At 61.4% G+C, this 56,754-nt stretch carries 47 protein-coding genes and 1 pseudogene (2 of these 48 running past the window's edge); 22 read left to right on the top strand and 26 right to left on the bottom strand.

The window, feature by feature from the left end:
* A protein-coding gene (locus tag ACYU7Q_RS21485) for a T9SS type A sorting domain-containing protein (protein ID WP_460611509.1) crosses the window boundary here: on the bottom strand, window positions 1-807 show its 5' end (the start). Its footprint begins 1,317 nt before the window's first position; 807 of the gene's 2,124 nt are visible here — the first part of the coding sequence; it begins with the start codon at window positions 805-807; its stop codon lies off the left edge, out of view.
* A gap of 309 nt (window positions 808-1,116) precedes the next feature.
* On the opposite strand from ACYU7Q_RS21485, the gene ACYU7Q_RS21480 reads away from it, so the two are divergent.
* From ACYU7Q_RS21480 to ACYU7Q_RS21455, 6 genes are all read left to right on the top strand, one after another.
* Window positions 1,117-1,719, top strand: a complete 603-nt coding sequence (locus ACYU7Q_RS21480) for an RNA polymerase sigma factor (protein WP_460611508.1) — start codon at window positions 1,117-1,119, stop codon at window positions 1,717-1,719.
* Between the two features lie 115 nt (window positions 1,720-1,834).
* Window positions 1,835-2,212 carry a hypothetical protein gene (locus ACYU7Q_RS21475; RefSeq protein ID WP_460611507.1) on the top strand — a complete coding sequence of 126 codons (378 nt, stop codon included), beginning with the start codon at window positions 1,835-1,837 and terminating at the stop codon, window positions 2,210-2,212.
* 106 nt (window positions 2,213-2,318) lie between these two features.
* Entirely contained in the window at window positions 2,319-2,573 is a 255-nt protein-coding gene (locus ACYU7Q_RS21470) for an autorepressor SdpR family transcription factor (RefSeq protein WP_342295971.1), read from the top strand.
* A 29-nt stretch (window positions 2,574-2,602) separates the two neighbouring features.
* Complete coding sequence (locus ACYU7Q_RS21465; protein WP_460611506.1) at window positions 2,603-3,265, top strand: SdpI family protein; 663 nt, start codon at window positions 2,603-2,605, stop codon at window positions 3,263-3,265.
* Window positions 3,266-3,510: 245 nt separating this feature from the next.
* Entirely contained in the window at window positions 3,511-3,915 is a 405-nt protein-coding gene (locus tag ACYU7Q_RS21460; RefSeq protein WP_460611505.1) for a peptidase associated/transthyretin-like domain-containing protein, read from the top strand.
* A gap of 291 nt (window positions 3,916-4,206) precedes the next feature.
* Window positions 4,207-4,680, top strand: coding sequence for a peptidase associated/transthyretin-like domain-containing protein (locus ACYU7Q_RS21455; RefSeq protein ID WP_460611504.1), 474 nt, complete (start codon window positions 4,207-4,209; stop codon window positions 4,678-4,680).
* A gap of 77 nt (window positions 4,681-4,757) precedes the next feature.
* Here ACYU7Q_RS21455 and ACYU7Q_RS21450 read toward each other — a convergent pair whose 3' ends face one another.
* The 4 genes and pseudogenes from ACYU7Q_RS21450 to ACYU7Q_RS21435 all read right to left on the bottom strand — a co-directional run.
* Entirely contained in the window at window positions 4,758-8,417 is a 3,660-nt protein-coding gene (locus ACYU7Q_RS21450; protein ID WP_460611503.1) for an ABC transporter permease/M1 family aminopeptidase, read from the bottom strand.
* 138 nt (window positions 8,418-8,555) lie between these two features.
* The gene (locus ACYU7Q_RS21445; protein WP_460611502.1) at window positions 8,556-9,458 is read right to left on the bottom strand and encodes an ABC transporter ATP-binding protein; all 903 of its coding nucleotides are present in this window, start codon (window positions 9,456-9,458) and stop codon (window positions 8,556-8,558) included.
* 226 nt (window positions 9,459-9,684) lie between these two features.
* Window positions 9,685-11,376 (bottom strand): outer membrane beta-barrel family protein, encoded by a 1,692-nt coding sequence (locus ACYU7Q_RS21440; RefSeq protein ID WP_460611529.1) that lies wholly within the window; start codon window positions 11,374-11,376, stop codon window positions 9,685-9,687.
* Window positions 11,377-11,472: 96 nt separating this feature from the next.
* Window positions 11,473-12,165, bottom strand: a pseudogene (locus tag ACYU7Q_RS21435) (carboxypeptidase-like regulatory domain-containing protein); the annotation flags it as partial.
* 461 nt (window positions 12,166-12,626) lie between these two features.
* On the opposite strand from ACYU7Q_RS21435, the gene ACYU7Q_RS21430 reads away from it, so the two are divergent.
* The 3 genes from ACYU7Q_RS21430 to ACYU7Q_RS21420 all read left to right on the top strand — a co-directional run bounded on the left by ACYU7Q_RS21430 (window position 12,627) and on the right by ACYU7Q_RS21420 (window position 17,716).
* Window positions 12,627-13,460: a 3'-5' exonuclease family protein gene (locus ACYU7Q_RS21430; protein ID WP_460611501.1), complete on the top strand. Its 834-nt coding sequence runs from the start codon at window positions 12,627-12,629 to the stop codon at window positions 13,458-13,460.
* Between the two features lie 86 nt (window positions 13,461-13,546).
* Complete coding sequence (locus ACYU7Q_RS21425) at window positions 13,547-15,100, top strand: serine hydrolase (RefSeq protein WP_460611500.1); 1,554 nt, start codon at window positions 13,547-13,549, stop codon at window positions 15,098-15,100.
* A gap of 60 nt (window positions 15,101-15,160) precedes the next feature.
* A complete protein-coding gene (locus tag ACYU7Q_RS21420) occupies window positions 15,161-17,716 on the top strand; it encodes a T9SS type A sorting domain-containing protein (protein ID WP_460611499.1) in 2,556 nt (851 codons plus the stop codon).
* A 76-nt stretch (window positions 17,717-17,792) separates the two neighbouring features.
* Here ACYU7Q_RS21420 and ACYU7Q_RS21415 read toward each other — a convergent pair whose 3' ends face one another.
* From ACYU7Q_RS21415 to ACYU7Q_RS21405, 3 genes are all read right to left on the bottom strand, one after another.
* Entirely contained in the window at window positions 17,793-18,845 is a 1,053-nt protein-coding gene (locus ACYU7Q_RS21415) for an NAD(P)-dependent alcohol dehydrogenase (protein WP_460611498.1), read from the bottom strand.
* A gap of 166 nt (window positions 18,846-19,011) precedes the next feature.
* Window positions 19,012-19,710 (bottom strand): DUF1990 domain-containing protein, encoded by a 699-nt coding sequence (locus tag ACYU7Q_RS21410; RefSeq protein ID WP_460611497.1) that lies wholly within the window; start codon window positions 19,708-19,710, stop codon window positions 19,012-19,014.
* Window positions 19,703-20,281, bottom strand: coding sequence for a DUF1990 domain-containing protein (locus ACYU7Q_RS21405; RefSeq protein WP_460611496.1), 579 nt, complete (start codon window positions 20,279-20,281; stop codon window positions 19,703-19,705). The genes ACYU7Q_RS21410 and ACYU7Q_RS21405 overlap by 8 nt, the downstream gene beginning before the upstream one ends.
* 102 nt (window positions 20,282-20,383) lie before the next feature.
* On the opposite strand from ACYU7Q_RS21405, the gene nfi reads away from it, so the two are divergent.
* Window positions 20,384-21,073, top strand: coding sequence for an endonuclease V (nfi, locus tag ACYU7Q_RS21400; RefSeq protein ID WP_460611495.1), 690 nt, complete (start codon window positions 20,384-20,386; stop codon window positions 21,071-21,073).
* Between the two features lie 17 nt (window positions 21,074-21,090).
* Here nfi and ACYU7Q_RS21395 read toward each other — a convergent pair whose 3' ends face one another.
* The 3 genes from ACYU7Q_RS21395 to ACYU7Q_RS21385 all read right to left on the bottom strand — a co-directional run bounded on the left by ACYU7Q_RS21395 (window position 21,091) and on the right by ACYU7Q_RS21385 (window position 23,410).
* Window positions 21,091-21,975, bottom strand: a complete 885-nt coding sequence (locus ACYU7Q_RS21395; protein ID WP_460611494.1) for a glutamate--tRNA ligase family protein — start codon at window positions 21,973-21,975, stop codon at window positions 21,091-21,093.
* 11 nt (window positions 21,976-21,986) lie between these two features.
* Window positions 21,987-22,907, bottom strand: a complete 921-nt coding sequence (locus tag ACYU7Q_RS21390) for a bifunctional helix-turn-helix transcriptional regulator/GNAT family N-acetyltransferase (protein ID WP_460611528.1) — start codon at window positions 22,905-22,907, stop codon at window positions 21,987-21,989.
* Between the two features lie 110 nt (window positions 22,908-23,017).
* Complete coding sequence (locus tag ACYU7Q_RS21385; protein WP_460611493.1) at window positions 23,018-23,410, bottom strand: VOC family protein; 393 nt, start codon at window positions 23,408-23,410, stop codon at window positions 23,018-23,020.
* A gap of 112 nt (window positions 23,411-23,522) precedes the next feature.
* Between ACYU7Q_RS21385 and ACYU7Q_RS21380 the strand changes: the two genes are divergently transcribed.
* The 7 genes from ACYU7Q_RS21380 to pgl all read left to right on the top strand — a co-directional run bounded on the left by ACYU7Q_RS21380 (window position 23,523) and on the right by pgl (window position 32,736).
* Window positions 23,523-24,854, top strand: a complete 1,332-nt coding sequence (locus ACYU7Q_RS21380; RefSeq protein ID WP_460611492.1) for a serine hydrolase — start codon at window positions 23,523-23,525, stop codon at window positions 24,852-24,854.
* A gap of 102 nt (window positions 24,855-24,956) precedes the next feature.
* Window positions 24,957-26,423, top strand: coding sequence for a complex I subunit 4 family protein (locus ACYU7Q_RS21375; protein WP_460611491.1), 1,467 nt, complete (start codon window positions 24,957-24,959; stop codon window positions 26,421-26,423).
* A gap of 99 nt (window positions 26,424-26,522) precedes the next feature.
* The gene (locus ACYU7Q_RS21370; protein ID WP_460611490.1) at window positions 26,523-27,923 is read left to right on the top strand and encodes an NADH-quinone oxidoreductase subunit N; all 1,401 of its coding nucleotides are present in this window, start codon (window positions 26,523-26,525) and stop codon (window positions 27,921-27,923) included.
* A gap of 89 nt (window positions 27,924-28,012) precedes the next feature.
* Window positions 28,013-28,663 carry a M15 family metallopeptidase gene (locus ACYU7Q_RS21365; protein ID WP_460611489.1) on the top strand — a complete coding sequence of 217 codons (651 nt, stop codon included), beginning with the start codon at window positions 28,013-28,015 and terminating at the stop codon, window positions 28,661-28,663.
* A 159-nt stretch (window positions 28,664-28,822) separates the two neighbouring features.
* Window positions 28,823-30,325 (top strand): NADP(+)-dependent, decarboxylating phosphogluconate dehydrogenase, encoded by a 1,503-nt coding sequence (gene gndA, locus ACYU7Q_RS21360; RefSeq protein WP_460611488.1) that lies wholly within the window; start codon window positions 28,823-28,825, stop codon window positions 30,323-30,325.
* A gap of 168 nt (window positions 30,326-30,493) precedes the next feature.
* Complete coding sequence (gene zwf / locus ACYU7Q_RS21355; RefSeq protein ID WP_460611487.1) at window positions 30,494-32,011, top strand: glucose-6-phosphate dehydrogenase; 1,518 nt, start codon at window positions 30,494-30,496, stop codon at window positions 32,009-32,011.
* Window positions 32,012-32,013: 2 nt separating this feature from the next.
* On the top strand, window positions 32,014-32,736 hold the full coding sequence (pgl, locus tag ACYU7Q_RS21350; protein WP_460611486.1) for a 6-phosphogluconolactonase: 723 nt from the start codon (window positions 32,014-32,016) through the stop codon (window positions 32,734-32,736).
* A 35-nt stretch (window positions 32,737-32,771) separates the two neighbouring features.
* Here pgl and ACYU7Q_RS21345 read toward each other — a convergent pair whose 3' ends face one another.
* The 8 genes from ACYU7Q_RS21345 to purH all read right to left on the bottom strand — a co-directional run bounded on the left by ACYU7Q_RS21345 (window position 32,772) and on the right by purH (window position 41,777).
* Window positions 32,772-33,644, bottom strand: a complete 873-nt coding sequence (locus tag ACYU7Q_RS21345; RefSeq protein WP_460611485.1) for an EamA family transporter — start codon at window positions 33,642-33,644, stop codon at window positions 32,772-32,774.
* Entirely contained in the window at window positions 33,644-34,393 is a 750-nt protein-coding gene (gene rpiA / locus ACYU7Q_RS21340; RefSeq protein ID WP_460611484.1) for a ribose-5-phosphate isomerase A, read from the bottom strand. Before rpiA ends, ACYU7Q_RS21345 begins: the two co-directional genes overlap by 1 nt.
* Window positions 34,394-34,478: 85 nt before the next feature.
* Window positions 34,479-35,195: an SDR family oxidoreductase gene (locus ACYU7Q_RS21335; protein ID WP_460611483.1), complete on the bottom strand. Its 717-nt coding sequence runs from the start codon at window positions 35,193-35,195 to the stop codon at window positions 34,479-34,481.
* 192 nt (window positions 35,196-35,387) lie between these two features.
* Complete coding sequence (gene mrdA / locus ACYU7Q_RS21330) at window positions 35,388-37,247, bottom strand: penicillin-binding protein 2 (protein WP_460611482.1); 1,860 nt, start codon at window positions 37,245-37,247, stop codon at window positions 35,388-35,390.
* 73 nt (window positions 37,248-37,320) lie between these two features.
* Window positions 37,321-37,848 carry a hypothetical protein gene (locus tag ACYU7Q_RS21325; protein WP_460611481.1) on the bottom strand — a complete coding sequence of 176 codons (528 nt, stop codon included), beginning with the start codon at window positions 37,846-37,848 and terminating at the stop codon, window positions 37,321-37,323.
* On the bottom strand, window positions 37,845-38,783 hold the full coding sequence (mreC, locus tag ACYU7Q_RS21320; protein WP_460611480.1) for a rod shape-determining protein MreC: 939 nt from the start codon (window positions 38,781-38,783) through the stop codon (window positions 37,845-37,847). Before mreC ends, ACYU7Q_RS21325 begins: the two co-directional genes overlap by 4 nt.
* Before the next feature lie 89 nt (window positions 38,784-38,872).
* Complete coding sequence (locus tag ACYU7Q_RS21315) at window positions 38,873-39,898, bottom strand: rod shape-determining protein (protein WP_208177625.1); 1,026 nt, start codon at window positions 39,896-39,898, stop codon at window positions 38,873-38,875.
* Window positions 39,899-40,241: 343 nt separating this feature from the next.
* Complete coding sequence (purH, locus tag ACYU7Q_RS21310) at window positions 40,242-41,777, bottom strand: bifunctional phosphoribosylaminoimidazolecarboxamide formyltransferase/IMP cyclohydrolase (protein WP_460611479.1); 1,536 nt, start codon at window positions 41,775-41,777, stop codon at window positions 40,242-40,244.
* 187 nt (window positions 41,778-41,964) lie between these two features.
* On the opposite strand from purH, the gene ACYU7Q_RS21305 reads away from it, so the two are divergent.
* The 3 genes from ACYU7Q_RS21305 to ACYU7Q_RS21295 are packed head-to-tail and all read left to right on the top strand — an operon-like array spanning window position 41,965 to window position 44,546.
* Window positions 41,965-43,167, top strand: a complete 1,203-nt coding sequence (locus ACYU7Q_RS21305) for an acyl-CoA dehydrogenase family protein (protein WP_460611478.1) — start codon at window positions 41,965-41,967, stop codon at window positions 43,165-43,167.
* Between the two features lie 42 nt (window positions 43,168-43,209).
* Entirely contained in the window at window positions 43,210-43,953 is a 744-nt protein-coding gene (locus ACYU7Q_RS21300; protein WP_460611477.1) for a PIG-L deacetylase family protein, read from the top strand.
* Window positions 43,950-44,546, top strand: a complete 597-nt coding sequence (locus ACYU7Q_RS21295; RefSeq protein ID WP_460611476.1) for a class I SAM-dependent DNA methyltransferase — start codon at window positions 43,950-43,952, stop codon at window positions 44,544-44,546. The genes ACYU7Q_RS21300 and ACYU7Q_RS21295 overlap by 4 nt, the downstream gene beginning before the upstream one ends.
* Here the strand turns inward: ACYU7Q_RS21295 and ACYU7Q_RS21290 are convergent.
* The 4 genes from ACYU7Q_RS21290 to ACYU7Q_RS21275 all read right to left on the bottom strand — a co-directional run bounded on the left by ACYU7Q_RS21290 (window position 44,543) and on the right by ACYU7Q_RS21275 (window position 48,104).
* Window positions 44,543-45,781 (bottom strand): glycosyltransferase family 2 protein, encoded by a 1,239-nt coding sequence (locus ACYU7Q_RS21290; RefSeq protein WP_460611475.1) that lies wholly within the window; start codon window positions 45,779-45,781, stop codon window positions 44,543-44,545. The genes ACYU7Q_RS21295 and ACYU7Q_RS21290 overlap by 4 nt on opposite strands.
* Before the next feature lie 211 nt (window positions 45,782-45,992).
* Window positions 45,993-47,237, bottom strand: a complete 1,245-nt coding sequence (locus ACYU7Q_RS21285) for a BamA/TamA family outer membrane protein (protein ID WP_460611474.1) — start codon at window positions 47,235-47,237, stop codon at window positions 45,993-45,995.
* Window positions 47,238-47,365: 128 nt separating this feature from the next.
* The gene (locus tag ACYU7Q_RS21280; RefSeq protein WP_460611473.1) at window positions 47,366-47,686 is read right to left on the bottom strand and encodes a (2Fe-2S) ferredoxin domain-containing protein; all 321 of its coding nucleotides are present in this window, start codon (window positions 47,684-47,686) and stop codon (window positions 47,366-47,368) included.
* A 28-nt stretch (window positions 47,687-47,714) separates the two neighbouring features.
* Entirely contained in the window at window positions 47,715-48,104 is a 390-nt protein-coding gene (locus ACYU7Q_RS21275) for an ArsR/SmtB family transcription factor (RefSeq protein ID WP_460611472.1), read from the bottom strand.
* A gap of 102 nt (window positions 48,105-48,206) precedes the next feature.
* Here ACYU7Q_RS21275 and ACYU7Q_RS21270 point away from each other — a divergent pair, with 102 nt between their 5' ends.
* Together ACYU7Q_RS21270 and ACYU7Q_RS21265 are read left to right on the top strand one after the other, a co-directional pair.
* On the top strand, window positions 48,207-48,896 hold the full coding sequence (locus tag ACYU7Q_RS21270; RefSeq protein ID WP_460611471.1) for a carboxypeptidase-like regulatory domain-containing protein: 690 nt from the start codon (window positions 48,207-48,209) through the stop codon (window positions 48,894-48,896).
* An 89-nt stretch (window positions 48,897-48,985) separates the two neighbouring features.
* Window positions 48,986-50,359 carry an NAD(P)/FAD-dependent oxidoreductase gene (locus tag ACYU7Q_RS21265; RefSeq protein ID WP_460611470.1) on the top strand — a complete coding sequence of 458 codons (1,374 nt, stop codon included), beginning with the start codon at window positions 48,986-48,988 and terminating at the stop codon, window positions 50,357-50,359.
* A gap of 70 nt (window positions 50,360-50,429) precedes the next feature.
* Here the strand turns inward: ACYU7Q_RS21265 and ACYU7Q_RS21260 are convergent, their stop codons facing one another.
* The 3 genes from ACYU7Q_RS21260 to porU all read right to left on the bottom strand — a co-directional run.
* Window positions 50,430-51,740 carry a M16 family metallopeptidase gene (locus ACYU7Q_RS21260; protein WP_460611469.1) on the bottom strand — a complete coding sequence of 437 codons (1,311 nt, stop codon included), beginning with the start codon at window positions 51,738-51,740 and terminating at the stop codon, window positions 50,430-50,432.
* Window positions 51,741-51,808: 68 nt separating this feature from the next.
* Window positions 51,809-53,032: a type IX secretion system outer membrane channel protein PorV gene (gene porV / locus ACYU7Q_RS21255; RefSeq protein WP_460611468.1), complete on the bottom strand. Its 1,224-nt coding sequence runs from the start codon at window positions 53,030-53,032 to the stop codon at window positions 51,809-51,811.
* Window positions 53,033-53,081: 49 nt separating this feature from the next.
* On the bottom strand, window positions 53,082-56,754 hold the 3' portion of the coding sequence (gene porU, locus ACYU7Q_RS21250) for a type IX secretion system sortase PorU (protein WP_460611467.1). The gene runs 353 nt beyond the window's last position; the window shows 3,673 of its 4,026 coding nt (coding positions 354-4,026); its start codon lies off the right edge, out of view; its stop codon occupies window positions 53,082-53,084.

Genomic DNA, 56,754 nt, shown 5'->3' with positions numbered 1-56,754 from the left:
GCGGCCGTCGGCCACGTACACCACGTCCACACCCGGCACGGTCGGGCTGAGGTCGGCGAAGAAAAAGCCGTTGGGGCTGGAGCCCGCCGTGGCCGCCGGAAAGCCGGGCAACACCGTGACGGCCTGGCCGGCCGTGGTGGGCAGGCCGGAGCCCACCTTGCTGAGGCCGAAGTTGGGACTAGTGTTGGCCGACACGTACAAATCGCCGCCCGCGATGCGGACCCCGCGCAGGCTGGCCGGGCCGGCATCGATGCGGGTGGGGCTAAATGCGCCGAGGGTGGTGTACTGCACCCCGCCGTCGCTGCCCACCACGTAAAAGCTCACGCCATCGGGCGAGGCCACGGCGCGCACGCCGGCCCCGTCGAACGCGCCGCCCAGACCCGTGTTGGTGTCAATGTTGCCGCCGGGCGACACCACCCCCACGACGCGGGCCACGTCGGTAGCCAGCGAAGTAGCCACGGCCGCCGTGCCGGGCACCGCGCCGTAGCCGGCCAGTACCAGATTGCGGCCGTTGCCGGTGCGGGCCAGGCCCAGTTCCGTGGGAGCATTGCCGGCAGCGGTGAGGCTGCGGCCCGTGCTGCTCACCGACGTGGGCAACGGCACCGACTGCACCAGCACGCCGGCGGGGGTGTATTCATCTAGAAATACGGCCGTCGCGGCCGAGTTGGTAATGGACGCCGAGCCGTCGCCCACGCGGGCAATCACAATGTTGCCCGGCGTGAAAGGCGCTGCGGATGCCAATGCCGGCCCCAAACACAGCCACCCGACGAAGCAAGTCAATACTTTCTTAAAGTAGAAATAATTCATGGTAAAAAGTGAAAATGGGGGAAATTGTGAAAGGGTTATTAATCAGTAATATTCTTCTATTCAAAGGTACTGCCCCCCATCCAATAGTTGGGCAGGTACCAGGATTAGCAATAAATAAAATGTGAATTTTAATATATTTTCATAACGGGGCTCGCCTCCAGTCTAATACGCATGTCGTCTGGTGCCGCACCTCACCGTTGCCGACCGGCACAGCCGCTGCGCAGGTGCAGCCGCTGATTGTGTTGCACAAATCGAAAAACCTTAAAGTAATTTCACCGGGCCAGCGTCTGTTTGTTCAGAATGACAACCATGGCACTTTCGCTCCCTACTCCCCTCCTGCCGATGACGGCTTCGCAGCAAGACCGCCAGATTGCCGAAGCCGTGCGCCAACAGCGCCCGCGCCTTCTGCAGTTTATCCGGCGGCGCATTCCCGACGAAGCCGAGGCCGAAGACCTCCTGCAGGATGTCTTCGCCGAGCTTGTGGAAAGCTACCGGCTGCTCAAGCCCGTGGAACAGGCGGCGGCCTGGCTCTTCCGGGTGGCCCGCAACCGCATCACCGACCTCTACCGCCGCAAGCGGCCGGTGAGCCTGGAAGCAGCCTTCGGCGCGGCCGAGGCCTCCGACGACGGCGAGGGCCTGCTGCTGGCCGACCTGCTGCCCGCCCCCGACGACTCGCCCGAAAACCGCCTGCTGCGCGAAACCCTCATGGAAGCGCTCAGCGAGGCTCTGGCCGAATTGCCGGCCGCCCAGCGCGAAGTATTTGTGTGGCACGAGCTGGAAGACAAGACCTTCCGCGAAATGGAAGAAGAAACCGGCGTGCCGCTCAAAACCCTGATTTCGCGCAAGCACTACGCCGTGCTGCACCTGCGCAAGCGCCTGCAAAAACTCTACACCGAATTATTCACCGACTAATTAATTAGTGGTTAGTGCTTAATGGTTAGTGGTTAATTATAAGACGGATGACTGAGTCCGATTAGTTGCCATACATCATTAACCGTTAATCATTAACCGTTAACCACTCCCTATCATGGACCGTAAATTCTGGCTGCTCCGCGGCCTCCGTTTCTTTTTCTTCGCGGCGCTTTTCCTTGCCGTTGCCGGGTTTGGCACGCAAGCCCTCTGGAACTGGCTGATGCCGTCCCTGTTCCGCCTCCCTGCCATCACGCTGGGCCAAACGTATGGCCTGCTCCTGCTGAGCCGCATCCTGTTCGGCGGCTTCCGGGGCGGGCGGCCCGGCGGCTGGGCCCGCAAGCGCCGCGAGTGGAAGCTGCGCATGGCCGGCCGCATGGAGCACCTCAGCCCCGAAGCCCGCGAGAAATTCCGCCAGCAGATGCAAAACCGCTGCGCCGCCTGGGGCCGACGCCCCGAAACGGCAGCCGAAGCCACCGCGCAACAACCGGCCTAGCCGTCGGCCTCACGAAATTATTTTAGCAGCGCGGCCCCTTTTGCGGGGTCGCGCTTTTTTATTCCGATTTTATTTAGACATTTGCCTAATCATTGAATCACCCAGTATGAATGCTCTCTTCAAAGCCCTGAACGACCCCACGCGGCGCGCCATTCTGGAGCGACTGCGGGGCGGGCCGGCCACTGCCGGGGCCATTGCCGAGCAGTTCCAGTTCTCGGCCCCCACCATCAGCCACCACCTCGACCTGCTGCGCCAGGCCGACCTCGTCACCAGCCAGAAACAGGGCCAGTTCGTGGTTTACACCCTCAACATGACGGTGTTTGATGAATTGCTGGGTTGGCTTTACCAGTTCAAATCCTAATTTTTCCACTTCCTTGTTTTGCGGTACTCATGAAAAAGAATCTGCTCCTGTGGCAATTGCTCACGCTCGTGGCCGTGCTGGCCCCGTCGCTGTACCTACTCTACGTGTGGTCACAGCTGCCCGCGCAAGTGCCTACACACTTCGACGGCAGCGGGCAGGCCAACGGCTACACCAGCCGTGACCATTTGTGGCTGCTCACGCTGGGTGCGCCGCTGGGCATGGCCCTCTTTTTCAGCATCCTACCTTACCTGGACCCCAAGCGCCGGCTCGATAGCAGCAGCGTGAACTTCCAGAAACTGCGCCTGGCCATGGTGGCTATGCTGGGCGGGCTGGTCGGCTACAGCCTTTACATGGCCCTGCACCCCGGCACTTCGGGCGGGGGACTGCTGGTGCTGGTGGGGCTGTTTCTGGCCTTTATGGGCAACTACCTTACCACCGTGCAGCCCAATTATTTCGTGGGCATCCGCACGCCCTGGACGTTGGAAAGCCCCACCGTGTGGGCCCGCACGCACCGCGTGGGCGGCATGCTTTTTTGCCTGGCGGGGCTGCTCATTGCCGGCCTGGCGCTGGTGGTGCCCGCCCAGCAGATGCACCTGGTGCTGCCGGGGCTGCTGGTGCTCACGGCGGTGTTTTGCTACGGCTATTCCTACTTCGTTTTTCGGCAGGAAGAGCGGCTGCGCAATATGGCATAACTACTTGGTCAATCATGTCATCATATACGACTGGCTAACCTGAAGGCCTTTATTTACTTATTAACCAAAAGCCTCTGCATTCATAGTGCAGAGGCTTTTTTGTTGATTATGGATTGAAACTCACAACACAAATTGCGCTTATCCCAGAATAAAAGTGAATTAATTATTATAAAAACTTGCAACATGCTATGATTTTATTGTATGTTTGTTTACTCCAATAAATTATGACATTCGTGCAATACGCTATGAAATCCAGCCTCACCTTCCCCGTTGCTGCCATTGTTTTTTTGTTGGCCACCATGCCCAGCCAGGCACAGTATGCCTACACCGCCGCACACACCAAGGAGGCCGAAGCACCCGGTGCCGACCCCGAAGAAGGCGCTAAAACTGCCGCTACTAAGGTTATCCACGGCGTAGTGCAGGGCAAAAAAGGAGTATTGCCGGGGGCCACGGTCTGGCTGCACGGCACCCGCACCATCGTGGTCACCAATTCGGAAGGTGAATTTGAGCTACGCGTGCCCGGTACCGTGAAAGAAATAGAACTGACTTGCGGCTACGGCGGCCTGCACGAAGAAGTGGTGCGCCTGGCGGCCGTGCAGGCATTGGGGTCGGTGTACCTGCTTCGCAATGCAGCCCCTGCCACTAACTAACTACCTCTCATTCGATTCACACGCTTTACTGTTTACCATGCTTTTTTCTGCAACGCACCTTTTGGAGAAGCCCTGGCCTGTGAGGTCAGGGTTTTTCGCTTTTGTGCAATTAGCAAACCGAGCATCTGGCCTGGCCCAACTGAAAAACAAAGTGGCGGAAAGCAATATTTGTTGAATAAACAATACTAAAATGTTAAACAAATCTGCAGCTTTCCCGTTAAGGTGCAACTATAGGGCTGTATTTATCAAAAGCATCCCGCCTTATTTCTCTTTCCACCTCACCCTAATAATATGCGCTTCTCTTACTTTATTGCTGCTTCTCTGCTCACTTTTGTGCTGGGGCTAAATTCGGCTTTTGGCACTCGGACGGTTTACAACAAAGCGGCTATTACCGCTGAGAGGGACACTACGGTGGCTACTGGCTCGGGACCGGAAATGGTGGTGCTGGCTGGCAAAATCACGAACCCTGCGGGTTCCCTTCCCGGTGCGGTGGTCATCCTGACGGGTACCAAGCAAATGGCCGTGACCAACGCCGACGGCGAGTTTGAGTTTGTGGTGCCGGCCAACGCCGGCGCCCTTGATGCGCTGGTGACCTACGCCGGCTACGCCGACGAGAAAATGACCCTCAATGCCGCCGCCACCGAGTCGACGGTGAGCCTGACGAATGCCCGCGTAATTGTGGTATCGCGCAAGCAGCAGCTCAAGCACTACCTCAAAACCGCCCACAAGCAGGTGAAACGCGAGCTGCGCCAGGTGCGGAAGTAAGCGCACACAGGCTTTCCAAAAGCAAAAATCCCCGGCCATGCTGGCCGGGGATTTTTTGTACCCTTTCGTTTCAGGGCCTATAGGTCTTTGGTGTTGTCGTCGAGTTGCCGGTCCATTATCAGGTGATAGGGGTCGACGGCGACGGAGGCGGGCTTTTTACTTACTACGAAGCGCAGTTGGTTGTCGCCGGTGCGCAGGCGGCGCTTCTGGAGCAGCAGCGGCGCCACGGGCTTTTTGTCGGGGCCGGGCTCGGGGAAAATAGCCACGGGCAGGGCGTCACGGGTTTGGTCGGCGGGCTTCTGGGTGCCCAGGCTGTCGGCGTAGAATTTGGCCGACTTAACCGTGAAATCAACCTGGTAGCGGCCATCGGCCAACTTTTTGCTGGTGGCAGCGGTCACGCGGTTGTCGTAAATAGTGATGCGCTCAAGCTGGTCGGTAAGGTAGGACTGCAGCGAATCGGGGGCGGCGCGACGCAGGTAGCCGATGAACTCGGTGGAGTTGGTGTAGGGCGGCTGCTGGTAGGCCACGGCGGCTACGTACCGCTTCAGGGCGGCATTCAGGGTGGCTTCACCCAGGTAATCCTGCAGGCCGTACATCACCACCGAGCCCTTGGCGTAGTGGATGTACTGCTGGTTTTCGACCAGCGCCAGCGGCACTTCCTTTTTCTGCTCAAACGCGCGCCCGGAAAGGTAGCGGTTCATGTCAAACTTGAGGAAGCGCTGCATGGTGGCCGGGCCGTTGTGCGCCCGCAGCACCATCAGGGCCGAATATTCGGCCATGGCTTCGGCCATGAGCGTGCTACCCTGCACGTTGCCGCCGATGACCTGGTGCGCCCACCACTGGTGCCCCACCTCGTGGGCCGTCACGTAGTACGGGTAGTTCAGGTCTTCGGGGTCTTTGTCGTCCACCTTGGCAATGAAGCCGATGGCTTCGGAGAAGGGCACCGTGTTGGCAAAGCTTTGGGCGAAGGACTGGTAGCGCGGAAACTCCAGGATGCGCAGCTGGCGGTGCTGGTAGGGCGAGAAGTTGCGGGAGCAGTAGGCCAGCGCATCCTTCGCGCCTTCGGCCATGCGCTTCAGGTTATACTCGTGGCCCGGCTGGTAGTAGATGGTGATGGGAATGGTGCGGTGCCCGGCGGTGTCAATCCACTGGCTCTTATATTCTTTGTACCGGGCCGAGAGGAAGGTGTAGAAGTTGAGCATAGGCCGGTCCATCACGTAGGTGAAATAGCGGCGGCCGTCTTTCACCCACTCCTTTTGCAGGTAGCCAGGGGCAATGGCGGTCTGGTCGGCCTCGGTGCTAACGGTGGTGCGGAAGCGAATCCAGTCGGCGTCGGCACTGATGTAGGTATTTTGGCGGGCCTTCACGTCGTTTACGTTGGCCATGCGGGGCTTGGGTTTGAGGCCGTAGTTTTTGCGGTCCTGGTCCCCGCTCAGCTCGGCTTCTTCGCGGTAGCCCAGGCCGGGCAGGTAGTTGCTGCTGACGAAGGTGCCGTTGTACACGATGTCGGTGTTCGAGCCCGAGTTGGGGAAGCCACGCTCCTGGTAGCGGATGTCCATGTTCAGGGCCAGCGAATCGCCGGGGGCCAGCGGTTGGGCCAGGCGGTAGAGGCGCACGCCGTAGGTGGTGTCGTTCAGGGCCAGGGTGGCCTGGCCGGTTTGGCCCAGGCTCAGGGCCAGCACGTGGGGGCTTTGCTCCACCGGAATGCTCACAATGACGGTATCGAGGGCGCGGGTGTGCTTATTCACCAGCGTGAACCGGCCCCGGAACCGCACGGCGCGGGTTTCAGGGAATATCTCCGTGTTCAGGTCCACGGCCGTGATGCGGGGCTGGGCCACGTCCTTGAGGCGGCGGTACTGCTTCTCGTAGGCCACCTGCCGCTTTTCGCCTTCTTTGGGCGTCAGGTACTTGTTCAGCACGTTGGTGTTGTAGAAGATGTAGTAGCCCGCGCCCAGGCTGATGAGCAGGCCCAGCGCCAGGGCGGTGCTGCTGCCGGCGCTCCAGCGGCGGCGGGCTTCGCGCAGGCGGCCGGTGGCATCGGTGCCGCGCGTCCAGAGCAGGCTGGCCAGCAGCACCAGCAGCACGGCCACGCCGGCCCACAGCAGCTTGGTCCACCAGAAGGCCGGCAGAAAGTGCCCGTAGCCGTTCATGTCCGAATACGGGCCGGGCGTGCCGCCGCCCCCAAAGCCCAGCAGGCGGTGGCCCAGGCCAATCTGACTGCGGAAAAGGTTGGCCACGTAGTACACCACCATCACCGCGAAGCCCAGGTATTTATTGTTCACCACCACCTGCGTCACTAGGCTCAGCACGCACAGCAGCAGCAGGAACGGCAGCTGGTACAGAAACAGCGCTTGCAGGTAGAGGCCGATTTCGTAGTGGAAATAGCCTCGGAACGTTTGAATGACCAGGCCGCACACCATGATGACGGCCAGCAGCAGCACCTGCACCAGGCCCAGGGCGGCGAGCTTGCTCAGCAGCGGCACCCAGCTGGGCACGGGCACGGCATCGGTAATCTGGGCCACGCCGGCCTCACGCTCGCGCCACACCAGCTCGCCGCTGTAGAAGATGATGATGGCCAGAAAGAATAGAAAAAAGGAGCCGGTAATGGCCTCCAGCATCTCGTAGGTGACGGGGTAAGTGTTGGTATCAAAGGTGCGCCCCACCTGGGCCGACGTGGCCAGCAGCAGGATAACGCCCGCCCCGGCAATGGCCAGAAAATAGCGGCTGCGCACGATACCGCGAAACTCCAGCCGAGTCAGGCTCCACCACTGGCGGCGGCTCATGGCCCCGGAAAATACCTGGGCCACGCGCGGCAGCAGCAGGCCAGCGGGCTGGGCAGCGGGCTGGGCAGCGGGGACCATTTCGGCATCAGCCGTCACGCGGCGGCTCTTCTTATCGGGCTTTTCCGAGGCGAAGGCCGAGAACCGGAACCGGGCGTAGCACAGTGCCAGCAGTCCCAGCCCAAAGGCCAGCCACACGGCCCGGTTCAGCAGCACGTAGCTGGAGAGGGGCAGCAGCAGGGTGTTCTTTTCGGCCGAAGTCCAGTAACGGGTCGTGAATTCGATGGCCGAGATGCCGAAGGCATCCAGCGCGGCCACCAGGTGCTCGTTCTTGAGGTCCTGCAGGTAGGCAGTGGCCACCAGGTACACCACCAGCAGCAGCACCGAGCCGATGTAGGTGCTCAGAATATTGCGCGAGAGCGTGGCCCCGGTGAAGAAAATAGCCCCCGAAAACAGCAGGTTGGGCAGCACCATCACGAGGTGGGGCCACACGTAGGTGCCCGCCGGGGCCACGGCCAGAAACCGGTCGGCCTGCACCCAGGGCATGAGGCCCGCCACCGCCGCCCCCAGTGCAATGCCACTGAACACCAGCACCGCAATCAGGTAAGACCCCAGAAACCGCCCGCCCAGGTAGCCGAACTTGCTGATGGGCGTGGTGTAGAACAGCGAATGGGTGCGGTACTCAAAGTCGCGGTACACGGGGTTGCCCATCAGCGAGGAGGCGATGATGATGCCGAACACGCTCAGAATCGTGGTGATGATGTTGAGCGAGAACGGGGCGTTGATTTTCACCGCCTGGCCGTCGCCACCGAGCGAAACGTGCACGCCCGTGCCAAAGCCGCCGCCGGCCGCCGTCACCAGCAGAAAGGCCATGAGGAACAGCAGCAGGAAGTAAATCCAGGTGGCCGGCCGCTTGAGCCGGTATTTTAGTTCGAAAAGGAGTATTGATAGGAACATAGTCGTCTGTCATCCTGAGCGCAGCGAAGGACCTTATCACATCCGCGCCGCGCGGGTTGGGTAATGCCCGAAAAGGGCGTAATCCTGACGAAAGCAGCCGTGATAAGATGCTTCCTTCGTCAGCATGACAACGGCCTGTTAGGCCATTACCGCCCCGGCCCTTCTCCTTACTTCGTAGTTCTGGATTTCCGAGAAGTAAACGTCCTCCAAATCCGGATTCACTGCCTCAAACCCGCTGTCCGGCGCGGCGTCGGCCAGGACGTGCACCACGGTTTTGCCCGCGAACAGGCGGGAGCTGATGACCTGCTGGCTGGCCTGCAGCGCCGGCAGCTCGGTTTTCTCAATGAGCTTGCGCCAGATGCGGCCTCTCAGGTTGCTCATCACCGACACCGGGTCGCCGGTGAGGAGGACTTCGCCCTTGTTGATGATGGCCATGTAGCGGCACAGGTCGGCCACGTCGCTCACGATGTGGGTGCTGAGAATGACCACCAGGTTTTCGCCAATCTCGGAAAGCAGGTTGTGGAAGCGGTTGCGCTCGGCGGGGTCGAGGCCGGCGGTGGGTTCGTCCACGATGATGAGGCGGGGGTTGCCCAGCAGCGCCTGGGCGATGCCGAAGCGCTGCTTCATGCCGCCCGAGTAGCCGCCCACGTGCTTCTTGCGCACGTCGTAGAGGTTGGTTTGGTGCAGCAGGGCGGCCACCATCTCCTTGCGTTCGCGGCCGTTGGCAATGCCCTTGAGGGTGGCGAAGTGGTCGAGCAGCTCCTCGGCGCTCACGCTGGGGTACACGCCAAACTCCTGCGGCAAATAGCCCAACACGCGGCGCACGGCCTCTTTATCGCGCAGCACGTCAATGTCATCGAGCATAATGGAGCCGGTATCAGCGTCCTGCAAGGTGGCGATGGTGCGCATCAGGCTGGACTTGCCCGCGCCGTTGGGACCGAGCAGGCCGAACATGCCGTTGGGAATGTCGAGGCTGACGTTCTTGAGGGCCTGCGTGCCGTTGGGGTAGGTTTTGGAGAGGTTGGTAATGGTGAGGGCCATGCTTTGTTTTGCAGAAAGTGAAAGAGGTGAGCCGGAAGATACTGTGCGCCACTGAATCGCGGGGGCGGCGGGCAGCATTACAGGGGGTATGCACGGGAGATGCGCGGCGGGTGGCCGGGGTTGCCTGAGGGCGGAGTTAACTGCTTGAATAGAAAAAAGAACGTCATGCTTCGCTACGCTCTGCATGACGTTCCTTATACCCTAAATGCGCTGATGGCTCCCTCCCCTACTGCCCGCCCTGCTTGCTGCCGCCGCCTTTCACGTCGTCGTTCGAGATGGACTTGCGCTGTTTGGGTTGGCCGGCCTGCCCGAAGCGGTAGTTGAAGCTGAGGCGGAACGAGCGTTGGTAGGCGTAGTTGCGGTTGGTTTCGCTGAAGGTGGGCGTGTCGGTGGTGTTGCGGTAGAGCCAGTAGTCGTTGAAGGGCGCGGCGAGGTTGAACACTACATCGGCCTTGTCCTTGAGGAAGGTTTTCTTGGCCCCCATCTGGTAGTAGAGGTTTCCGGAGCCGCGGCCCTGCAAGTCGGGCGAGGGCAGCGAGGCGAACACGAAGCCCTGCAGGGTGAAGTTTTTCGGGAGCTTATAGGAGGAGTTCAGGTTGAGGCCGGCCGTGAAGCCGCGCCGCTCGATGCCCAGCGAAGGGCTGCGGCGCACGATGTACTGAATATCGGGCCCGCCGCTGATGTCCCAGCCCTTGGCCGGCTTGGCCGAGCCGTAGAAGTTAAGCTGATAAAAGGCGTTGGAGGCCACGTTGGCGTAGGTCTGGCGGGTCACGCCGTTGGCGTCGGGGCCGAGCCGAATGGACTCGATGGCATTGCCCGTGCGGCGCATGGAGGCCGCGATGTTGAGCGAGCCGGCCTTGCCGTTGGTATTGAAGCTGAGCTCGTAGGAATCGGTCAGCTCGGGGTCCAGAGCGGGGTTGCCGTACACCAGGTTCTTCGGGTCGGAGCGGTCCACGAAGGGGTTGAGGTAGTCGATGTAGGGGCGGGTGATGCGGCGCGAGTAGGCAGCGCGTACGCTGTTGTTGTCGGTGAAGGAATACTGGGCGTTGCCGTTGGGCAGCAGCGTAAGGTAGCTGCGCACAAAGCTGGTGTCGTTGGTGCGAAAGTCGGCCGAGAGGCCGGTGCGTTCCAGGCGGCTGCCTAGGCTCAGGGTCAGCTTCTTGGTCAGCTTATTGGTATAGGAGGCGTAGGCGGCCTGCACGTTCTGGTCGTAGCTGAAGTCGGTGGAGCGGCGCGCAATGGGCGCAAAATCGGCTTGGCCCAGTTTCAGGCTGTCGACGTTGGCCACCGAGCCGGTGCGCCGCCAGATGCTTTTCAAGCCGGCCTCCAGGGTTTGCTTCTCGCCGAAGGGCTGGGTGAGGTCGGTTTGCAGGGTTACTTCCGAGCCCGGCGTGCGGCCCCGGCTGCGTTCGCGGTAGTTGGCGCGCCCCACTTCCAGGTTAGTGGTGGAGTTCTGGTACTGGTCGAAGTCGTAGCCGAAGGTGCCGTCGTTGCGGGCGTACTGGCCCAGCACGCTCCACTCCTTGCGGGCCAGGGCGTAGGTTTTGGTGTAGGTGCCGGTCAGCTCACCGTTGAGGCCACTAAACTTGCTGTTGGTGGCGCGGGTGAACAGCTGGTTGGTTTGCGGGAAGGCGGGCGACACGAAGTCGTTGAGCATATTGTTATAGTCATGGCCGGCGTAGTGGTGCGCCGTGGCGGCCACGGACAGGCTTTGGTGCTCGCTCAAATCGTAGTCGAGGCCCACCGAGCCGAACAGCCACATCCCGCTGTAGTTGCCCACGCCCTCCTGGGTCAGGGTCGAGTTATCCAACTTGCCGAAGCGCACCCGCTCCGACTTGTTCGGCCCGTACCACTGGCCCGTGCCGCCCGAGGAGGTGAAACCCAGCTTCTTGGTTTTGAAGTTGAGCGCGCCATTCACGCCCGAGTTGCGGCTACCGAGCGAAGTGCCCACGCGGCCGTTCAGGCCCTGCTCCACCCCTTTCTTCAGCACAATGTTGATGATGCCGGCGGTGCCTTCGCCGTCGTATTTGGCGGGGGGCGTGGTAATGATTTCGACCGACTTAATCTGCTCGGCCGGAATGCCTTTCAGGGCTTCGGCCAGGTTGCTGGCCAGTGTGGGCGAGGGCTTGTTGTTCACCAGCACCTTGAAGTTGCCGGAGCCGCGCATTTTTACGTTGCCGTCGGCGTCCACGGCCAGCAGGGGGGCTTTGCGCAACACATCAGCGGCGGTGCCGCCGGCGTTGGTGGCGTCCTGCTCGGCGTTGTACACCATGCGGTCGGGGCGGATTTCCACCACCGGCTTCTGGCCGATGATGACGGCCTCGGCCAGCGCGGTGCCGGCCGTGGGCAGGCGGAAGGTGCCCGCATCGGTGGCACCGGCCGTAATGGTCACGTTGCGCGTCTGGGTGCCGTAGCCCACGTAGCTCACCCGCAGGCGGAACGGGCCGGGCGTGAGCTTGGTGAGCGAGAACTTGCCGGCGTCGTCGGCGGCCACACCGGTGATGGCCTTGTCGTTGGGGGCGGGCGGCAGCAGCACCACCGTGGCGTAAGGCACAGGCTCCTTCCTGAGCGAATCGAGCACGGTACCGGTGAGGGAGCCGGTGCCAGCGGGTAGCGCCGGGGCGGCAGTCGGAGCCTGGGCATGCGCGGCCCCGCTCAGGAGCAGGCACAGCAAGCCCGCCGCAAAGCAATGCGTAGATAGTTTCATCGGTGCAGAGGGGAAAGGAAAAGAAGGAGTACGCCCTAACAGATGGCCCGGCCGGGGCTTGGGTTGCCTGTTGGCGGTATTAAATTGAGGTGAAGGCGCGGGGAGTATCGGCCCCGGGGCCCAAACGTTACATGGTCCTATATTATTTGTTGGGGAAGTGCCGTGCCCGGCGCGGGACCAGGAGAACGGGCCGTGATTGGGCTCAAAGGTCCGGGGCGCAGGGGCCGCCGCGTCCCATATCCTAAGTTGGGACGTGCCAATACCGGAGTCGGGACGGGTGAGCGGGGAAAAGCCCTGCCCCTACAGCGGGGGCAGTTGGTGGAACGATGACGGCTGATTTTCTTCACTCTTGCACCCAGCGTGGCCGGGAGCGTAGCTTTGAGACGGTGGGCGGCTCGCCTGCTCCCACTCCCCTGTCCGCCGTATCTTCAGCGGCTCTTACTGCTTTTGCTGCCTCTGCCATGAATATCCTGCGCCACGTCGACCTCACCCGCGTCTTCTTCGTCGACATTGAAACCGTGCCCGGCCACGCCAGCCACGCCGAGTTGCCAAAGGCGCACCAGTCGCTCTGGCAGAAGTTTTGCGAGAAGCGCCATGCCCGTGAGTTGGCCGAAGGCCAGACCCATGAAGCGCTGTTCGCCAACGGCGGCCTCTACGCCGAGTTTGGCAAAATCGTGTGCATCTCAGTGGGAAAGTTCTACCGCCTGGCCGATGACACGCTGGAATTCAAGGTAAAATCGTACGCCAGCGATGACGAGTGCGAGGTGCTGCGCGGCTTCGCCCGGGCTCTGGGCGAAGCCAAACCCTACGGCACCAAGCTGCCCACCGCCACCAACGTCCGCGAGCACGAAGACCCCAAGCGCATCGGCCATTACCTGTGCGCCCACAATGGCCGCGAGTTTGATTACGGCTACATCGGCCGCCGCATGTTGATTTGTGGCCAGTCTATTCCGCCAATGCTCGACGTGGCCGGCTACAAGGCCTGGGACCTGCCGCACCTGCTCGACACGATGGAGCTGTGGAAGTTTGGCGATTTCAAAGGCACCATTTCCCTGGCACTGCTGGCCGGGGTCTTCGGCATTCCTTCGCCCAAAGACGACATCGACGGCTCCCACGTAGGCCACACCTACTGGACCGAGAAAGACCTCAAGCGCATCGTTACCTATTGCGAAAAGGACGTCATCACCACGGCCCGCATTTTTCTGCATTACCTCGGCCTCAAGGCTCTTTGGCCCGAAGTGCAGGTTACCCACACCCCCTGGCCGCCCGTATCGGCCATGCGGGTGGTGGCCTAGCCCTCGCAGCCTGCTTAGATTTGAGTCGGCTGAAATCCCTGTGGGGTGTTTCAGCCGACTCTTTTTTGTCTTTGCCCTCAATCCTAATGCGTCCAACTCTTTTCCTGGCGGCGCTGGCTGCGGCCGCCTTCTCCTTCCCCGCCCACGCCCAAACGGCCAGCCCCCGCCCCAGCGCTGCCACCGGCAATGCCTTCGTGCGCGACAGCCTGACCAGCTACGTGCAGCGCGGCCTCAGGCTCTGGAACATCCCCGGCCTGGCCGTAACGGTGGTGAAGGACGGGCAGGTGGTGGTATCGCAGGGCTTTGGAGTGAAGACCGTGGGCAAGCCCGAGCCGGTGGACGGCAACACGCTTTTCCTCATCGCCTCCAATTCCAAGCTCTTCACCGGCACCGCCATCTCGCAATTGGTAGAGGAGAAAAAGCTGAAGCTCGACGACCCGGTGCGCCAGTACCTGCCCGATTTTCGCCTCTACGACTCCACCAGCACGCGGCTGGTCACCATCCGCGACGTGCTGGGCCACCACTTGGGCACCAAGACCTTCCAGGGCGATTTCACCTTCTGGGATTCCAACCTGAGCCGGGCTGAAATTATGCAAAAAGTACGCTACCTGAAACCGACGGGCCTGTTTCGGCAGCAGTACGGCTACAGCAACTACGGCTTCCTCACGGCCGGCGAAATCATCCCCGTCGCCACGGGCGGCACCACCTGGCAGGATTTTGTGCAGCAGCGCCTGCTCACCCCGCTGGGCATGACGAACACCTATCCCCTCTCAGCCGGGGCTGGCCAACGGGCCAATGTGGCGCAGCCCTACACCACGGCTTTCGGGCCGCTCACGCGGGTGCCGTTTGACGAGGTGGACAACTTCGGGCCAGCCGCCAGCATGGTTTCCAACGTCAATGACCTCAGCCACTGGCTGCGCTTCCAGCTCGACAGCGGCAGGTACAACGGCCAGGGCATTCTGCCATGGGCCACGCTGCGCCGCACCCGCGAGGGCAACACGCTGGTGAGCACCGGCAAGTCGCCAATCTTCCCCAGCCATTTCCGCACCTACGGCCTGGGCGTGTTCTCGGCCGATTACAACGCCCGCCAGATATTCTGGCACACCGGCGGGGCCAACGGCTTCGTGACCAACGTGTGCTTCGTGCCCGAGGAAAGCCTGGGCCTCGCCGTGCTCACCAATCAGGACAACCAGAGCTTCTTCGAGGCCCTGCGCTACCAGCTGCTCGACGCCTACCTGGGCGTGCCCTACGTGGACCGCAGCCGCCAGCTCTACGCCTCGGCCAGCAAAGGCAACGCTGAAACGGCCAAAGCTGTGGCCGAGCTGGCCGCCCGCGTGGCCAAAAAGAACAAGCCTACCCGCAACCTCAAGGACTACGCCGGAACCTACCAACATCCCGTCTACGGCACCATCACGGTGGAGCCTAAGGGCAAGCAGCTGCTCGTGCGCTTCTCGCACCACCCGGCCCTCACCACCACCCTGGATTATATGGATGGCGACGTGTTCCGCAGCACCTTTTCCAACGCCACCTACGGGATTTTCCCGGCCCCTTTTACCGTGGAGAATGGGCAGGTGAAGGCGCTGGAAATCCGCGTGAATGACGGGCTGGAGCAGGACCCGTACGTGTTCACGAAACAGTAAGCCGGTCGTAATTTTACCCGAATCGAATTCAGCTTAATTCCCTTCCTTTCACTCAATTATATGCGTCTTTTCTATTCGTTTCTGATGGCCGCTTTGTTGAGCTGTAGCCCTTGGCTTGCCGCCGCGCAGCAGCTCGACCCTGGCTTTGCGCCCAGCTTCATCACCAGTGCCGGTGGCAGTGTGCAGACGATAGTGAAGCAGTCGGATGGCAAGGTCATCATCAGCGGCCAGTTTCAAACCATCAACGGAGAACCCACCAGCCAGGTAGCCCGCCTCAACGCCGACGGCAGCCCGGACCTGGCTTTCCGGACCCAAGCCGGCAGCGGCCCCGACCAGCTCATTAGCGCGCTGGCCGTGCAGCCCGATGGCAAGATTTTGCTGGGAAGCGAGCACGGGCTTTCCTTTTATAACGGCGTGCCGGTGCAGGGCCTGGTCCGTCTCAACGCCGACGGCAGCCTCGATACTTCGTTCAGCTCGGGTGGCGCGGGGTGGCAGGGCTACATTCGCAGCTTGGCCGTGCAGCCCGACGGCAAAATTCTGGTGGGTGGCAGCCTGTATGCCTCCTTCAACGGGCAGCCCACCCACGGCCTGATTCGCCTGCTGCCCAGTGGCGCACTCGATACTTCCTTCAACACGGGCACCGGGTTCGCGGGCACCTACGGCGACCAAGTGGTGATAAAGCTGCTCGTGCAGCCCGACGGAAAAATTGTGGCCGCCGGCAGCTTTACCAGCTTCAACGGCCAGTCGCGGTCGGCCATCGCCCGCCTCAACGCCGATGGCAGCCTGGACAACACGTTCACATCGCCGCTCGATGCCAACGGCATTGTGTTGGGGCTGGACATACAGGCCGACGGCAAGCTGGTGGTAGGTGGCGCGCAACTCGCCAGCAGCGGCACCGCCCAGCTTTTGCGGCGGTTGATGCCCAACGGGACTGCAGATGCCACCTTCCAGGGCGGCCCGCAAAACGGCGGTGTGATACTTGACTTGCACGTCCGGACCAACGGCAGCATTCTGGTTGCGGGCGGCTTTGGCGACTATGGCGGGGTGGCTCGCAGTGGGCTGGCGCGGGTTTCCAGCAACGGCACGCTCGATGCCACCTTCGCCGCCACCACCGGCGGCTTTGGGACGCTGCTGGCGGTGGCCGAGCTGAACAATGGCCAATACCTGATTGGCGGCTACTTTGACCAGTTCGACGGCCAGGGCGAAAGCGGCCTGGCGCGTCTCACCACGGCGGGCCGGTACGATGCCACCTACAGCCAGCCATTGGGCTACATCCCGGGCGGCTACCTCACGCCCCTTACCAATGGCCAAGTGCTGTTGAACTACGCCTTCACCCGTTTTAACGGGCAAACCATAACCAATAACGACTACCCCGTATTTCATCGGGTGAATGCCAACGGCACTTACAACGGGCCGGTTACGCTGCCCGCGGCCACACCTCGCCCCTACAGCGGCGACTATTCCCGCAACGTCTTCCCGCAGCCCGATGGCACGTTCTACGCCACGTACCAGAACAGCGACAGCACCGCCGTGGTGCGCCGCATCCTGGCCAATGGCACGTTCGATGCGACCTTCGCAGCCACGGTAATCAAGTCAAGCTCTCCAATTGGGTTTTCGGGCGCTACCAGCATTGTGCCCCATCCAAGCGGCGGCTTGCTGATGACCGGTGACTTTGTCAAGGTAAATGGCCAGCCCCGCGTATTCGTGGCGCGCCTGCTGGCCGATGGCACGCTTGATACCCAGTTTGCCCCGCCCACCAATGCCGTGTGGCAGGTGCCGACCGTGGGGGTGGGCAACACGGCCGGCTTCCGCTACGCTGTGGGCCTGGCCAACAGCCAAACGCTCGTACTCTGGAACGACGCCACCCGCAGCTACGTGGCCCGTCTTAATTCCGATGGAAATATTGACAACACCTTTTCCATTGGCACGGGCGGCGGACCAAATTCACTCTTCGGCATCCTCCCCGTGGCTGGAAACAAACTCCTGGTTAACGGCAACTTCACCAGCTTCAATGGGCAAGCGGCTCCCTACGGCCTGGTGCGCCTGCTGCCCAGCGGCGCGCCCGATGCCAGCTTTGTGGCGGCCCGCGCCTCCCACGGCACCACCGAGCAGCCCGATGGCCGCCTGCTCATTGTGGCCCCAGGCACCAACTCGCAAAACGTTAACATCACCCGCCTGCTCACCAACGGCGGACTGGATAGCAGCTTCCAGCCGGTATCGGTGGTGAGTGCCACTCACGCCCCAGCGTTCCCCATCATCTATTTGCAGCCCGTCACCAATGCGATTCTGCTCAGCGGCGACTTCACCAGTGTAGCCGGGCAGCCGCGCTATGGGTTGGCCCGCCTCGTGAATACGGCTCTGGCCACGCGCGGAGCCACGGCGGTGCCGCTGGCTGAAGCCTTCCCCAACCCGGCCCACGGGCAGCTCAACCTGCGCCTGCCCGCCCCGGCCACCGGCCCCGTGCTACTGACCGATTTGCAGGGCAGCACGGTACGCCGCTGGACGTTGGCACAGGCCAATGGCACGGTGCCGCTGGGCGGCCTGGCCCCGGGCGTGTACCTGCTGGGCGTCGCCACCACAGCTGGCCAAAGTTGGCAGCGGGTGGTGGTCGAATAACGGCGGTTAATCAAATACAAAAGCCGGCCTCCCACGCGGGAAGCCGGCTTTTTGCGTTTAGCCGATTGGGTTGGCGCTAGTTCTTCAGCGTAGCCAAATCAATCACGAAGCGGTACTTCACATCGCCTTTCAGCATACGCTCGTACGATTCGTTGATGTCTTTGATGTCAATGACTTCGATGTCGGACATGATGTTGTGCTCGGCGCAGAAGTCCAGCATTTCCTGCGTCTCGGCAATGCCGCCGATGAGCGAACCGGCGATGCGGCGGCGCTTGCCAATGAGGTTGAAGGCGTGGATGTGCGGCGCTTCGGTGGGCACGCCCAGCAGAATCATGGTGCCGTCGCGGCGCAGCAGGTTCACGTAGGTGGCCAGGTCGAGCTGGGCCGATACGGTATTGATAATGAAGTCGAAGTAGTTGCCCACCGACTTCAATTGGTCCTTGTCTTTGGTCACCACGAACTTATGGGCGCCCAGCTCTTTGGCATCGGCCTCCTTGTTGGGCGAGGTGCTGAGCACGGTTACTTCGGCACCCATGGCGGCGGCGAGTTTCACGGCCATGTGGCCCAGGCCGCCGAGGCCCATCACGCCCACGCGGTGGCCGGGGCCCACTTTCCACTGGCGCAAGGGCGAGTAGGTGGTGATGCCGGCGCACAGCAGCGGAGCCACGCGGGCCAGGTCCAGCTTCTCCGACACCTTGAGGGTGTACTTTTCATCCACCACAATCTGGCTGGAATAGCCGCCGTAGGTAGGAGCGCCGCTGCCAATTTCGCGGCTGTTGTAGGTGCCTACCATGCCGGTGGTTTCGCAGTACTGCTCCAGGCCGTCTTCACAGCTGGAGCAAGTGCGGCAGGAGTCCACCATGCAGCCCACGCCAGCCAGGTCGCCCACTTTGAAGTTTTTCACGTGGTCGCCCACTTTCGTAATACGGCCCACGATTTCATGGCCCGGCACCATCGGGAAGATGGAGCCGCCCCACTCATCGCGCACCTGGTGCAGGTCGGAGTGGCATACGCCACAGAACTGGATATCAATGAGTACATCGTGCGGCCCAACTTCGCGGCGCTCGAAATTGAAGGGCTCTAAAGGAATGTTAACGGCGGGTGCGGCGTAGGCTTTCGTTGGAAGCATCTTGGGAATGGTTGAGTTTTGAATGTTGAGGGTTGAATGAAAAACCAGCCCGTAATGCCGAGCGCAGCGAAGCATCTTTACCGCAGGAGTAAACCCGTGCAAAAGGGTTACTGATGGCGGGCAAGATGCTTCGCTGCGCTCGGCATGACACTGTCTATTCTTTGTTCTAACCCGCCATTGCGGGTAAGGTTTGCGGCAGCGGCTGTCCGGCCAGCGTTTTACCTACCAGCTCTTTCATGCGGCGCAATGATTCGCGGGCAAATTTGCGCTGAAGTATCCGCCCAAACAGCTTGAAACCCACCCAGTAGAACGGGTTGCGAATCTGGCCGGGCTGCGACACCGCATGAATGCGAAACTGCACCGCGCCGGTGGTCAGGTTTTTGTGAATGGTAAAGTCAATCTGGCCCTTCTCAAAGTGGCCTTCGAGGGTGCGGTAGCCGTAGCCCCACACGCGCTCCGGCCCGCCGGGCGTGGAGCGGGCGGCCTCGTCGGTCACCTCGCTCACGCGCACACCGAAGTAGAAATTGAAGACCAGAAAGTGCGCCCGCAGTACCATGATGCGCTTTTCGAGCGGGGCACTGGGGTCGAAATAACCGGTGATGAGGTCGGGCGGCGGGAAGGCGTAGCGGCGTAGCACGTCCTGCGCGGCGGCGAAGGAACCAGCCGCTTCGGGCGGGCCGGGGGCTTCGGCGGGCAGGTCGGTTTCGTAGTCGTCGAGGCGCCAGCCGGTGGCGCTGGTGTACTCGTTCTGACGCGAGAAATCGTAGTTGACTTTCGCGTCGGTGTAGGCCTGGATTTGAGCGCGGTACTGCTCCCAGACGGGCGGTTTGGCCGAGGCAGGCACGGCAGCAATTTGCTTACTCATGGCGGGTGTGCTGAACGTGGCCGGACTCATCGTGCCGAAAGGTTTCGACTACTACATCGGCCAGGGCCTGGCCGCCGCTGGCCGCTGCTACGCGCCGGCAAAACTCGACCCAGGTGGCTTCCTGCAACAGCTTGCCGCCGCCGATGGTGTCGTAGGCAAAGGCCACCAGCCCGTCGCGCGAGCGGGCCGAGGAGCGGATTTCGAACCGCAGTACGTCCGGTGATTCGTCCAGATAATGTGTTTCGAAGCGGATGCGGCCGGCCTCGGGATGGCCTTCGAGGGTGATAAACTCGAAGGCAGTGGCGCTGACCTCGGTGACGCGCACGCAGCCGTCCCACGGCCCAAGGATGGTGATGCTGAACTCGTCGCCAACTTTTAGCGCACTGTCGTCGCCTTCTTTCTTCTTGAAATTGGCCAGCGCATCGGGCGAGAAGCGGGGCACGTCGGCCTGCACCTCGGCCATGAGCTGGGGAGGCGATTTTCGGGCGCGCTGCACATCAATAAAATAGCGGCGCTCCAGCAGCGGACCGGAACCGGTGGAAGCAGGTTGTTCGGAAGGGGAATTAGACATGGCCGACGAAGAAACGTATGGCCCTCATACGCCCAGCAAAGCCGTAGGATGCTACGGTTGAGCTATTCCGTGCATTTTACATTGATTTTTGTCCTCCCCTAAATGGCTTATTACCGCCGCCCTGGCCCCCCACCCGACCCCGCCCTCGTCAAAAGCCTCACCGAGCAGCAACACGAAATGCGCCAGCGCGTGCGCGCCGAGCCCCTGGCCCACGAGCCGCGCCTGATTGCCGGCTGCGATTCCTCATTCCCCACGCCCGACACGATTTTGTCGGTGTTCGTGGTGCTGAGATTTCCTTCGCTGGAGCTGGTCGAAAAAGTGTATAACTACGGCCCCGTGGACATGCCCTACGTGCCCGGTTTCCTCTCCTTCCGCGAAGCGCCAAACGTTATTCACGCCTTTGCCAAGCTCGAAAACAAGCCCGATGTCATCATGGTCGATGGCCACGGCATTGCGCACCCGCGCCGCATGGGCATAGCCGCGCACCTGGGCGTGCTGCTCGACATGCCCACTTTCGGCGTAGCCAAGCAGAAGCTGACGGGTATTTTCACCGAGCCCGGCCTGGAGCGCGGCAGCATTGAGCCGCTGCTCGATGCCAAATCCGGCGAGCTCATCGGCGAAGTCATCCGCAGCAAAGACAAGGTGCTGCCGCTGTTCGTGAGCCCCGGCCACCGCTGCGACCAGGCCACGGCCACGCGCCTCACGCTGGCCTGCCTGCGCGGCTACAAGCTACCGGAACCCACGCGCCTGGCCGACCACTGGGCCGAGCAGTTCAAGAAAGAAGTGCGGTAGCGTTTTCGCACACGGGTTTAACCGACGGAAAAGAGGTTCGTCGAGTTGAAGGCTAGTTGAAGGGATTGCAGCGTTTCGGCCGAATCGATGGGCAGCTCCAGCAGTTCTGCTACCGCCTGAAACACGGCTTGCTTTCCCTGCTTTTGGGCCAGAATACCGGCATCGACCGGCAGCTGCTGCGATTTGGAGAGCTTTTGGCCAGCCGCATCTGTGAGTAGCGAGTGATGGCCGAACCGGACCCGTGCCGCATTAAAAGCGCCTGTTTCCGAAAGCTGGCTGGCCAGCCAAAGCTGCGCGGCCGTGCTAGGCAGCAAGTCCAGCCCACGCACAATCAGGTTGGTACCGAGCCGTAAATCGTCTACCACCGAAGCCACCTGGTAGGCTGCCACGCCGTCTTTTTTGCGAATCACGAAGTCCGGCATCAATGCGCCAAGTGGCACACTCGTTTCGCCCTGCCAGGCATCGAAAAAAGCACTTGTTGTAGCGGGTGGAACGTGCGCCCGCCACGCCGCGCCAGGCGTTTCGAGCGGCACCAGCGCATCCGTACCGCCGGTGCGGGTGCGCTGGCTGGCCTGCACCAGGCCCGGTACCAGTACCAGCCGGCGCAGCACGCGGTTGTACTCGGGCAAGTGCAACAGCTGCGAGTGGTGCCGCAGGAAATCATCGGGGCCGCTGGGGCCATGGTCATAATCAATGCCCAGCCAGTCGATGACGCGGAAAATATTATCCAGATAGGCCGGTCGCAGGCGGGCCCGGTCCAGGTCGTCGATTCTTAGGTGCAGCACGCCGCCAGCTTGCCGCGTGAGCAGCCAGGTGAGCACGAAGTTCACGGCGTTGCCGAGGTGCAGAAAGCCGCTGGGCGTGGGCGCGAGGCGCGAAACAACAAGCGCTTTTGGGGGCAATGAACTGGGCATCAGTCCAACAATAATTCCATCTGCACATCGGCCCGCGCATAGGGCGAGGGGTTGGGCTCGGCCAAATCCTGAAACCCAAGCCTGCGATACAGCGCCAGCGCCGGAGCCAGCTTCGAGTTGCTTTCCAGGTACACGCGGCGGCCGCCCAGGTCACGCGCCCGCTGCACAGCCGCCTGGCCCAACAAATAGCCAATCTGCCGCCCCTGCGCCGCGGGCGACACGGCCATTTTGGCCAGCTCGTAGCTATTGCCTTCGGGCATCTTAATCAGGGCGCAGGTACCCACTACCTGCCCGTCCACCTCGGCCAGCAGTATGCAGCCGCCCGGCGCCAGAATGTAGTCCTCGGGATGGTCGAGGGCCTTCAAATCGGCGGGCTCAAGGGTGAAGTAATGCGAAATCCACTCCTCATTCAGCTGCCGGAAAACGGGCTGGTCGCCGGGCCGGAAATCGCGCAGGGTGACGGGAGACGCTTCGCGCTGCGCCCGGGCCGCCGCCACCCGGCTATGCAGGCTTTGCTGCTGGAGTTGCAGCTCGACTCTGTCCAGTGCCTGCCACAGGTCTACATCGGCTTCGGCCAGCAGGGTTTGCATGCTGCGGCGCACGTCGTCGGTTTGGGCGCGCAATTGGGGCAGAATTTCCTGGGCCAGCGGGGTGAGCGTCATCAGCCGGCGGCGCTGGTCTTGGGGGTCGGTGGTCATGGCCAGCAGCCCGTGGCGCACCAATTCCTTCACAATTTGGCTAACGGAGGCGTGGGTATGTCCAATCTGGTCGGCGATTTCATTGCTGGAAATGCCGGGCCGATGCGCCACCAAATAAAACACAGGATACCAACGAGGCTGAAATGGTAGCCCGTAGTCGGCATAAATAGTGGCCGCTTCACTGGTAAAATATTCACTCAACCGTCGTAGACGGCTGCCCATTGCCACTGGTCCGAGCTGTTGTAGGAAATCCATAGCTATTTTATGTAAGCACTTACACAAAAATAACACCCGGAGGCATTTCTCCAATTTTTCAGCAAAAATTTCTGTTCCTACAGCGTCCAGGCAGCTTGTTGCAGCACCACGCGGTAGCCATCGGGGTCTTCAAAGGTGCGGCCGTGCTCATCCCAATAAGGGTTATAAGCTGGCACCGGCACGAAGCCCGCGGCGACCATGCGCTGCACAGCGGCCTGCCACTCGTCCGCATCGGGCAGGTAGAAAACGAGCAGGTTGTCGGCCGTGGGCGCGCGGCCGACGGCGTGGCCGGGCTGGTGCGTAAACTCCAGATGGTACGCCGCCTGCGGGTGGCCCAGCATTAGGCCATCAAAACCATCATGGGCCGTGAAAGAGGCTATTTGCTGCAGGCCCAGGCCGTCGCAGTAAAAGCGCCGTAGGGCGGGCAGGTTATCGGTGGGCCGGGCCACCCGCAGCTTGGGAATGTTCATGTGGGGATGTGGAAAATGGTGAATGTAGGCCAGGGTCCTGTTTAGGCCGAATTAAACCGGAACCGTGGCGCTAGGTCTAGTTACATATTCAAGTATCAAGACCTTTGGCCTGATGAAAAAAAGTTTATTTCTGCTCGGGGTTTTAATTACTCTGGTGCTGCCAAGCCGCGTCAAAGCTCAGACATCCAATCTCTATTTCCCGCCCATCACGGGCAGCACCTGGGCCACCATCACACCGGCCAGTCTGGGCTGGTGCCAGCCGCAGCTCGATTCGCTCATTGCCTTTGCCGGCCGTAAAAGCAGCAAGTCGCTCCTAATTCTGAAGGACGGCCGCCTGGTGGTGGAGCATTATTACGGCACCTATACCGCCGATTCGGCCTGGTACTGGGCCTCGGCGGGCAAGTCGCTCACGGCTACGCTCGTGGGCTTGGCCCGGCAGGATGGCCTCCTGAGCCTGACCGACAGCACTTCGAAATACCTTGGCCGCTGGACCAGCGCCACCCGCCCGCAGCAGCGCCAGATTCAGCTGCTGCACCAGCTCACCATGACCACCGGGCTCGACGACAGCCCGCCCGCGCCCTGCGACAACGAAAGCACCACGCCCGGCTGCCTGCTCTACCTCACCACGCCCGCCACCCGCTGGGCCTACCACACCGGCGCCTACCGCACTTTGCAAGATGTATTGACGCAAGCCAGCGGCACCGCCAGCATGACCACCTACACCAGCCAGCGCCTGGGCACGCGCATTGGCATGACGGGCCTGTGGGCCAACGACGTGTTCTACAGCAAGGCCCGGAGCATGGCTCGCTTCGGCTTGTTCATTCTCGCCCGAGGTTCTTGGAGTGGCACCCCAATCCTGACCGATACAGCCTATTTCCGCCACATGACCACCCCCAGCCAAACCCTGAACCGCAGCTACGGCTACCTCTGGTGGCTCAACGGTCAAAGCAGCTACAAGCTGCCCGGCTCCCAAGTCACGCTGCCCGGCCCGCTCATCCCCTCCGCCCCCGCCGACCTTATCGCCGCCCTTGGCAAAAACGACCAGAAGATTTACGTGGTGCCCAGCCTGGGCCTCGTGGTGGTGCGCCAGGGCAATACCGCCGGGGCCACCCGCCTCGCCGCCTCGTCCTTCGACACCGAGCTGTGGACGAAAATCATGGCGGCCGTAGCCTGCCGGCCCACCGCCACGGCTGCTGTCGCCGATGCCGCTGGTTTCTTGGCCTTCCCCAATCCTGCCACCGAAACCCTTACCCTGCGCCAGCCCACCGGTAGCGCCGCCACCATGCGCCTGCTCGATGCCTTGGGCCGCGAAGTGCTGCGCCAGTCCACCACCGGCACCGAGACGGTGGTTTCGGTTGTGGCGCTGGCGCCGGGGCTCTACACGGCGCAGTGGCTCGATGCCAGCGGGCGCGTGCTGATGAGCCGCAAAATGGCCCGACAGTAGAAGTTGCACAAAAACGGTGGTGCCTTCCTAGTCCGTGCGTAAGTTTGCGGTCAATTTGCGGGTGGGTTCCCCCATCCTGCAACGCGCCCAACCCGCCTGCTGATGCTGACTGCTGTACTGCTTTTTCTCCCTTTGGCCGCCGCTCTGCTGCTGCTAGTCGTTAAGGGAGCCGCCGCCCGTGCCCTCGCTTTCGGGGCCTCGCTCCTCGAATTTGTCATCGCCGCCTACGTCGCGTTCGACTTTAAATCCCACGGTTCGGCCGCCTACAACCTCGATTACAGCTGGATTCCATCGGCCGGCATCAACTTCCACATCGGGCTCGATGGCCTGAGTCTGCTAATGGTGCTGCTCACCACTTTTCTGGTGCCGCTCATTTTGCTGAGTGCTTTCAAGCGCGACTACGACAACCCGTCCACGTTCTACGCCCTCGTGCTGTTCATGCAGACGGGCCTGCTGGGCGTGTTCACCTCGCTCGATGCCTTTCTGTTTTACTTCTTCTGGGAAGTAGCCCTCATTCCGATTTACCTGCTGGCCGGCGCCTGGGGCGGCGAGCGCCGCATTGCCATCACCCTCAAGTTTTTCCTCTACACCGTCGTCGGCTCGCTGCTGATGCTGGCCGGCTTCGTGTACCTCTACCTGCAAACCGGCCCCGCCGCCGGCTCGCTGGCCCAGCACTCCTCGGAACTCACCGCCTTCTATAATCTGAAGCTGAGCGCCTCGGAGCAGTCGTGGTTGTTCTGGCTGATTTTCGCGGCCTTCGCCGTGAAGATGCCCATCTTCCCCTTCCACACCTGGCAGCCCGACACCTATACCGAAGCCCCCGCCCCCGCCACCATGCTGCTCTCGGGCATCATGCTGAAAATGGGCATCTACGGCACCATGCGCTGGCTGCTGCCGGTGGTGCCGCTCGGCGTGAGCCAGTGGCAGAAGCCGGTTATCATCCTCTCCGTCATCGGTATTATCTACGGCGCCATCATCGCCATTCGCCAGCGCGACGTGAAGCGCCTCATTGCCTACTCCTCCCTCTCCCACGTTGGGCTGATGGCGGCCGGCGTTTTCTCGCTCACCCAAATCGGCCTGCAAGGCGCGGTGGTCCAGATGCTGGCCCACGGCGTGAACGTAGTCGGCATGTTCTTCATCGCCGATGCTATTGAGCGCCGCACCGGTACTCGCTTCATCCCCGACCTCGGCGGCCTCACCCGCCGCACGCCCATCCTCTCGGTTTGCTTCCTCATCATGCTGCTGAGCACGGTGGCGCTGCCCCTCACGGGCGGCTTCGTGGGCGAATTCCTGCTGCTGGCCGGCGTGTACCAGTACAACGCCTGGGTGGGCGCGGTGGCGGGTCTGACCATCATTTTCTCGGCGGTGTACCTGCTGCGCATGTTCCAGCGTGTAATGCTCGGCCCCGATTCGTCGTTCTCCGAAACCATCACCGACCTCACCGGCGGCGAGATGCTGGTGCTGGTGCCGCTCATCGCGCTGGTGTTCTGGATTGGCTTGTTCCCGAATACGTTCCTGCACATCTCGGAGCCGGCCGTCACCAATATTCTGGCGCTGGTTGGCCGATAACCTCTTTGTCATTCCGAACGCAGTGAGGAATCTGGGTTCGGCACTGCCAACGGTTTGCTCCAGATTCCTCACTGCGTTCGGAATGACACCCTAGTACTTATGACCTCCATCATTCTCCTCTCCGTCTTCGGCATCCTCAACCTGTTCCTGGGCTTTCTGCGCTCGAATAAGGTGCTGCTGCCCGGCGCCATGCTGCTGCTGCTGGCCGTGTTTGGGGCCAACTTCGCCGACTGGAACGTGGCGCACGCGCCCTACTTCAACCACATGCTGGTGGTGGACAACTACACGGTGGCCTTCACGGGCATCGTGCTGCTCACCACCATTCTGCTGCTACCCTTCTCGCGCAGCTACGTGACCTCGGGCGAGCCGAACCTGGCCGAATACTACGCCTTGCTGCTGTTTTCGCTGGTGGGAGCCATCATGATGGTTGGCTACGACCACCTGCTGATGCTCTTCGTGGGCATTGAAATCCTGAGCATCAGCATGTACGTGCTGGCCGGCAGTAGCAAGCGCGACTCCCGCTCGAACGAAGCCGCCCTGAAATATTTCCTCATGGGTGCGTTTGCCACCGGCATCCTGCTCTTCGGCATTGCGCTACTTTATGGTGCCACCGGCACCTTCGCCCTCTCGCAGTTGGGCGCGGCTGTGGCCAACCCTGCCAACGCCAGCCTGCAGCCGATGCTCTACATCGGTATTCTCATGATGATTATCGGCATCGGCTTCAAAGTATCAGCCGCGCCGTTCCATTTCTGGACGCCCGACGTGTACGAAGGCACGCCCACCTTCTTCACCGCCTTCATGAGCACGGTGGTGAAAACGGCCGGCTTTGCTGCGTTTCTTAAGCTGCTGGCAGTGGCGCTGCCGGCCGCGCAGGGCTTCTGGATGCCCACCATTCAGGCCATGTGCGCCCTCACGCTGCTGCTCGGCAACGTGGGCGCAGCCGCCCAGAACAATACCAAACGCATGCTGGCGTACTCCAGCGTAAGCCACGCCGGCTACCTGCTCATCGGCCTCGTGGCCAGCAAGGGCATTCTGACCGGCGATGCCGCCAGCGGTATTTTCTTCTACTCGCTGGCCTATTCCATCGCCACGGTGGCCGCTTTTGGGGTGCTGAAACTAGTAACCGAGCATCGCCAGGAAGACCGGTATTCCGGCCTCAACGGCTTGGGCAAGACCAACCCGCTGCTGGCATTCAGCATGACGGTGGCGATGCTCTCGCTGGCTGGCATTCCGCTCACGGGCGGCTTCTTTGGCAAGTTTTTCCTGCTGGCGGCGGCCGTGGGCCAGGGCTACATCGGCCTCGTGGTGTTCGCGGTTATCATGAGCATGGTGGGCCTGTACTACTACCTGCGGCCTATTATCGCCATGTACATGCAGCCGGCTCCCGAGGGCGCTACGCCCGTACCGGTGGATGGCATTCAGACGGTGACGCTGGTGGTGCTGGCACTGCTAAGCATTGCGCTGGGCGTGGTGCCGGGCTTTATGAGCGGCATTTTGTAGCATCAACTTTGTCTTAATTAATGAAAAAGCAGTCCAACGGGCTGCTTTTTCTGTTTATTTGGCTTTCTGTCTGTCAGTCGGCCCGCGCTATGAATCGTGTACTGTGTCATCTGTGGCTGTTCTATGCCCTCAGCATCTTCAGCAGCTGCGCGGCCCGGCCACCGCACGAACCCGGCCCATTCCGCCACGGCGAGCTGGTGGAACTGACCAAAATTGACCCAACCATTCGGCTGGATATCCGCTACGCCACCAGCCACAATTTCATGGGCCGGGTGCTCTATCCGCAGGCACGGGCGTTTTTGCAGCGTCCGGCCGCCGAGGCCTTGGCGCAGGTGAACGCCGAGTTGAAACCGTTGGGCTACTGCTTGATGGTATTCGACGGCTACCGGCCCTGGCGCATTACCAAACAGATGTGGGACCACACGCCGGCCGACAAAAAGGAGTTTGTAGCCGACCCAAGCAAAGGCTCGCGCCATAACCGGGGCTGCGCCGTTGACCTCAGCTTATGGGATATTGCAGCCAACCAGGAAGTTGCCATGCCCGGGGCCTACGATGAAATGAGTTCCCGCTCCTACGCCGCTTACGCCGGAGGCACCGCTGAGCAACGGTCCCGCCGCGACCTGCTCCGTCGCGTGATGGAGCGCAATGGCTTCACGGTGCTGCCCGCCGAGTGGTGGCATTTTGATTATCAGGACTGGAAATCATATCCCATTCAGGATATTCCGTTTAGTCAGTTGTAACAAGTCAATGGCAAGGTCAACCGTATGATTCTTCAGCTGACAGCGCGGCGCAATCCCACGCCAGCAACCGTCCTGCCCAAAACTTTCGCGCCGGTTTCGCCTTTTTCTGGCGTAACTCGTTTTCCTGAGCTGACCCCTGCTTCTTAACCCCTCTTTCTGATGAGCGCAACTCCCGCTTCCAAGCCTTCTTTTGGCATGATTGGCCTCGGTACCATGGGCCGTAACCTGCTGCTGAACCTGGCCGACCACGGCTTTTCCGTGGCCGGCTACGACAAGGACCCGACGAAAATTGCCCTGCTGGCCAGGGAAGGGGCGGGCAAACCTGTGGCAGGATTTGCCGACCTCGCCACCTTCCTCATCGGCCTGCAAACGCCGCGCGCGGTGATGATGCTGGTGCCCGCCGGCCCCATCGTGGACAGCGTGATTGCCGAGCTCCAGCCCCTGCTGTCCCCCGGCGACATCATCATCGACGGTGGCAACTCGCACTTCACCGACACCGAGCGGCGCGCCAAGGCGGTGGGAGCGGCCGGCTTCCACTTTTTCGGCATGGGCGTGAGCGGCGGCGAGGAAGGGGCGCGCTTCGGCCCGAGCATGATGCCCGGCGGCGATAAGCAGGCTTATGCGGTGATGCAGCCCATGTTCGAGGCCATTGCGGCGCACGTCGATGGCCAGCCGTGCGTGACCTACATCGGTCCCGGCGCGGCCGGCCACTTCGTGAAAATGGTGCACAACGGCATCGAGTACGGCCTGATGCAGCTCATTGCCGAAACCTACGCGGTGCTGAAAACCGGCCTGGGCATGGACAATGCGGCCATCGGCCAGGTATTTACCAAATGGAATGAAGGCCGGCTGCAGTCCTTCCTGCTGGATATCACGAAGGATATTTTCGGCTTCATCGCCCCGAATACCGACCATTTGCTACTGGATGACATCAAAGACGAGGCCCGGGCGAAGGGCACCGGCAAATGGACGTCGCAGGTAGCCATGGATTTGGAAACGCCGCTGCCCACCGTAGATACGGCCGTGGCCATGCGCGATTTGTCGAAGTACAAGGCCCTGCGGGAGCAGCTGGCCGGGCTGTACGGCCCCGCAGCTGGTCCGCTAGCGGTAGAGCGCGAGGCCTTCCTGGCACAGCTGGAACAGGCATTCTACTTCAGCATGGTCATCACTTATGCCCAGGGAATGCAGCTGCTCTCGAAGGCATCGAAAGACTTTTCCTACGAGCTGAACCTGGCCGAAATCGCCAAAATCTGGCGCGGTGGCTGCATCATCCGCTCGGGCTTTTTGAATGACATTTTCAACGCCTATCAGCAGACGCCCGACCTGGCTCACTTGCTGCTCGATGGCCAGGTGCAGAAACTGGTGAGCGAAGCCGTGTCCGGCAGCCGCGCCGTGGTGGCGGCCGCTGCCACTGCCGGCCTGGCCCTGCCCGGCTACATGGCTTCGCTGAGCTACTTCGATACCTTCCGCACGGCGCGCATGCCTTCCAACCTCATTCAGGCCCAGCGCGACTACTTCGGGGCGCATACTTATGAACTGATTGGCAAGGAGGGCGTATTCCACACGCAGTGGACGCCGGAGCACGAGGAAGCATCCAACAAGAAGGACGCGCAGGTGGAGGAGCACGGCCCGGTGAAGGAACCGGTGACGCCGAATAGCTAGGAGCTTTATCGTCTGTCATCCTGAGCGAAGCGAAGGACCTTGTCACGAAGAACAGTTGGCAGTAATCCAATCCGCGCAAACGTGATAAGGTCCTTCGCTCCGTTCAGGATGACAGGCTTTTCTCTTCCCACGCCTTACATCCCCGCCTAACACCCGCCGCTCCTCACCATGAATAATCACACCAACATCAAGCCCACGGTCTTCGTCATCTTCGGCGGCACCGGCGATTTGAACGCCCGCAAGCTCTCGCCGGCGCTGTATAACCTGTTTCTTGACGGCTGGCTGCCCGAGCAGTTTGCCATCATCGGCACGGGCCGCACCAAGCTCACCGACGAAGAGTTTCGCACCAAACTCCTGGCCGACCTCAACCAGTTTTCGCGCAGCGGCAAGGCCAAGAAAGAGTCCTGGGAGAAGTTTGCGCCGCACATTTTCTATCAGGTTTCCGACGTGAAAACGCCGGCGGCCTACGAGGAATTCGGCCAGCGCATCGCGGCTTTCGAGAAGGAATGGAAGGCGCCGGCCAACGTGATTTACTACCTGGCGGTAGCCCCGGAGTTCTTCCCCATCATCGCCACGGGCATTGCCCAGAGCCACAAGGAGGATGACCCCACGCGGGTGCGCATCGTGATTGAGAAGCCGTTTGGGCACGATTTGGAATCGGCCCGGGCGCTGAACAAGCTGCTGGCTCAACACTTTGAGGAGTGCCAGATTTACCGCATCGACCACTACCTGGGCAAGGAAACGGTGCAAAACATCATGGCCTTCCGCTTCGCCAACGCCATCATGGAGCCGCTCTGGAACCGCAACAGCATCGAGCACGTCCAGATTTCGGTGACCGAGCAGCTGGGCGTGGGCGAGCGCACCGGCTACTACGACGGCTCCGGCGCGCTGCGCGACATGATTCAGAACCACCTACTGCAGCTGCTGTGCCTGGTGGCCATGGAGCCGCCCGTGAATTTCACGGCCGACGAAGTGCGCAACCGCAAGGTGGACGTGCTGCGCGCCATGCGCCGCTTCACGCCCGAAGAAGTGCGCGAATCGGCGGTGCGCGGGCAGTACGGCGCGGGCTGGATTGAGGGCAAAGAAGTGCCCGGCTACCGCGAGGAAAAGGACGGCAACCCGACTTCCAACACCGAAACCTTCGCGGCGGTGAAGTTTTTCGTGGACAACTGGCGCTGGCAGGGCGTGCCGTTCTACGTGCGCACCGGCAAGCGGCTGCACCGCTCGGCCTCCATCATCAGCATCCAGTTCAAGGACGTGCCGCACGTCATCTTCCCGCCCGAAACGGGCGAGAGCTGGCAGCAGAACCGTCTCGTTATCAGTATTCAGCCCGAGATGAGCATCCGGCTGCAGGTGCAGGCCAAGCGCCCCGGCCTCGACATGATGCTCAACACCGTGGACATGGTGTTCGACTACCAGGGCACGTATGCGGCCGAAGCGCCCGAAGCCTACGAAACCCTGCTGCTCGACACCATGCTCGGCGACCAGACGCTGTTCATGCGCGGCGACCAGGTAGAGGAAGCCTGGGATTTGGTGATGCCCATACTCAACGCCTGGCAGGGCCGTGCCAGCCTGAACTTCCCCAACTACTCGGCTGACTCCTGGGGCCCGGAAGTGGCCGAGGCCCTCATTGCCCGCGACGGCTTCCACTGGTTCACTCTGCCCCTCAACGGCAAAAAGAAATAGCCATGCCGCAGCACGTTTTCGCTTCAGTGGACGAGGTTTTGCACCGTCTGGCTGACTTTTTTGTGGAGCAGGCCCGGCAAGCCGTGGCGGCGCGGGGCCGGTTTTCGGTGGCCCTGTCCGGCGGCAGTTCGCCTAAGAAATTGTACGAGCTGCTGGCCTCGCCCGCCTACCGCGAGCGGGTGCCGTGGGCCAAGACGTTCTTCTTTTTCGGCGATGAGCGCAACGTGCCGCCCACCGATGCCCAGAGCAACTACCTCATGGCCAAAACAGCCTTGCTGGCCCCGCTGGACATTGCCGACGACCAAATTTTTGCCGTAAATACCCTGCTGCCGCCCGCCGAGGCGGCGCAGGCCTACACCCAAACCATCAACAAGTTTTTTGGGGCCCAAACGGCACAGTTTGATTTGGTTCTGCTGGGCTTGGGCGATAATTCCCACACGGCGTCGCTGTTCCCGCACACAGATGTGCTCCATGCCACTACGGCCGATGTGCAAGCGGTTTTCGTGGCCGAAGTCGATGCCTACCGCATCACGCTCACGGCTCCGCTCATCAACCAGGCCCGCGCCGTGGCTTTTCTGGTTTTTGGGGCCGATAAGGCGGCAGCCGTGCGGCGAGTGCTGTTGGGCGAGCGGAACATCGAGGAATATCCGGCGCAGCTCATCGCCCCGACTGCGGGCGAAGCAGACTGGTTTATGGATGAGGCAGCGGCAAAGGAGTTGCGGTAGTGAGCCGTAGCGCGAACTTTTAGTTCGCGCTACGGCTAGTCGCCCACCATGGCCGGCCCGTCGCGACGGGCCGTGAGCGTGGCGCCCACGCTGGCCACCACAATGAACCCCACAGCCAGCCATTGGCCAAAGAGCAGCCGCTCGCCCAGCAGCAACCAGCCGGAGATGGCCGCCGCCACCGGCTCCAGGCTCATCAGAATGCTGAATGTGCGCGTGGGCAAGGTGCGCAGCGCCTGCATCTCCAGCGAAAACGGCAGCACGCTGGAAAATAGCGCCAGCAGCCCGCCCAGCAGCAACAGATGCGGCGTGAGCCCCAGCAAGCTGCCGCTGGCCACGCCAAAAGGCAACACCGGCAACGCCGCAAACAACATCCCGATGGCCACCGCCTGCTGGCCCGGCAGCACCGCCGCCGTGCGCTGCCCCAGCACAATGTACACCGCCCAGCACCCGCCGGCTGCCAGCGCAAAGGCCAACCCCAGCAAGTCAACGCCCTGGCCGTGCCACGGCGCAATCAGCGCGATGCCTGCGGCAGCCAGCAGCGCCCACACTGCATCGCCCCAGCGGCGCGAACTTATCAGTGCAAGCCCCAGTGGCCCCACAAACTCCAGTGTGACGGCCAGCCCGAGCGGAATACGCGCCAACGCACAGTAGAACAGAAAGTTCATCAGGCCCAGCGCCAGGCCGTAGGGCACTACCGCCCGCCACTGCGCCGACCGCAGTTGCCCCAGTTTCGGGCGAACCACCAGCAACAATATCAGCGCCGACAGCCCAATGCGCATGCTGGTGGTGCCCGCTGCGCCCAGCAGCGGAAACAGGCCTTTGGCAATGGCCGCCCCGCCCTGCACGCTCACAATGGAGAGTAGCACGGCCGGCACCGCCGGAAGCGTAAATCGACCGGAATCAGGCATTACGGGAGGGTCGAAAACGCAGCGGCCGGCACCGCCGTCTGGCCCGGGCGCAACACCTGCACTTCGCCGCCCTGCACGATAATAGCGGCCTTCGCCAAGCCCAGAAACAGGCCGTGCTCCACCATGCCGGGCATGGTTTTCAGCTGGCGGGCTAGTTCGGCCGGGTTTTCAATTTTTTCAAAATGGCAGTCCAATAGCAGGTTGCCTTGGTCGGACTGGGCCAGCTCGTCGGGGTTCAGCTTATCTACCCGCACCACAGGCGCGCCGCCAAGAGATTCCACCGCATCCATCACCCAGGGCAGGGCGAAAGGCACCACTTCCAGTGGCAGCGGAAACCGGCCCAGCTGCGTTACGGCCTTCGAGGAATCGGCAACGATGAGCAGATAATCCGAGGCCGTGGCAATGACTTTTTCGCGTAGCAAAGCTCCTCCCCCGCCTTTGATAAGCTGTAACTGTGGGTCGAGCTCGTCGGCCCCGTCCACGGTCAGGTCGAAGCGCAGGCCGCGGCGGGGCTCCAACATCGGAACGCCCACGCGACGCGCCAGTTCGTCGCTGGCCCGCGAGGTGGCCGTGGCCTGAATGCGTAGTCCCTCCTCGCGCACCCGCTGGCCGAGCAGCTCAATAAATGGCGCGGCCGTGCTGCCGGTGCCCAGCCCTACCACCATACCATCGCGCACCCAGCGGGCGGCGGTGGCGGCAACGAGTTGTTTTTCCTGAGCGAGCTGTAACTGAATTTCGGGGCTTGGCATAAGGGTTCGGAGCGTTTGATTACAATGAAAAACGCCCTCGCAGCATTGCTGCGAGGGCGCTTCGCCAACAATTCAATGCCCGAAATTACGGGTTTGTCGACCACATGCCGGCCTCTTTGATGAAAATGCGACGGTTTAGCTTCAGCTGCGCTACGATGAATTCGGCCAAATCCTCGGGCTGCATCACCTTCTCGGGGTTGCCGTCGGTGAGCTTATTTTCGAGGGCCAGCGGCGTGGCCACGGTGCTGGGCGTGAGCGCCGACACGCGGATATTGTGCTTGCGCACCTCCTGCATAAGGGCTTCGGTGAGGCCCAGCACAGCAAATTTCGAGGCGCTGTAGGCGCTGCTTCCAGCGGCGGCCCGCTGCCCCGAAGTCGACGAAATATTGATAATATCGCCGGTCTGGCGCGCAATCATCACCGGCAGCACGGCGCGGGTCACGTAGTAGGTGCCCAGCACGTTCACCTGAATGATGTGTTCCCACTGCTCGGGCTCCATCTCCAGAAATTTGGCAAAGGAGCCAATGCCCGCGTTGTTGATGAGAATATCAATGGGGCCGAGCTCTTCGTGGATTTTGGCCACGGCAAGGTTGACGGCGGTACGGTCGGCCACATCGGCCACGGCGGTAATGACGGTGCCGCCAGCAGCAATGATTTCGGCGGCTACTTCCAGCAGGTCGCTTTCGGTGCGGGCCAGCAGGCCCACTTGCACGCCTTCGGCAGCCAGGGCCAGGGCCACTGAACGGCCAATTCCTTTGCCCGCGCCGGTGACGAGGGCGACTTTTCCTTGCAGGGATTCCATATGAGTTGAAATGTTGATTGGGGAGGTGCTACAACCCGGAAAGGGGTGAAAGGTTGGCATTCTCATCGTAAATGCTGACCGTCATGCAGAGCGTAGCGAAGCATCTTTATCGAGGCAGTAAATCAAATTACTATTGCGGTAAAGATGCTTCGCTACGCTCTGCATGACGGTCATATGGCATCTGATGCGGCCTTACATCCCGTGCAGGTGTTTGGTGAAGTCGCCGTACATCACCCAGTCCTCCCAGCGCTTGCGGTGCGGGGCCACTTTGCCGCGCAGGTATTTCTCAATCATCAACCCCGCGGCCGGCGCCGCGCTGGTGCCCCCGAAACCACTGTTTTCGATGAACACGGCAATAGCAATTTTGGGGTCCTGCACCGGGGCGAAGGCGGCGAAGGTGGCGTGGTCGAAGCCGTGGGGGTTTTGCACGGTACCGGTTTTGCCGGCCATCGTGATGCCGTATTGCGAGAGCGAGGCCAGGTTGCCGGTGCCGCCGTTGCCGTCCACCACCATCTCCATGCCGGGAATGATGTACTTGAACAGCGCCGTATCCACGGCCGTGTAGTGCTTCTGCTGGAACTCCGGCAGCGGCCCGCCGTTGCCGATGCCGCGCACGAAATGCGGCGTGTAGTACCAGCCCCGGTTGGCAATGGTGGCCAGCACGTTGGCCATTTGCAGGCCGGTAATGCCAATTTCACCCTGCCCGATGCTGAGCGAATACACGTTGCGGAAGCTCCAGCGGTGCTGGCGGTTTTCCTTTTTGTTGAAAAACTTGTGGTCGTAAAACTCCGGCGACGGTATCAGGCCGCGCTTTTCCTGGCTCATGTCCACGCCCAGCTTTTCGCCCAGGCCGAAGGACTTCACCATTTTCTGCCACTGCGCCAGCCCAATGTGGGCATCGGCATACTTATTCGGGGCCTGCCCGCGCTGCACTACCGCCCGCAGCACCTGGTAGAAATAAGGATTGCAGCTGTTTTTGATGGCAATGCTCACGTTGGCCGGGTACTCGTGGCGGTGCGTGCAGCGCACCAGCTTCTGGTTGCACTCGAAGCCGGTGCTGGGCTGCACCACGCCCAACTGCAAGGCCACCAGCTCATTCACCAGCTTGAAAACTGAGCCGGGCGGGTACGTCGCCATCAGCGGCCGGTCAAACAGCGGCCGGTCGGGGTTGTTGAGCAGGGCCATGTAGCGGTTGCCCGAGCCCTTGCCTGTGAGCAGTTTGGGGTCGTAGTGCGGGGCCGACACGAAGGCCAGAATCTCGCCTGTCTTGGGGTCGATGGCCACGATGGAGCCGCGCCGCCCCGCCAACAATTGCTCGCCGTAGGCCTGCAATTCCGCATCAATGCTCAGGTGCAGGTCCTGCCCGGCTACGGAAAGCGTATCGAATTCCCCGCCCCGGAACTTGCCTTTCTCGATGCCGCGCACGTTCACCATCTTGTATTGCACGCCGCGCCGGCCCATCAGCGTTTGCTCGTAGTAAGATTCTAGGCCCGAAATCCCCACGTTTTCGCCGGGCTGGTACTTGGCGTACTTGGGTTTTTCGAGAAAAGCCGGGGTGATGGCCCCCACGTAGCCCAGTGCGTGGGCCAGATTGGGCGTGCGGTAAGCCCGCGCCATGCGCGTCTGGGTCCGAAAGCCCGGGAAGTCGCCCAGTTTGTCCAGAATAACGGCCAAATCGGCCGTCGTTAAGTTTTGCAGGATGGGCGACGCTTTCACGCGCGAATACTTTTTGGCTGCTATCAGGCTGGCGCGCAGGTCCTCCAGCGGTATTTGCAGCAGCTCGGCGAAGCGCAGCGTATCGAGGTTCTTCACCTCGCGGGGCACCACCATCAGGTCGTACACCGGCGTGTTCTGCACCAGCGGCACGTTTTTGCGGTCGTAAATCAGCCCGCGGTACGGCGTCTGCACCAGGCGCTGCAGGGTGTTTTTGTCAGCGGCCAGCTTGTACGTGCCGTCCAGCACCTGCATAAAAAACAGGCGGATGAGGAAGATGAGCGCCACCACCAGAAAGATGCCCTGCACAACGTACTTACGCCCTTCGAGGTACTGCATTTTTATATTCGAATAACTTTTAAACCGGTCGTGCTGAGCGCAGTCGAAGCACGACCGGTTTGTAATTCTATCATTAGCTCCTCCCCCTGCGCACCGGGAAGAATAATAGCTGCACAATCAACAGCGAAAGGCCGGTAAAGAGTGCGCTCACCAGCATTTTCCCCAGCGTGGTGCCGAAGTGCCGGAAGCTGCCCAGCTCCAACAGGAAAAACGCGGCGTGGTGCAGCAGCACCAGCAGCGTCAGGTATACGCCAAACCACTGCCAGCCCATCTGGTGCACATTCACCGAGTCGGCGCTGTCGTAGCCGTCGCGCGGGGTGAGCAGGCGCAGCACCCACGGCCGCAAAAAGCCCAATAGCACCGCCGCCGCCGCGTGCAACCCGCCCGTATCATAAAAAATATCCATGGTAAGCCCCATGCCGAAAGCCAGCAGCAGCTGCACCACAATGGGCGTAGCCAATGGCAAAAACAACAGGAAGCCCAGGTAGAAAAAGCACCACCCCAAATCAAACAGCACCAGCCGGCTGATGAGCATGATGTGCACGCCCGCATACAGCAGAAAGCGCAGCACCTGCACAAAAATGAACCGTAGGCCGCTCATGGACGCGCCCCTCCTTTCGGCAGGATGCCCGTGTGGGCTTCCAGGGTATCGCGCTCGGGCTTGTTGCGGTTGGTCACGATGTACACGTAGGTCAGGTTGGCAAAATTGACGCCCAGCTTCACCCGGATGGTCCAGAAATTCTTGTCCGGCTCTTTCACGAAGGACTCGATGGTGCCAATAAAAATCCCCTCGGGAAATACCGAGTTGTAGCTCGACGTCACCACCGTGTCGCCTTTCACCAGCTTGGTTTCGCGCAGCACGTTATCCAGCAGGGCATGCGTAGGGTCATCGCCCTGCCACTTGATGGTGCCAAATGTGCCATCACGCTTGATTTTGGAGGCAATGCGGGTTTGCGAATGCAGCAGGCTCGTAACGGTGGCGTAGTGCTGGCTCACCACTTTCACCCGGCCTACCACGCCGCCGGCCGCAATCACGCCCTTGCCGGGGACCACGCCATCGGCGCTGCCCACATTCAGGGTGAGGTAGTTATCCACATTGTGCAGCATGTTGTTGATAACGCGGGCCGGGATTAGCGGATAACTTGGGTCGCGGGCCGGTACGCGCTGCTGCCCAAGCAGCAGGGTATCGGGCTTGGTAGCCGGCCGCCGGTAACGCACGCGCTTCAGGGAGTCGGTGCGCGCCGGCGGCAAAGCCACCGAATCGGCCTCGCGGCGCACCGAGTCGGCCGGATACAACTGCTGGCGGAGCGCAGCATTTTCGGCGGCCAGCTGTTGGTTCATTTCGGCCAGATGGAAGTAATCCAGAATCTGGGTGCGGCGGGCCAGCACCGTGCCCGCATAGGTATTCGCCGAATTAAAAAACGCCGCCCGCTGATACGAATTACTGGTAATAAATAAATACAGACTTATTATTTCCAATAAGCCAAATACCAGCGCCCCGCGGAAGCGAAATAGGAAAAGAAATAAATTCCGCACGGGGATATTCTAATTAAGAATGAAGAATGAGGAACGAAGAATTACCCATTAGCAATTCTCCATTCCTCATTCTTCATTCCTCATTCAACTTAAGTGAGAAGTACGCCTTTGAAAGCCTGAATGTCCTTGATGGCCTTGCCCGTACCGCGCACCACGGCGCGCAGCGGGTCTTCGGCAATGTGAATGGGCAATTTGGTTTTGGCGGCCAAGCGCTTGTCCAAACCGCGCAACAACGCACCGCCGCCGGTGAGGTGAATGCCGTTTTCGTAAATATCGGCCGACAATTCGGGCGGCGAAATTTCGAGGGCTTTCAATACCGCTTCTTCAATTTTTGCCACCGATTTATCGAGGGCAATAGCAATTTCCGAGAACGTTACTTTGATAACTTTCGGAATGCCCGTCATCAGGTCGCGGCCGCGCACTTCGTGGTCGGGCGGCGGCACGTCGAGTTCGGTAAGCGCCGCGCCCACTTCAATCTTGATGCGCTCGGCCGAGCGCTCGCCGATGAGCAGGTTGTGCTGCCGGCGCATGTAGTCGAGGATGTCCTGGTTGAAGACGTCGCCGGCCGTTTTAATGGACTGGTCGCACACAATGCCCGACAGCGCAATCACCGCGATTTCCGTGGTGCCGCCTCCGATGTCGATAATCATCGAGCCCACGGGTTGCTCCACGTCGATGCCGATGCCGATGGCGGCGGCCATGGGCTCCTGAATCATCCACACTTCCTTGGCGCCGGCGTGCTCAGCGGAGTCGCGCACGGCACGTTTCTCTACTTCGGTGATGCCCGAGGGGATGCAGATGACCATGCGGTGCGAGGGCTGAAACAGCCGGTTGCGCGTGTCAATCATCTTAATCATGCCCTTAATCATTTCCTCGGCGGCGTGGAAATCGGCAATTACGCCATCCTTCAGCGGGCGGATGGTGCGGATGTTGTCGTGCGTTTTTTCGTGCATCTGCTGGGCCTGGCGGCCCACGGCGATGACTTTATTGGTGGTACGGTCTTTAGCGATGATGCTCGGCTCGTCCACCACGATTTTGTCGTTGTGGATGATGAGCGTATTGGCCGTACCCAGGTCGATGGCGATGTCGCTGGTTAGGAAATTAAAGAAACCCATTGAGTTAGCTGCAATAAGGCGGAGCCCGGTTATAGGGTCGAGCAGAATAATGCGCAAAGGTACGGAAGGTTTGCGCGGGCATGGTGAACGGATTTATGGCATTTGTAGAAATGAGTCTCCCGTCATTACGAAGGGAGTGCAGCGCGCAACGCGGCAACCGAAGGTCAGCGTAGCGAATCTGTCCTCACATGGTGTCAACTTTGAATTGTGATAAACTTTTCTCTGAGCGCAAAAAGCCCCGGCAACGTTGCGGTCGCCGGGGCTTTTCACATTTAGCAGGACGAATTAGCTACGCTGACCTTCGGTTGCCGCGTTGTGCTGTGCTCGCAATGGCAAGCGAGAACTAGTGCTTAAAATGCCGCACCCCCGTGAGCACCATGGCCATGCCCAACTCATCTGCGGCTTTGATGCTGTCCGCATCTTTGATGGAGCCGCCGGGCTGCACCACGGCGCGAATGCCGGCCGCGCCGGCAATTTCTACGCAGTCGGGGAAGGGGAAGAAGGCATCGGAAGCCATCACGGCGCCGTGCAGGTCGAAGCCGAAGGCGCGGGCCTTCTCGATGGCCTGGCGCAGGGCGTCGACGCGGCTGGTCTGGCCAACGCCGGAGGCTAGTAGCTGGCCGGCGCGGGCCAGCACAATGGTATTGCTCTTGGTGTGCTTGCAGATTTTACCGGCGAAAACCAGGGCCTCCGTTTCCTCTTCGGTCGGGGCCGACTGGGTCACGGTACGGAAATCGGCGGCCGTTTCGGTCTGGCGGTCGGCGTCCTGCTCGATGATGCCATTGAGCAGGGTTTTTACCTGTTTCTTCGGAAACTCAACGGGCTTTTGCAGCAGCAGAATGCGGTTTTTCTTGCTCTGGAGCACGGGCAGTGCTTCGGCGGCGAAGCCGGGCGCAATCAGGACTTCGAAGAACAGTTGGTTGAGCTCGGCGGCGGTGGCCGCGTCCACTTCCTTGTTCACGATGATAACGCCGCCGAAAGCGGACGTCGGGTCGCAGCTCAGGGCGTTCACGTAGGCCTCGCGCAGGGTAGCGGCCTGGGCCACGCCACAGGCATTGGTGTGCTTGAGGATGGCGCAGGCAGGCTCGCCGTCGGTGAATTCGGCCATGAGGGCAACGGCGGCGTCCACGTCTACCAGGTTGTTGTAGCTCAGCTGCTTGCCGTGAAGCTGGTCGAAGAGCGCAGTCAGGTCGCCGTAGAAGGTAGCGGCTTGGTGCGGGTTTTCGCCGTAGCGCAGCGGCGTGGCGGGCTGGGCGCTGATGCGCAGGGCGGTACCGGCTACGGCAGTGCCCTGGCTCATGTATTGAAAAATCTCGGTATCGTAGTGCGAAGTGGTGGCGAAGGCAGCGGCGGCGTAGTGGCGACGGTCTTCGAGGTCGGTAGTGCCGTTTTTGGCGGTGAGCAGCTCGGTTACGGCCGCGTACTGGTCGCGGCTGCTGATTACCAGCACGTCGCGGAAGTTTTTGGCAGCGGCGCGCAGCAATGAAATGCCGCCGATGTCAATTTTCTCGATAACGTCTTGTTCCTCGGCGCCGCTGGCCACGGTTTCTTCAAAGGGATACAAGTCGACCACCACCAAATCGATGGGCGGGATGCCGTGCTGCTCGGCCTGGGCGAGGTCGCTGGTGTCGTGGCGGCGGTGCAGGATGCCGCCAAAGACCTTGGGATGCAGCGTTTTCACGCGGCCGCCAAACACTTCGGGAAATCCGGTAAGGTCTTCTACGGCGGTTACTTCGGCTCCTTCATCTTCGAGAAATTTCTGGGTTCCTCCGGTGGAATACAGCGTGACGCCATGCTGGCGCAAAACCTGCACCAGCGGAGCCAGCCGGTCTTTGTGATACACGGAAAGCAACGCGGCGCGAATGGGACGGGACGACATAAAACGGGCGAAAAAGCTGGGCACAATTGCCGCCACGAAGGTACGCCCGGGCTTAGCCAACTGCCCTTGGGCAGTGTTACCGAATTATTACCACCTCACCGAAAGCCGGCCTTGCGCGGTTAAGCCGAACACTACGCCGCCATGTGATGTATGTACATAAACCACGTCGCATTCTTCATTTCAGTACATGCCAATCAATGTTTCCCCTTTGCCGGCGGCCAAGCCCAGGCCGGCTGCCGACCCTATCTTTTCCCCGGAAATACTTGAGGCGGCCCTGGCTCCGGCGCAGGCCGAAACAGCTGCGGCGGAGCTTGCGCCCCGCTTATTTGCCCAAGCCGCCGCCACCGATGTAGAAGGCGGCTTCCCTACCCAGGAATTTGAATGGCTGCACGCGGCGGGACTGCTCACGGCGGCGCTTCCAGCGGCTTTGGGCGGGGCGGGGCTGCACCGGCCGGCGGCCACGCTGGCGCTGCTGCGGGTGTTGCAACACGTGGGGCGGGGCAATCTGGCGGTGGGGCGGGTGTACGAAGGCCATCTAAACGCCCTGCTGCTTATTCAGAAGCTAGCCACGGCGGAACAAGTGGCCCGCTATGCCGCAGATGCCCGCGCCGGCCACTTATTCGGCGTGTGGAATACCGAAAACCCGGCCGACGGGGTACACCTGGAGGCCTTGCCCAACGGGCGCTACCGCCTGCGCGGGGCTAAGACTTTTGCCTCCGGCGCGGGCCATCTGGCACGGCCGCTCATCACCGGGGCGCTGCCCGATGGGCAGGGCTGGCAGTTGTTTGTGCTGCCGGCCGATGCGCAGCCGCCGGCATTGGACCGCTCGTTTTGGCAGCCGCTCGGCATGCGGGCCACGGCGAGCTTCCGAGCCGATTTGACCGGGCTGGAAATCGGGCCGGATGACCTTATTGGTCCGCCCAACGCCTATTACCAGCAACCAGCTTTCAGCGGCGGCGCCATCCGGTTTGCGGCCGTGCAGTTGGGCGGCGCCGAAGCTGTTTTCGATGAAACCGTGGGCTTCCTGCGCGGCCTGGGCCGCACCGACGACCCCTACCAGCGCCAGCGCCTCGGCGAAATGTCCATTCTGCTGGAAAGCGGCCGCCAGTGGCTGCGCGGGGCCGCCGAAAATGCCGCGCGTGCTGGTGCGACGGTCCCAGCGGGCGCCGAAACCACCGTGGCCTACGCCAACATGATGCGCACCGCCATCGAAACCATCAGCCTGGAAGTACTGCGCCTGGCTGAGCGCTGCGTCGGGGCCCGGGGCCTGCTGCGCCCCCAGCCCTTCGAGCGCCTGCACCGCGACCTTACCCACTACCTCCGGCAGCCCGCGCCCGATGGCGCACTGGCCGACGTGGGACGCTTCGTGCTCGAAGGCAAAACGTTTTAGTTATGCGTATTCGCTATTAGGTAGTTATCAGAACTTTTGAGTGTGCTTCCATTCTCCAAATACCCGATGCAGCCGGCCGGTTTTGCCGCATCTCTGGGTTCTACCGTAGTCATTGCCCCGCATCCCGATGATGAAGCGTTGGGCTGCGGGGGACTATTGGCCTTGTTACGCCAGGCCCGGCAGCCCGTGGCAGCGGTGCTGGTGAGCGACGGCACCATGTCGCACCCCAACTCGGCGCAGTTTTCGGCGGCGGCACGGCAGGCCGTGCGAGAGGCGGAGTTTCGCCATGCCCTCACCATTTTGGGGGCGGCTGAAACCGAGCCGCTCCTGCTGGGCCTGCCCGACAGCCGCGTGCCTGATAAGGCATCCGAGCCCGGCTTCACCGAAGCGGTGGCGCAGCTGCGGGCCTTTCTGGAGCACCAACAGGCCACCACCGTGCTGGTGCCCTGGCGGCGCGACCCGCACCCCGACCACCGCGCCACCGCCCGACTGGTGCAAGCCGCCTTGGCCGGCATGCCGCGCCCACCGCGCCGCCTAGAATACGTAGTATGGGCTTGGGAACGCGCCGCGCCGGATGACCTGCCCACGGCGGCCGATGCCGTGCGAGGCTTCCGGGTGGACGTTGCGGCAGGCCTGCGCCAAAAGCAGCGGGCCATTGCAGCACACCGCTCGCAGGTAGCGCCCGGCGTATTCACCGACGATGCCGAAGGGTTTTTATTGTCGGCAGAAATGCTGGCGCATTTTGCCGGGTCGTACGAAGTTTATTTTGAAGCGCTTGAATCATGAACCAGAACCAGCCCAATACCCTGCCGCCGGAATATTTCGACCACGTGTACCAAGCCAACCGCGACCCGTGGAATTTCGAAACCAGCCCATATGAGCGGGAAAAATACGCCGCCACGCTGGCCGCCCTGCCCCACCCGCACTACGCCGAGGTGTTTGAAATTGGCTGTTCGCTGGGGGTGCTCACCGCGCAGCTGGCTTCGCGCTGTGGCCACTTGCTGGCTGTGGATGTGAGCGAGGCCGCCCTGGCCCAGGCGCGGGCGCGGTGTGCAGACTTGCCCCAGGTTGAAATCCGGCAACTGCAGGTACCCGAGGAATTCCCTAGTCAGTCGTTCGATTTAATCGTGCTTTCGGAGGTCGGCTACTATTGGTCGCCGGCCGACCTGGCCCGCGCGGCCGACCTGTTCGTAGCCGGCTTGAACCCTGGTGGTCAGCTATTGCTGGTGCACTGGACGCCGCCCGTGCACGACTACCCGCTGACCGGCGATGACGTGCACGAATTCTTCTTGGCCAAAACCACTGAGAATGGCCCGCTGCGCCACCTCGGCGGCCAGCGGCACGAAACCTACCGGCTCGACTTGCTGGAAAAGCGCTAGCCCACCGGCTGCCACTCCGCCGCCACACCGCTCCGAATGAGGCGGGGCAGCACCAGCAGCGCCTGCGACAGCGGCACCAAATTCGTAAGCAGATTGGGACTGTGTGCCAGTGCCCACTCCCACAGTGCCCCGAAGGTAGCCGACCGCTGCATCTGGGCCAGCACCGTGGCCACGGGCAGGCCCAACCGGGCGATAGTAGCGTCCGGCTCGGCTCCCGGGCTACCGGCCCAGCAGGCGCGCAGCTGGCGGCGCAGCTGCCATCGCCGCATCAGCTGCACGGGGTTTTCGACGTGCGGCTCGCGCTGCTGCTGGCTCATGTGCAGCCACTGACTCAGTTGCCACGACAAGCCCACTTCTACCCGGCCCTGGCGGCGGGCCGAGGTGATAACGTGCACCCGTGGGCTGTGGCGCAGCACCAAATCGTGTCGCCGCAGCTCCTGACACAGGGCTTCATCTTCCAGAAAACGCACTTCGGGCAGGCCGCCCACCCGACGGTAGGCCTGGGCCGTGAGCGCCAGACTGGCTCCAAAATGCTGATGGTGCCGGGGCCAGCGGTCCAATGGCACCGGGTCAATCAGGTCTTCGAGGCGGGCGCAGAGCAGGCGGTAGGCCGCATCGCGCACCTGAATGCGTTGGAGCGCCGCCGGTCCGGCGTCTTTATCACAGGTGAAAATCCGGCCGCCTACGGCATCGGCCCCGGTCGCTATTTCGGCCTGAATGGCGGCCAGCCAGGTGGGCGCCACCTGGGTATCAGCATCGGTGCTGGCAATGATGCCGGCGGGCTGGCCCACCTGCTCCAGCCGGGCGCAGGCCTCGTCCATCAGCAGGCGGCGGGCGCGGCCTACGTGCGCAGCGTCACCTTTCAGGCACAGCTCGGTCAAGTGCACTACCAGTTCGGGAAACCGCTGGGCCTGACGGCGCACCACGGCCGCAGTCGCATCCCGGCAATTATTAGCCAATACAATGACCTCAAAACTATCAAACGGTAGCGGCTGGCCATGTTCGGTAACCTGGGCGGCCAGGGCAGCCAGGGCAGCGGGCAGCGTCGCCGCTTCGTCTTTGGCCGGAATGATGACGCTGATGCGCAGGCCGGCACGGGGCGGCGGTAGCTGCCGGCGCAGGCGCGCCGCGCAATGGTCTGGCGGCGGCGCAGGCTGCCTTAGCAATAAGGAAATGGGTGCGGCAGCCGTGGCCTCGTGGGCCGCTAAAAAGCGTGCGGGAATGGCGTGGTCCATCGGGCGGGTGTACGCCGGGCAGCGCGAAAGGATAACGCTCAGCTTACGCTCCACTATACCAATGCAACCGCTGGCAGGACCATTATAGCAGTAAAATCCATATAATCACCACCCTAGCAATGGTATCTATTCGGATTAAAATCCGCTTGGTTGCTATATAAAAAAGCCTCTCCTGAATTCAGAAGAGGCTTTTTATAGAAATACGTAGTGCTTAGAAGGCCTCGCCGATGGCAAACAGAATGCCCGGCGAGCTGCCAGTACCAGCGGCGTAGTCGAGGCGCAGGTTCACGCGGTCTCGGCGGATGAAGTTGAAGCGGATGCCTGCGCCGCCGGCGTACTTGGTATCGCTGAGGCTGAACTTGTCGATGTACTGGTTCACGTTGCCCACGCCGCCAAATATGGCCCCATCGATGCGCCAGAACAGTTTCTGACGAATTTCAGCCTGGAACATAATCATCTGACGGTCGCGGAAGCGTTGCTCGTAGATGCCACGCAGCAGGTTGGCGTTGTTGTAGAGCGTGCCGCCGAGGTTGGCACCCAGGCCGGCCAGCTCGCGGAACGGTACATCGCCGGTGTGGAACTGCCCAAGGAACTGCGCAGCCAGAATGGTGCGGTTGGAGCCAAGGGGCTGGAAGTGACGGGCATCGAGCTGGTAGCGCACAAAGCGGTAGTCCGAACCCAGACCCGTGCCATTGAACGTAGCCCCAAAATCAAGCAAATTGCCGTGGAAAGCGGCGAGCGGCACATCGCGCGTGTCGTAGGTAATGACCGGGCCGAGGCCCGAAATCTGCGTATTCTGCCGCTCGCGGGCCGTCATACGCCCCTCGTTGTAGAATATACTGGGCGATTTACCATCGGTGGTCGTGGCCGGGCCGCTTACGTCCGTGATTTTGGTGAAGCGGTACTGCGCGCCAAAAAATAGCTTGGGCGCAATCTGCATCTGAATCCGCTGATTGATAATGAACAGCTTGTAGTCGGTTTCCGACTCATTGGCGCTGGTAGCACCAGGGCCCTTGCCGTAGTAATACAGCAGAATATCGTAGGCGCTGATTTCGCCATTGAGGTAGAATTTCTCGCCCGGCGTGTACACCGAGTGCACCAGCTGAATGAGCGACTGCCCCTCGGTGGTGGTCCAGTACTGTAGCCGGGCGTTGGAGGGCCGGGTGAGGGTATCGGCTGAGAACCGGCCGCTCAACAGCGCGCCCAAGCCGTAGCCGAGGCCGGTTTCAGCCTGGTAAAACAGCACTGGAATAGGCAACAGGCTCAGATTCCCATTTTTACCCAACTGGCCGAAGGACTTCGTGCTGCGAACCTGCTGGCCCGCCAGTGGCACGAGGCCAACGCTACGAGGTGCGGCCGGGGGCGTGGTATAAACCGAATCGGGGGGGGCAGCCGGCTGGGCGGCGGCAGAGAAGCTCAGCCCGGTGAGGACCAGGGCTGCGAGAGAAAAACGCATGGGAGCGAGGATGAAAAGCAAATGAGTTGCCCTATCAACGGATTATGCAGCTCTACGGTTGGCACCGTCCCCCGCCGGTCCGGCCAAAGGTGTTTTCTTCCCCGCGAATGCGGGCTTTTACCCGCCTACTAGTCGCGCAGCAGCAGGCGCTCCACCACCTGCCCGAGGCCCAGGTGCCGGGCCACCAGCTCGGCGGCGTCGGCGGGCCGCACTTTGCCATAGGCTGTGTTTTCGGGATATATGATGAGGGCTGCGCCAGGGCCTTTTTTGCAATGTTTGCAGAGGTCGAGGCAGTTGCAGGTTTGCACCCGCACGCGTTCCCGCGTCTCGCCGGTGAGCAGCTTTTTCAGGCCCTGAATCTTGAGCTCTTTTTTCAGAGCCTTGGCCACGTCCTCCCCCACCCCGGACTTCTGATTGGTGCACACAAAAAGGCGGCGAACGGTGCTCATGAGTGAAAGGAAGCGGTGCGGCTGAAGCTTAGGCGGGGCCGTGCCAGTGGCGGTTTTGGAGCTTATACGCAGCCAGCTCGCGGTTCGACCACAGGGTTTGGTACACTTGCTGGTCGTGCAGCAGCTGCGGGTCTTTTTCCATGAAGGCCAGCAACTGCTGGAGCAGTTCGGCCGTCTCTTCTTTCAGGAAGTAGTACATCCAGTTGTCGAGCCGGCGTACGTTCACCAAACCTGCATTCTTTAAGTACGATAATTGCCGGCTGGTTTTGGTCTGGGTAAAATCCAGCACCTGTTCCAGGTCGGCCACCACCATTTCGCGGTTGCGCCACAGCAGATGCAGGATGCGCACCCGGCTTTCGTCGCCCAGGGATTTAAAAAGTTGTTGACCAAAAGCAACCGTGAAATGTTTCAAGCGCATCTGCTGTCTGGGAAGCGGGAAGTTCGTCCGTCGTTCTTTCTACCCAAAGTTACCATCGGCCCCGAACGTGGTACCGTATATTTGTTCTTCCGCTATCTGAATATGCCTGATTCCTTGCGCCTTCGTCGCTTTTCCTTCTTTCTGGCCGCCGCCCTGCTGGTGCTGCTGCTGGCCACGCCGGGTGCGCACGCCCAGGGCAAGCGCAAGGTGATTCAGTTCACCGGCATTGTGGCCACCGGCGACAGCCTGTTGGGCGTGCCCGGCGCTACCATCTACGTGCCCAAAGCGGGCCGGGGCACGGCCTCGAACATCTACGGCTACTTCTCAATGGCCGTGCTGGCCGGCGACAGCATCGTGATTCGCTCGCTGGGCTACGCCAACCAAACCATCGTCATCCCGAAGGACTTCCAGCGCCAGAGCTACTCCGTCATCGTGCAGCTCAAGGAAGATGCCACCGTGCTGCCCGAGGTACGCGTGTTTCCTTACACCACCGAGCGCGACTTCAAAAAGGCCTTCCTGGCTCTGCGCCTGCCCACCGAGCGCGGCAGCGCCGCGGCCGACAATTTAAATCAGGAGCTGATGAACCGGATTTTCCGGACCCAGCCCATGGGCGCGGTGGCCAACTTCCGCCAGACCATGAGCAACCAGCAGCTCGACTATGACCGCCACATGGGCATGGCGCCCAACCAGTACTCTAACAACCCGCTGCTCAACCCCTTCAGCTGGCTCCAGCTTATTCAGCAGGTGAAAAAAGGCGAGTTTAAGAAGAAGAACACCGACGACGACTATTAAGCTTGGCCGGAGCGGCAATAATAGTTGGGGCGCGGCAACCTGGGCCCGCATTTTCCGGTTTACCAAGGGTTTGACCTTCGCTCAACTCTATGGATACCAACCTCCCTGTTTCAGATAAGCCGCGCGCAGTTATCGTCGGCTGCGGCTTTGGCGGCCTGCGCTTGGCCCAGGCCCTGCGCAAAGCGCCGGTGCAGGTCGTCGTCGTCGACCGCAACAACTACCACAACTTCCAGCCGCTGCTGTACCAGGTAGCTACCGGCGCTTTGGAAGCCGACAGCATTGCTTACCCCATTCGGAAGATTTTTGCAGGGCAGACCAACTTCTTCTACCGCATGGCCGACGTGCAGCGCGTAGACCCGTCCACCAATACGCTGATAACCAGTGTAGGGCACATTCATTATGACTACCTGGTGCTGGCCACGGGCTCGCTCACCAATTTCTTCGGGCTGGAGAGCATTGAGCGCAATGCGATGCAAATCAAGAGCATCCCGAATGCGCTGAACCTGCGCAGCTTCATTTTCCAGAATTTCGAGAAAGCCCTGCTCACCAGCGACCCCGCCGCAAAGCAGGCGCTGCTGAACATCGTGGTGGTGGGCGGCGGCCCCACGGGCGTGGAAATCAGCGGCTCGCTGGCCGAAATGCGCAAGCACGTGCTGCCCAAAGACTACCCGGAGCTGGATTTGCAGGCCATGCAGATTTTCCTGGTAGAGGCCGGGCCGGCGCTGCTCGGGCCGATGTCGCCGGCTTCGCAGGCCGATGCCAAGCGCTACATGGACGGCCTGGGCGTGCTGGTGCGGCTCAACACATCCATCAAGCGCTACGAGGATGGCAAGGCGTATTTTTCTGACACGGAGTTTATCCCAACCGAAAACCTGGTATGGGCCGCCGGCGTGAACGGCGCCGAAGTGCCCGGCCTGCCCGCTGAAGCCGTGACCCGTAACAAGCGCATCACGGTGAATAGCTGGAACCTGGTGCAGGGCCAGTCCAACATCTTCGCCATCGGCGACGTGGCCAACATGGTGACCGCCGACATGCCCAAGGGCCTGCCCATGCTCGCGCCCGTGGCCCAGCAGCATGCCGACCACCTGGCCGCCAACCTCCAGCGTTTGCTACGCGGCGAAACGCCCCGCGGCTTCGTGTACAACAACAAGGGCTCGATGGCCATCGTGAGCCGCAACAAAGCCGTAGTCGACCTGCCCAAGAACATCCACTTCAACGGTTTCTTCGGCTGGCTTACCTGGTTGTTTGTGCACCTGATGACGCTGGTCGGCTTCCGCAACAAAGTAGTGGCCTTCGTGGACTGGGCCTTCAGCTACTTCAACTCCGACCAGGCCCTGCGGCTTATCATCCGGCCCTTCAGCCGCCGGGACGTGAAGGACGACCAAGGCAAGAAAAGCGCGGAGCACCGCACCGCGACCACGGAGTACAATGCCACACCGCCCGCCATTCAGGAGCCGGCGTAGCATATCCCCATAAAGAGTACGGCCCCGAACAAACTGTTCGGGGCCGTACTCTTTATAGTTTGGGCTGAAATCAAGCCTCGGCCGGACCGGCAATGACCACCTGCATGGCCTCCGGCGCGAAGTAGGCACGGGCCAGGGCTTGCAGCGTTTGGGCATCGGCGGTTTCGACCTGCTGCACGAACTGGGTGTAGTAATCGGCGGGCAGGTTCAGGAACACGAGGGTTTTGTACTTGTCGCACTGCTCGAAAACGGTGGACAGCTCGTTGGCGAACTTGCCCAGAATGTAGTTTTTCACCGTTTCCAATTCCTCTTCCGGAATCAGCTCTTCCTGCAGGCGGCGCAGTTCCAGCACAATTTCACTCACCGCGAAGTCGGCGCTTTCGCCCTTCACATCGGTGCCGATGACCAGCGACGTGCCGAACTCGCGCGGGGCCACGCTGGCGTAGATGCCGTAGGTCAGGCCCTTGTCTTCGCGGATGTTGCGCATCAGGCGCGAGCCAAAGTAACCGCCGAACACGTTCACCAGCAGTTTGAGGCGGTGCGTGTCGGGGTGCGTGGGGGCAGGCCAAAGGCGGCCCATCCGGATGGACGCCTGCAAGCTGCCAGCCACGGCCACCCGGTCGGGCAGCGTAGAGATGATGGGCTCGTCGACGGCCGGCGCGGCAGCCGGGGGTACATCGGCAGCGGGAGCCGTGCCAAAGGCAGCGGCTACCAGCTCCTGCTCGGCCGCCACGTCGCCGCAGAGGAAGATTTCAGCATTGCCGAACGAATACATCGCCTGATGAAAAACCTGGGCTTCAGCCGCTGTCAGGGCCTGGTAAGCCTCGGCATCGAAGGGCCGGCCGTAGGCCGTGTGGGCGCCAAACAGCAATTCATTGAACCGCTCAGATGCCAGGAAGCTGGTCTTTTTGCGCTCAACGCGCACGTTTTGAATGGTGCGGGTTTTGAGCTGCTCCAGCTCGGCCGCCGGGAAGGCGGGGTTGCTCAGCACGTCAATCACGAGGGGCAACAGCGTGGGCAGGTGCCGCGTGAGGCAGTAGAGCGTGAGGGTGGAACGGTCGAAACCGGAGTCGCACTCCAGCGACGCGCCGTAGAAAGCCACTTCGTCGGCAATCTGGTGGGCGGTGCGGGTGGTGGTGCCCTCCAGCAGCATGCGGGCCGTGAGGGAGGCCAGGCCGGGGCGATTCTCGGCCAGCTTGCCAGCCCGAAACACGGCTTGCAGGCGCACCACGGGCTGGGCGTCGTTGGCCAGCACGTGCAGGCGGGCGCCGCTGGGCAGCGTGCGCACATCGGCATCGGGCAGCGTGACGCGGGCCAGCGGCTGAACGGGAGGAGCTACGGTACGGTCGAGCACCGAAGCAGAAATCGAGGAAGTAGGCATATGCAATAATAACAAACTCCCCTTCTCGGCCGAGAAGGGGAGCTGTGCGATAACTAGAAAAACGCAGGTTAGTTCGAAGGCGTTTCGCCGCTGGTGCCACCGGCCCCGTTCTCGTCGAATGCTTCAGACAGCTTGTTCAGGTTGAAGTGCAGCGACACCCGGATGGTTTGGGCCAGGGGGTTGGCTTGGCTGTTCTGGCCAGTGGGTACCAGGTAAGTACCGTCGATGCCGAATACCTGGTAGCGCACGCCCAGGCCCAGGCTCACGTACTGGCGGCCGCCCTTCTCGGGGTTTTCGTAGAAATAGCCACCGCGGGCGTACAGCAGGTCGTTGTAGTTGTACTCCAGGCCGGTTGAGAGGTTGATTTCGCGCAGCTCTTCTTTGAAGCCCCCCGGTGCATCGCTGAACGAGTTGAAGATGCCGCTCACAATGTTTTGGTTGTTGCGACGGGTATTTTCATCCACGATGTCTTGCCGGTTATTCGGCACGCCATCAATGTAATACGGCGAAGGCACGAGCAGCTTACTGGCATCGAAAGTGACCGTAATTTTATTGTACTGGTCAATCTCGCGGGTGACGGCCGTTCCCAGTCTCAGCATGGTGGGCAGGAAGCTGGGATTGAGCGGGTCGCGGTAGGTCATCTTGTTGCCGATGTTGGTTATCGAAGCCCCAAATGCCAGGTTATAGATGCCGGTGCCAATGGTGGCATCCTTAGAGTAATACGCACCCAAGTCCACGGCAGCGGCATTGCCCGACTGCGCATCGTTGTTTGCGTACGCCCCCACCAAGTTCGAGCGGATGTAGCGCGCCGAAGCGCCCACCCCGAAATTGTTGGTGAGTTGCAGGCCATACGAAACGGCCAAGGCGTATTCTTTGGGATTAAAGCTGCCCAGGCTGTGGTTGCCGGCATCGGTGTAGTCGATGCTCCCCAAATCGAAGTACATCAGCGAAGCGCCGAAGGCGGAGCGTTTGCCCACCTTGGCGTAGCCCGACAGATACGACAGGCTCATGTCGTCGGTGATGTTGCGCAACCAGGGCGAGTACGACAGCGAAGCCGCGTACTTATACTGCACAAAGCCCAGCTTGCCCGGGTTGAAATACGCCGAGTTGGCATCGGGCGAGGTCGCCACACCAGCTTCGCCCAGCGCCGATGACCGCGAATCGGGGCTGAGGGTCAGAATGGGCACGGCCGTGGTGATGGTGTGGGGGGTAGTCTGGCCCTGAGCAGTAGCTGCTACGGCCACCAAACCGGCGGCAAGCGCCATGCGCGAACGAAAGAAAAGAGGCTGCATAGAGGGGGAAAAAGGGGCCAGGCGTGGCCCGGGCGCAAATAAAAGCGGATTAATTGAGGATGACGAGTTTTTCGTATTTCGAAGCCACCGAGTTGTTGCGCTGCGAACGCACGGTGAGGCGGTAAACGTACACGCCGCGAGCCAGTTGGTCGTCGTAATCGTCGCGGCCATTCCAGCTGATGCTCTGCTGGTGAGCTACGGTGCTGGGCACAATGGCATTGAGGGTGCGCACCAGGTGGCCGGCCACGGTGAAAATCTGTACTTGTACGTCCAAGTTGTCGGGCTCGCTGCCGGCCTGGTTGTGGTCGAAGAAGAACGTAGTGGAGTGAGCAAACGGATTGGGGTAGTTGAGCACATGGTCGAGCGCCAGCTTCACGTCGTGGGCCACCACAAACTCAATTTCCTTCTCAGCCGAGTTGTTATAGGTGTCCCAGGCTTTAAGGGTGAGAGAATGCGGGCCGGTGGCGAGGTCTTTGAACAAATTCTTCACGCTGCCCGAAGTAAAATCACCAACGTTAGCCACATAGCTGTCGTTCAATACCAACTGCTTATTAGAGTCGTGGTCGAGGATGGCCGTGATGTCGTGGCCAATGCCCGTGCCCGTGGTATTGATGCCGTTTTCGTCGGCCAAATCGGCCAGCAGCGTGGTGTTCTGGCCCGTGACGCCCCCAAACACGAACGCCCTGCTGTCCATAAACAGGCTGATGCGCGGCGGCTGGTTGTCCTCGGGCGCATTGCGGGCCGCGCCGCCCACCAGCCGGGGCTGGTAGCCGTTGGCATCGATGTTTTGCGTACCATCAGAAGCGTAGAGGCTGATTTTGCCCATTCCCACCTGGTAGTTGATGTCCTTGGGCACCACGAATACCAGGCTAAACTTGCCATTCACCACATCGGCCTGCCCGCCATAAATCACGCTTTCCTGAATGCTGACGGGTACCACAGTATCATCGGGCTCATTGCCGAGGGTCTTCACGGTGGTGGGCTTGTCGTAAATCGTGACCTGGGCCCGGCCGGTAAAGGTCGAATTCAGCGTGCCATTATTCAGCAACTGGCCGTGCAGGCGGATGCGCGCCAGCGCGTGCAGCGTATCGGCGTTCACCCAATCCTTGCCAATGCGCTGGCGCACGCTGTCGAGCACCACCGTTTGCTTGGGGTAGGCCAGCACCATGCTGGGGTCGGCCAGCAGCGCATAGTTGCGGTTGTTGATGCCGCCGGCCTGATAGTCATTCTTGCTCATCATCACAATGGTCCCGATGTTGGGCATGCGGCCATTGATGGGCTGAAGCACCCGGTTGAAGTAGCGCTGATTGAGGCCGGCGTTGAGGCCGGCCTCAACCACGCGGGTGGTGGTGAAGAGCCCCACGGCTCCACCCGTGGCGTTATCGGTGAGCGACTGCTCGCCGGCCGAGGTGAAATCGGGGTTGTCGTAGGTGCTGAAATCGCAGGTGCCGGTGGTGAAGAACGTCAAGTTGTTGGGGTTGCGCAGGGCCAGCACCGAGGCGTTGGTCACAATCTGCTCATCGGCTAGGCCCTTGGGGCCGCCATGGCCCAGGTAGTTCACAATCAGCGAGCCCTGCTCCACCGACTGGTCGATGGCGCGGTTGGCATCGGGCGAGCGTTGGCCGGCGGCCACGGCCTGCTGGGCGTACAGGTCCAGATACACTTTGTGCACGTTGTAGACCGGCGCGGTGGAGTTGATGATGTTGGCAATGCCATCCGACCCAATACCACTGTCGATGAAGATGTTGCCATTCCCATCATCTGACACCAAGGTAATGCGGTTGCGCCACTTGCCGTAGGCGGCCGCAGCATCGTAGCCAATCACCTTGTCTATCACTTGCTGGGCCTGGGTGGTATTGCGCGGCTCGCCTTTGGGCATTCGCACTGGCAGACGGCCTACCCCAATATCAAACAACTCACTGCCAATATTCTGCTCATCCCACTCGCCTTCGTTGTCATCCAACAGGGCGTAGAAATCATCGGAAGAATAGCTGGCCGAACCGTAGAAGCCCGAGGGATACGACGGGTAAGGCGACTGCGACTCCCGCGACTCGTAGGTAGGCACGTAGTTCTGGTTGAAAGCATCGTAGTCAGCGTCGGTTTTGAAGGGCACCCTTTTCTTCTTCCACCAGTCTGGCTCGGCGCTTTTGTCGTTCGTAGGGTCCGACTTGTAGTCGTACGAGGCATCGCCCAGCAGCAGCAGCTGCATGCTTTTGCCGGCCGGGGCGCGGTCGTACAGCATCTTCATGAAATCACGAATGGCCGACACATCCTGTCCGCCCGAGCCAAACTCGTTATATACCTGGCTGGGCGTCACCACTTGCACTTTCAAACCATCGTGCGTAGTTCGGTGAGCGGCCAACTGGTTGGCCTGCGCCATGAACGCGGGATGCGTCAGAATAACAAGGTCTATCATGCGCGCGCCAGCAGTGCTGTTGAGCACGTGCAGGTCTTGGTTAGCCACTTTCCCAAAGGCCCGCACGGGATGGTCAGAGAAGTCGCCACCTGGCTGCAGGGCCACAAACTCGCGCACCGTATCGGCCGGGGCGATGAAGCTGCCGCTGGCATCGAGCGTCATGGCCTGCGGGTGGCGCGGGTTGGTCACGTCCCACACCACAGCCCCCGTGGGCAGGCCGGCAAACACGTAGCGGTTCTGCGCGCCGGGGCCAACGTTGGCCAGCGTGCGAAACTCCAGCTGCGCCCCGCTGAGCTTGAGCAGGCGCTCGGCATTGATTTCGAAAAAGTCGAGGTAGCCGCTGGCGCCGGGGTCGCCGCTGTTATACGTCAGGCCCAGCTTTAGCTCGGCGCCCGGTGCGCTTAACGCCAATTGGTTGGTAGCTGATGTTACAATGGCATCGGGCGAAAACGGCTGGCCAGAACGGGCATCGATGGGCTGCGTGGCCAGCGGCTGCCCATTCAGCGTGAGCTGGAAAGCGCTGGGAGCCGAGGAGCTGGCCACCAGATTCGTAGTGACGCGCACAGGGCTATTGGGCACCAAATCGCTGATTCCGCCCAACACAAACTCCTGCGTGCCGCCCGTCTGAAATCCCTCGCCCACCCAGTTGCGGCCCGAGTGCAGCAGGTTCACTAGGTCGTGTTCGTAAAAGTCGCGGTAGGTGAAATTGGTGATGCTCGCAGGCGAGCCCGTGGCGGGCACGGCCGCCTTCGTCGATACGCGCTTGCCCGGCCGCGCATCCACCTTCACGAAGTAGTAAGCCGTATCGGTATAAACATTATTACGATGCCGGAACATCCCGCCCTGCGCCGCCCAGGTATGCGCGCCAGGCGAATAGAACAGGAAATACTCGTTGTCATCGAGCACGTTGTCATTGTTGCTGTTGACAAACAGAATCTCATTTTCCGCCAGGTCATCGGGCCGGTACACGGCGTTGGCCTGAGGCAGGATGCCCATGGCATTGCCGTACAAATGCAGGTTGTTGGGGTTGATGCCCGACGGCAGGCCCAGTCTGCTCAGCGTAGCTTTATCTAGTTTATAAATGCCGCTCTTGTTGTTGCCGTTTTCGGCCACCCCCAGCTTATACCAGTCGCCGCTTTGCAGCACCGAATGGCTGGCGTAGTTCCGGGTAGAGGCCGTGCCCCGGGCGGCTATGCCGGCCCCGCTGGGCGTGTAGCGATAGTCGAACGAAACCAGACGCTCGGGCAGGCCACTCTGGGGGCCGCGCCGCACGGGCCGCAAACGCAGGAACGTGACGGCCTGCTTC

This window comes from Hymenobacter terrigena (assembly GCF_054776515.1).
Note: the sequence above shows the minus strand (reverse complement) of the source record. Positions and strands in the feature narration are given on the sequence as shown.

What these genes read in the sequence shown, in the direction of transcription:
- gndA (WP_460611488.1), top strand. Translation starts at nt 28,823, where the DNA reads ATGAGCGCAACTCCCGCTTCCAAGCCTTCTTTTGGCATGATTGGCCTC.
- ACYU7Q_RS21285 (WP_460611474.1), bottom strand. Translation starts at nt 47,237, where the DNA reads ATGCGTTTTTCTCTCGCAGCCCTGGTCCTCACCGGGCTGAGCTTCTCT.
- mrdA (WP_460611482.1), bottom strand. Translation starts at nt 37,247, where the DNA reads ATGCAGTACCTCGAAGGGCGTAAGTACGTTGTGCAGGGCATCTTTCTG.
- ACYU7Q_RS21275 (WP_460611472.1), bottom strand. Translation starts at nt 48,104, where the DNA reads ATGCGCTTGAAACATTTCACGGTTGCTTTTGGTCAACAACTTTTTAAA.
- ACYU7Q_RS21420 (WP_460611499.1), top strand. Translation starts at nt 15,161, where the DNA reads ATGCGTCTTTTCTATTCGTTTCTGATGGCCGCTTTGTTGAGCTGTAGC.
- ACYU7Q_RS21370 (WP_460611490.1), top strand. Translation starts at nt 26,523, where the DNA reads ATGACCTCCATCATTCTCCTCTCCGTCTTCGGCATCCTCAACCTGTTC.
- ACYU7Q_RS21380 (WP_460611492.1), top strand. Translation starts at nt 23,523, where the DNA reads ATGAAAAAAAGTTTATTTCTGCTCGGGGTTTTAATTACTCTGGTGCTG.
- ACYU7Q_RS21470 (WP_342295971.1), top strand. Translation starts at nt 2,319, where the DNA reads ATGAATGCTCTCTTCAAAGCCCTGAACGACCCCACGCGGCGCGCCATT.
- ACYU7Q_RS21325 (WP_460611481.1), bottom strand. Translation starts at nt 37,848, where the DNA reads ATGAGCGGCCTACGGTTCATTTTTGTGCAGGTGCTGCGCTTTCTGCTG.
- ACYU7Q_RS21270 (WP_460611471.1), top strand. Translation starts at nt 48,207, where the DNA reads ATGCCTGATTCCTTGCGCCTTCGTCGCTTTTCCTTCTTTCTGGCCGCC.
- ACYU7Q_RS21265 (WP_460611470.1), top strand. Translation starts at nt 48,986, where the DNA reads ATGGATACCAACCTCCCTGTTTCAGATAAGCCGCGCGCAGTTATCGTC.
- ACYU7Q_RS21465 (WP_460611506.1), top strand. Translation starts at nt 2,603, where the DNA reads ATGAAAAAGAATCTGCTCCTGTGGCAATTGCTCACGCTCGTGGCCGTG.
- ACYU7Q_RS21455 (WP_460611504.1), top strand. Translation starts at nt 4,207, where the DNA reads ATGCGCTTCTCTTACTTTATTGCTGCTTCTCTGCTCACTTTTGTGCTG.
- purH (WP_460611479.1), bottom strand. Translation starts at nt 41,777, where the DNA reads ATGTCGTCCCGTCCCATTCGCGCCGCGTTGCTTTCCGTGTATCACAAA.
- ACYU7Q_RS21365 (WP_460611489.1), top strand. Translation starts at nt 28,013, where the DNA reads ATGAATCGTGTACTGTGTCATCTGTGGCTGTTCTATGCCCTCAGCATC.
- ACYU7Q_RS21460 (WP_460611505.1), top strand. Translation starts at nt 3,511, where the DNA reads ATGAAATCCAGCCTCACCTTCCCCGTTGCTGCCATTGTTTTTTTGTTG.
- ACYU7Q_RS21385 (WP_460611493.1), bottom strand. Translation starts at nt 23,410, where the DNA reads ATGAACATTCCCAAGCTGCGGGTGGCCCGGCCCACCGATAACCTGCCC.
- pgl (WP_460611486.1), top strand. Translation starts at nt 32,014, where the DNA reads ATGCCGCAGCACGTTTTCGCTTCAGTGGACGAGGTTTTGCACCGTCTG.
- rpiA (WP_460611484.1), bottom strand. Translation starts at nt 34,393, where the DNA reads ATGCCAAGCCCCGAAATTCAGTTACAGCTCGCTCAGGAAAAACAACTC.
- ACYU7Q_RS21295 (WP_460611476.1), top strand. Translation starts at nt 43,950, where the DNA reads ATGAACCAGAACCAGCCCAATACCCTGCCGCCGGAATATTTCGACCAC.
- ACYU7Q_RS21345 (WP_460611485.1), bottom strand. Translation starts at nt 33,644, where the DNA reads ATGCCTGATTCCGGTCGATTTACGCTTCCGGCGGTGCCGGCCGTGCTA.
- ACYU7Q_RS21315 (WP_208177625.1), bottom strand. Translation starts at nt 39,898, where the DNA reads ATGGGTTTCTTTAATTTCCTAACCAGCGACATCGCCATCGACCTGGGT.
- ACYU7Q_RS21430 (WP_460611501.1), top strand. Translation starts at nt 12,627, where the DNA reads ATGAATATCCTGCGCCACGTCGACCTCACCCGCGTCTTCTTCGTCGAC.
- ACYU7Q_RS21260 (WP_460611469.1), bottom strand. Translation starts at nt 51,740, where the DNA reads ATGCCTACTTCCTCGATTTCTGCTTCGGTGCTCGACCGTACCGTAGCT.
- ACYU7Q_RS21305 (WP_460611478.1), top strand. Translation starts at nt 41,965, where the DNA reads ATGCCAATCAATGTTTCCCCTTTGCCGGCGGCCAAGCCCAGGCCGGCT.
- ACYU7Q_RS21410 (WP_460611497.1), bottom strand. Translation starts at nt 19,710, where the DNA reads ATGAGTAAGCAAATTGCTGCCGTGCCTGCCTCGGCCAAACCGCCCGTC.
- ACYU7Q_RS21290 (WP_460611475.1), bottom strand. Translation starts at nt 45,781, where the DNA reads ATGGACCACGCCATTCCCGCACGCTTTTTAGCGGCCCACGAGGCCACG.
- ACYU7Q_RS21415 (WP_460611498.1), bottom strand. Translation starts at nt 18,845, where the DNA reads ATGCTTCCAACGAAAGCCTACGCCGCACCCGCCGTTAACATTCCTTTA.
- ACYU7Q_RS21390 (WP_460611528.1), bottom strand. Translation starts at nt 22,907, where the DNA reads ATGGGCAGCCGTCTACGACGGTTGAGTGAATATTTTACCAGTGAAGCG.
- ACYU7Q_RS21280 (WP_460611473.1), bottom strand. Translation starts at nt 47,686, where the DNA reads ATGAGCACCGTTCGCCGCCTTTTTGTGTGCACCAATCAGAAGTCCGGG.
- ACYU7Q_RS21375 (WP_460611491.1), top strand. Translation starts at nt 24,957, where the DNA reads ATGCTGACTGCTGTACTGCTTTTTCTCCCTTTGGCCGCCGCTCTGCTG.
- ACYU7Q_RS21405 (WP_460611496.1), bottom strand. Translation starts at nt 20,281, where the DNA reads ATGTCTAATTCCCCTTCCGAACAACCTGCTTCCACCGGTTCCGGTCCG.
- ACYU7Q_RS21450 (WP_460611503.1), bottom strand. Translation starts at nt 8,417, where the DNA reads ATGTTCCTATCAATACTCCTTTTCGAACTAAAATACCGGCTCAAGCGG.
- porV (WP_460611468.1), bottom strand. Translation starts at nt 53,032, where the DNA reads ATGCAGCCTCTTTTCTTTCGTTCGCGCATGGCGCTTGCCGCCGGTTTG.
- ACYU7Q_RS21480 (WP_460611508.1), top strand. Translation starts at nt 1,117, where the DNA reads ATGGCACTTTCGCTCCCTACTCCCCTCCTGCCGATGACGGCTTCGCAG.
- nfi (WP_460611495.1), top strand. Translation starts at nt 20,384, where the DNA reads ATGGCTTATTACCGCCGCCCTGGCCCCCCACCCGACCCCGCCCTCGTC.
- ACYU7Q_RS21335 (WP_460611483.1), bottom strand. Translation starts at nt 35,195, where the DNA reads ATGGAATCCCTGCAAGGAAAAGTCGCCCTCGTCACCGGCGCGGGCAAA.
- zwf (WP_460611487.1), top strand. Translation starts at nt 30,494, where the DNA reads ATGAATAATCACACCAACATCAAGCCCACGGTCTTCGTCATCTTCGGC.
- ACYU7Q_RS21425 (WP_460611500.1), top strand. Translation starts at nt 13,547, where the DNA reads ATGCGTCCAACTCTTTTCCTGGCGGCGCTGGCTGCGGCCGCCTTCTCC.
- ACYU7Q_RS21475 (WP_460611507.1), top strand. Translation starts at nt 1,835, where the DNA reads ATGGACCGTAAATTCTGGCTGCTCCGCGGCCTCCGTTTCTTTTTCTTC.
- ACYU7Q_RS21445 (WP_460611502.1), bottom strand. Translation starts at nt 9,458, where the DNA reads ATGGCCCTCACCATTACCAACCTCTCCAAAACCTACCCCAACGGCACG.